General features: G+C 67.8%; 53 protein-coding genes, 1 tRNA gene and 1 riboswitch (2 of these 55 only partly in view). Of the genes, 16 read left to right on the forward strand and 38 right to left on the reverse strand.

All coding sequences use genetic code 11. The features are described 5' to 3' along the window. The 6 genes from ACWPKK_RS01030 to ACWPKK_RS01055 all read right to left on the reverse strand — a co-directional run. Positions 1-172, reverse strand: partial view of a helix-turn-helix transcriptional regulator gene (locus ACWPKK_RS01030; RefSeq protein WP_452000494.1) — the 5' portion only. 548 nt of this gene lie to the left of the window's left edge; 172 of the gene's 720 nt are visible here — the first part of the coding sequence; it begins with the start codon at positions 170-172; its stop codon lies beyond the left edge, outside the window. 23 nt (positions 173-195) lie between these two features. Next, entirely contained in the window at positions 196-573 is a 378-nt protein-coding gene (locus ACWPKK_RS01035; protein WP_452000495.1) for a VOC family protein, read from the reverse strand. 131 nt (positions 574-704) lie between these two features. Beyond that, positions 705-3935 (reverse strand): error-prone DNA polymerase, encoded by a 3231-nt coding sequence (locus ACWPKK_RS01040; protein WP_452000497.1) that lies wholly within the window; start codon positions 3933-3935, stop codon positions 705-707. A 308-nt stretch (positions 3936-4243) separates the two neighbouring features. Beyond that, positions 4244-4765 (reverse strand): hypothetical protein, encoded by a 522-nt coding sequence (locus tag ACWPKK_RS01045; RefSeq protein ID WP_452000499.1) that lies wholly within the window; start codon positions 4763-4765, stop codon positions 4244-4246. A 25-nt stretch (positions 4766-4790) separates the two neighbouring features. Next, positions 4791-5357: a hypothetical protein gene (locus ACWPKK_RS01050; RefSeq protein ID WP_194911587.1), complete on the reverse strand. Its 567-nt coding sequence runs from the start codon at positions 5355-5357 to the stop codon at positions 4791-4793. A gap of 135 nt (positions 5358-5492) precedes the next feature. Further along, positions 5493-6554: a GGDEF domain-containing response regulator gene (locus tag ACWPKK_RS01055; protein ID WP_452000501.1), complete on the reverse strand. Its 1062-nt coding sequence runs from the start codon at positions 6552-6554 to the stop codon at positions 5493-5495. 297 nt (positions 6555-6851) lie between these two features. Between ACWPKK_RS01055 and ACWPKK_RS01060 the strand changes: the two genes are divergently transcribed. After that, the gene (locus tag ACWPKK_RS01060; protein ID WP_324868870.1) at positions 6852-8744 is read left to right on the forward strand and encodes a potassium transporter Kup; all 1893 of its coding nucleotides are present in this window, start codon (positions 6852-6854) and stop codon (positions 8742-8744) included. A gap of 166 nt (positions 8745-8910) precedes the next feature. Here the strand turns inward: ACWPKK_RS01060 and ACWPKK_RS01065 are convergent, their stop codons facing one another. From ACWPKK_RS01065 to ACWPKK_RS01100, 8 genes are all read right to left on the reverse strand, one after another. After that, positions 8911-9165 (reverse strand): hypothetical protein, encoded by a 255-nt coding sequence (locus tag ACWPKK_RS01065; RefSeq protein ID WP_324868871.1) that lies wholly within the window; start codon positions 9163-9165, stop codon positions 8911-8913. A 69-nt stretch (positions 9166-9234) separates the two neighbouring features. Then, entirely contained in the window at positions 9235-9831 is a 597-nt protein-coding gene (locus ACWPKK_RS01070; RefSeq protein WP_452000504.1) for a hypothetical protein, read from the reverse strand. A 102-nt stretch (positions 9832-9933) separates the two neighbouring features. Then, a complete protein-coding gene (locus ACWPKK_RS01075; RefSeq protein ID WP_452000506.1) occupies positions 9934-10248 on the reverse strand; it encodes a type II toxin-antitoxin system RelE/ParE family toxin in 315 nt (104 codons plus the stop codon). Continuing rightward, positions 10245-10520: a type II toxin-antitoxin system ParD family antitoxin gene (locus ACWPKK_RS01080; protein WP_452000508.1), complete on the reverse strand. Its 276-nt coding sequence runs from the start codon at positions 10518-10520 to the stop codon at positions 10245-10247. Before ACWPKK_RS01080 ends, ACWPKK_RS01075 begins: the two co-directional genes overlap by 4 nt. A gap of 115 nt (positions 10521-10635) precedes the next feature. After that, entirely contained in the window at positions 10636-11571 is a 936-nt protein-coding gene (gene hslO / locus ACWPKK_RS01085; RefSeq protein ID WP_452000510.1) for an Hsp33 family molecular chaperone HslO, read from the reverse strand. 251 nt (positions 11572-11822) lie between these two features. Continuing rightward, positions 11823-12767 (reverse strand): ornithine carbamoyltransferase, encoded by a 945-nt coding sequence (gene argF / locus ACWPKK_RS01090; protein ID WP_452000512.1) that lies wholly within the window; start codon positions 12765-12767, stop codon positions 11823-11825. Then, on the reverse strand, positions 12764-13921 hold the full coding sequence (locus ACWPKK_RS01095) for an acetylornithine transaminase (RefSeq protein ID WP_452004681.1): 1158 nt from the start codon (positions 13919-13921) through the stop codon (positions 12764-12766). Before ACWPKK_RS01095 ends, argF begins: the two co-directional genes overlap by 4 nt. A 139-nt stretch (positions 13922-14060) precedes the next feature. After that, a complete protein-coding gene (locus ACWPKK_RS01100; RefSeq protein WP_452000513.1) occupies positions 14061-14864 on the reverse strand; it encodes an ABC transporter permease in 804 nt (267 codons plus the stop codon). Positions 14865-14962: 98 nt separating this feature from the next. Here ACWPKK_RS01100 and ACWPKK_RS01105 point away from each other — a divergent pair, with 98 nt between their 5' ends. Beyond that, positions 14963-15541 carry a regulatory protein RecX gene (locus tag ACWPKK_RS01105; protein WP_324868878.1) on the forward strand — a complete coding sequence of 193 codons (579 nt, stop codon included), beginning with the start codon at positions 14963-14965 and terminating at the stop codon, positions 15539-15541. 295 nt (positions 15542-15836) lie between these two features. Here ACWPKK_RS01105 and rpmB read toward each other — a convergent pair whose 3' ends face one another. From rpmB to hisN, 10 genes are all read right to left on the reverse strand, one after another. Next, on the reverse strand, positions 15837-16136 hold the full coding sequence (gene rpmB / locus ACWPKK_RS01110) for a 50S ribosomal protein L28 (protein ID WP_012973047.1): 300 nt from the start codon (positions 16134-16136) through the stop codon (positions 15837-15839). 234 nt (positions 16137-16370) lie between these two features. Beyond that, entirely contained in the window at positions 16371-17066 is a 696-nt protein-coding gene (locus ACWPKK_RS01115) for a hypothetical protein (RefSeq protein ID WP_452000515.1), read from the reverse strand. Positions 17067-17278: 212 nt separating this feature from the next. After that, positions 17279-18277, reverse strand: a complete 999-nt coding sequence (gene meaB / locus ACWPKK_RS01120; protein WP_452000517.1) for a methylmalonyl Co-A mutase-associated GTPase MeaB — start codon at positions 18275-18277, stop codon at positions 17279-17281. A gap of 85 nt (positions 18278-18362) precedes the next feature. Next, entirely contained in the window at positions 18363-20003 is a 1641-nt protein-coding gene (locus ACWPKK_RS01125; protein WP_452000518.1) for an ABC transporter ATP-binding protein, read from the reverse strand. 172 nt (positions 20004-20175) lie between these two features. Then, positions 20176-21264, reverse strand: coding sequence for an ABC transporter permease (locus ACWPKK_RS01130; protein ID WP_452000520.1), 1089 nt, complete (start codon positions 21262-21264; stop codon positions 20176-20178). Beyond that, complete coding sequence (locus ACWPKK_RS01135; RefSeq protein WP_452000521.1) at positions 21261-22370, reverse strand: microcin C ABC transporter permease YejB; 1110 nt, start codon at positions 22368-22370, stop codon at positions 21261-21263. The genes ACWPKK_RS01130 and ACWPKK_RS01135 overlap by 4 nt, the downstream gene beginning before the upstream one ends. 71 nt (positions 22371-22441) lie before the next feature. Next, positions 22442-24307 carry an extracellular solute-binding protein gene (locus ACWPKK_RS01140; protein WP_452000523.1) on the reverse strand — a complete coding sequence of 622 codons (1866 nt, stop codon included), beginning with the start codon at positions 24305-24307 and terminating at the stop codon, positions 22442-22444. Positions 24308-24380: 73 nt separating this feature from the next. Next, a complete protein-coding gene (locus tag ACWPKK_RS01145) occupies positions 24381-26246 on the reverse strand; it encodes an extracellular solute-binding protein (protein WP_452000525.1) in 1866 nt (621 codons plus the stop codon). An 80-nt stretch (positions 26247-26326) separates the two neighbouring features. After that, the gene (locus ACWPKK_RS01150) at positions 26327-26827 is read right to left on the reverse strand and encodes a hypothetical protein (protein WP_452000527.1); all 501 of its coding nucleotides are present in this window, start codon (positions 26825-26827) and stop codon (positions 26327-26329) included. A 34-nt stretch (positions 26828-26861) separates the two neighbouring features. Continuing rightward, positions 26862-27644: a histidinol-phosphatase gene (gene hisN / locus ACWPKK_RS01155; protein WP_324868886.1), complete on the reverse strand. Its 783-nt coding sequence runs from the start codon at positions 27642-27644 to the stop codon at positions 26862-26864. Positions 27645-27832: 188 nt separating this feature from the next. Between hisN and nudC the strand changes: the two genes are divergently transcribed. Further along, on the forward strand, positions 27833-28741 hold the full coding sequence (gene nudC / locus ACWPKK_RS01160; protein ID WP_452000529.1) for an NAD(+) diphosphatase: 909 nt from the start codon (positions 27833-27835) through the stop codon (positions 28739-28741). 410 nt (positions 28742-29151) lie between these two features. Here the strand turns inward: nudC and ACWPKK_RS01165 are convergent, their stop codons facing one another. The 3 genes from ACWPKK_RS01165 to ACWPKK_RS01175 form a co-directional block, all read right to left on the reverse strand. Then, positions 29152-29460 (reverse strand): hypothetical protein, encoded by a 309-nt coding sequence (locus ACWPKK_RS01165; protein WP_452000530.1) that lies wholly within the window; start codon positions 29458-29460, stop codon positions 29152-29154. Positions 29461-29700: 240 nt separating this feature from the next. Continuing rightward, positions 29701-30567 carry a prephenate dehydratase gene (locus ACWPKK_RS01170; protein WP_310117455.1) on the reverse strand — a complete coding sequence of 289 codons (867 nt, stop codon included), beginning with the start codon at positions 30565-30567 and terminating at the stop codon, positions 29701-29703. 65 nt (positions 30568-30632) lie between these two features. Further along, on the reverse strand, positions 30633-31406 hold the full coding sequence (locus tag ACWPKK_RS01175; RefSeq protein WP_452000532.1) for a 3-deoxy-manno-octulosonate cytidylyltransferase: 774 nt from the start codon (positions 31404-31406) through the stop codon (positions 30633-30635). Between the two features lie 313 nt (positions 31407-31719). Between ACWPKK_RS01175 and ACWPKK_RS01180 the strand changes: the two genes are divergently transcribed. Beyond that, positions 31720-32259: a c-type cytochrome gene (locus tag ACWPKK_RS01180; RefSeq protein ID WP_452000534.1), complete on the forward strand. Its 540-nt coding sequence runs from the start codon at positions 31720-31722 to the stop codon at positions 32257-32259. 144 nt (positions 32260-32403) lie between these two features. Here ACWPKK_RS01180 and ACWPKK_RS01185 read toward each other — a convergent pair whose 3' ends face one another. Further along, positions 32404-33306 (reverse strand): DUF4743 domain-containing protein, encoded by a 903-nt coding sequence (locus tag ACWPKK_RS01185; RefSeq protein ID WP_452000535.1) that lies wholly within the window; start codon positions 33304-33306, stop codon positions 32404-32406. 173 nt (positions 33307-33479) lie between these two features. On the opposite strand from ACWPKK_RS01185, the gene ACWPKK_RS01190 reads away from it, so the two are divergent. From ACWPKK_RS01190 to ACWPKK_RS01205, 4 genes are all read left to right on the forward strand, one after another. Next, a complete protein-coding gene (locus ACWPKK_RS01190) occupies positions 33480-33923 on the forward strand; it encodes a response regulator (RefSeq protein WP_452000537.1) in 444 nt (147 codons plus the stop codon). A 920-nt stretch (positions 33924-34843) separates the two neighbouring features. Next, complete coding sequence (locus tag ACWPKK_RS01195; protein ID WP_324868919.1) at positions 34844-36790, forward strand: PrkA family serine protein kinase; 1947 nt, start codon at positions 34844-34846, stop codon at positions 36788-36790. 158 nt (positions 36791-36948) lie between these two features. Further along, the gene (locus ACWPKK_RS01200) at positions 36949-38241 is read left to right on the forward strand and encodes a YeaH/YhbH family protein (RefSeq protein ID WP_149228036.1); all 1293 of its coding nucleotides are present in this window, start codon (positions 36949-36951) and stop codon (positions 38239-38241) included. A 201-nt stretch (positions 38242-38442) separates the two neighbouring features. Then, a complete protein-coding gene (locus tag ACWPKK_RS01205; protein WP_324868894.1) occupies positions 38443-39996 on the forward strand; it encodes a SpoVR family protein in 1554 nt (517 codons plus the stop codon). 22 nt (positions 39997-40018) lie between these two features. On the opposite strand, the gene ACWPKK_RS01210 is transcribed toward ACWPKK_RS01205, so the two are convergent. Continuing rightward, complete coding sequence (locus ACWPKK_RS01210) at positions 40019-40870, reverse strand: hypothetical protein (RefSeq protein ID WP_452000538.1); 852 nt, start codon at positions 40868-40870, stop codon at positions 40019-40021. Between the two features lie 189 nt (positions 40871-41059). On the opposite strand from ACWPKK_RS01210, the gene ACWPKK_RS01215 reads away from it, so the two are divergent. The 5 genes from ACWPKK_RS01215 (at position 41060) to ACWPKK_RS01235 (ending at position 45986) form a co-directional block, all read left to right on the forward strand. Further along, entirely contained in the window at positions 41060-42166 is a 1107-nt protein-coding gene (locus ACWPKK_RS01215; RefSeq protein ID WP_452000539.1) for a serine hydrolase domain-containing protein, read from the forward strand. A 174-nt stretch (positions 42167-42340) separates the two neighbouring features. After that, entirely contained in the window at positions 42341-44089 is a 1749-nt protein-coding gene (locus ACWPKK_RS01220; protein WP_452000541.1) for a long-chain-fatty-acid--CoA ligase, read from the forward strand. Then, a complete protein-coding gene (locus ACWPKK_RS01225; RefSeq protein WP_324868898.1) occupies positions 44086-44376 on the forward strand; it encodes an acylphosphatase in 291 nt (96 codons plus the stop codon). Before ACWPKK_RS01220 ends, ACWPKK_RS01225 begins: the two co-directional genes overlap by 4 nt. 241 nt (positions 44377-44617) lie before the next feature. Further along, on the forward strand, positions 44618-45487 hold the full coding sequence (locus ACWPKK_RS01230) for a hypothetical protein (protein ID WP_452000543.1): 870 nt from the start codon (positions 44618-44620) through the stop codon (positions 45485-45487). After that, positions 45474-45986 (forward strand): hypothetical protein, encoded by a 513-nt coding sequence (locus ACWPKK_RS01235; RefSeq protein ID WP_452000545.1) that lies wholly within the window; start codon positions 45474-45476, stop codon positions 45984-45986. Before ACWPKK_RS01230 ends, ACWPKK_RS01235 begins: the two co-directional genes overlap by 14 nt. Here the strand turns inward: ACWPKK_RS01235 and lipB are convergent. Then, the gene (gene lipB, locus ACWPKK_RS01240; protein ID WP_452000547.1) at positions 45983-46690 is read right to left on the reverse strand and encodes a lipoyl(octanoyl) transferase LipB; all 708 of its coding nucleotides are present in this window, start codon (positions 46688-46690) and stop codon (positions 45983-45985) included. The genes ACWPKK_RS01235 and lipB overlap by 4 nt on opposite strands. Before the next feature lie 162 nt (positions 46691-46852). Between lipB and ACWPKK_RS01245 the strand changes: the two genes are divergently transcribed. Continuing rightward, positions 46853-46937, forward strand: a tRNA-Leu gene (locus ACWPKK_RS01245). Positions 46938-47038: 101 nt separating this feature from the next. Here ACWPKK_RS01245 and ACWPKK_RS01250 read toward each other — a convergent pair. Beyond that, positions 47039-47752, reverse strand: a complete 714-nt coding sequence (locus tag ACWPKK_RS01250; protein WP_452000549.1) for a phosphatase PAP2 family protein — start codon at positions 47750-47752, stop codon at positions 47039-47041. 153 nt (positions 47753-47905) lie between these two features. After that, a complete protein-coding gene (locus ACWPKK_RS01255) occupies positions 47906-48208 on the reverse strand; it encodes an STAS domain-containing protein (RefSeq protein WP_310117469.1) in 303 nt (100 codons plus the stop codon). Positions 48209-48576: 368 nt separating this feature from the next. On the opposite strand from ACWPKK_RS01255, the gene mgtE reads away from it, so the two are divergent. Then, complete coding sequence (gene mgtE, locus ACWPKK_RS01260; RefSeq protein ID WP_452000551.1) at positions 48577-50013, forward strand: magnesium transporter; 1437 nt, start codon at positions 48577-48579, stop codon at positions 50011-50013. A 34-nt stretch (positions 50014-50047) separates the two neighbouring features. Here the strand turns inward: mgtE and ACWPKK_RS01265 are convergent, their stop codons facing one another. The 5 genes from ACWPKK_RS01265 to thiO form a co-directional block, all read right to left on the reverse strand. After that, positions 50048-50521: a hypothetical protein gene (locus tag ACWPKK_RS01265; RefSeq protein WP_452000553.1), complete on the reverse strand. Its 474-nt coding sequence runs from the start codon at positions 50519-50521 to the stop codon at positions 50048-50050. A 29-nt stretch (positions 50522-50550) separates the two neighbouring features. Next, positions 50551-50994, reverse strand: coding sequence for a PaaI family thioesterase (locus tag ACWPKK_RS01270; RefSeq protein WP_014246781.1), 444 nt, complete (start codon positions 50992-50994; stop codon positions 50551-50553). 107 nt (positions 50995-51101) lie between these two features. Continuing rightward, entirely contained in the window at positions 51102-51908 is an 807-nt protein-coding gene (gene thiG / locus ACWPKK_RS01275; protein ID WP_452000554.1) for a thiazole synthase, read from the reverse strand. Positions 51909-52027: 119 nt separating this feature from the next. Beyond that, entirely contained in the window at positions 52028-52237 is a 210-nt protein-coding gene (thiS, locus tag ACWPKK_RS01280) for a sulfur carrier protein ThiS (protein ID WP_452000556.1), read from the reverse strand. Beyond that, complete coding sequence (gene thiO, locus ACWPKK_RS01285; RefSeq protein ID WP_452000557.1) at positions 52234-53415, reverse strand: glycine oxidase ThiO; 1182 nt, start codon at positions 53413-53415, stop codon at positions 52234-52236. The genes thiS and thiO overlap by 4 nt, the downstream gene beginning before the upstream one ends. Then, positions 53407-53506: riboswitch (TPP riboswitch) on the reverse strand. Its footprint overlaps the gene before it by 9 nt. A gap of 235 nt (positions 53507-53741) precedes the next feature. On the opposite strand from thiO, the gene ACWPKK_RS01290 reads away from it, so the two are divergent. Then, complete coding sequence (locus ACWPKK_RS01290; protein ID WP_452000559.1) at positions 53742-55805, forward strand: methyl-accepting chemotaxis protein; 2064 nt, start codon at positions 53742-53744, stop codon at positions 55803-55805. An 86-nt stretch (positions 55806-55891) separates the two neighbouring features. Here ACWPKK_RS01290 and ACWPKK_RS01295 read toward each other — a convergent pair whose 3' ends face one another. Further along, positions 55892-56146: the 3' end of a hypothetical protein gene (locus ACWPKK_RS01295; protein ID WP_452000561.1), read on the reverse strand. It continues 1947 nt past the right edge of the window; 255 of the gene's 2202 nt are visible here — the last part of the coding sequence; its start codon lies beyond the right edge, outside the window — the gene reads right to left on this strand; it ends in the stop codon at positions 55892-55894.

The following is a 56146-nucleotide window of genomic DNA, read 5'->3' on the forward strand; positions in this document are numbered from 1 at the left end:
AGCCGACGCCGGCCTCGCCCTCCACCGGCACGCCGGAGGAGGCGAGGTCGCGCATGTCACGATAGACGGTGCGCTCCGACACCTCCAGGCAGCGCGCCAACTCGGCAGCCGTCACCAGCCGCCCCTTGCGGAGATGCTGGACGATCTGGAACAGGCGGTCGGCGCGGCGCATGGAAGCGGCTCAGGGCAGCGGGATCAGTGCATCGAATAGAGGCCGACGCGGTTGCCCTCGCTGTCGATGAACTGGGCGAAATAGCCGATTTCCGGCGTGATCAACGTCTTCGGCACGACGATGGTGGCGCCGGCCTGCTCGGCACGGGCCAGCGGGGCGGACAGGTCGTCGCCGCCGTTCAGGTAGACGGTGGTGCCGTCGGCGCTGGGCTTGCACGACTCGTGCTGGATCAGGCAGCCCTTCACGGCTTCGCCGTCGGCCGGGAAGACGGCCATCTTCATGCCGCTGGGGCAGGGCTCCTGGACCATCTTGGTGGCGAAGACCTCCTCGTAGAAGCGCACGGCACGGGCGAGGTCGGCGGCGGGAATTTCGAACCAGGTGGCGACATGCGGGTTGTTCATGGAACGGGCTCCTGACATGTGGGGAAGGGATGTTCGTGGTTCGTGCCGGCACGCCCCCTTGATAGCACACCCCCTCCTGACAGCGTGATGTCAGGAGCAATCAGTTGGCTGAATTAAAATGGCCGGTCCCTTCAATGAAAATTGCGGCCCTTGGAGAAGGAGCCGGCGGCAGGCCGGTCCTCGCCGGTCAGCTCGGACAGCCGGTGGGTCAGGTCGAGCAGCGATTCCACGCGCAGATGCACGACCCCCTCGTGGTTCTGCACCCGGCCGGTGGCGGCCATCAGCCTCGCGGTCATGATCGGGCGGCGGAAGGTCTCGAAGGCGTCGGGCATGACGACGAGGTTGGCGACCCCGGTTTCGTCCTCCAGCGTGATGAAGACGACACCCTCGGCGCTGCCCGGCCGCTGGCGCACCAGGACGAGGCCGGCGGTGGTCAGCCGCCGGCCGTCGCGCGTCCGGGCCAGCCGCTCCGCCGGGGTGATGCCGGGCAGGCCGTCGCGCAGCAGGGCCAGCGGGTGGGCCTTCAGCGACAGCGACAGGCTGGTGTAGTCCATCACCACATGCTCCCCCAGCGCCATGGCGGGCAGGGTGGCTTCGGGCTCCTCCGCCATCGGGCCGTCCAGGCGGGCGAACAGCGGCAGCGGCTGGTCGCCCAGCGCCCGCACCGCCCACAGCGCGGCCCGGCGGTCCAGCCCGACGGAGCGGAAGGCGTCGGCCTTCGCGAGCTTTTCCAAGGCCGCGACCGGCAGGCGGGCGCGGCGCCACAGGTCGTAGGGATCGCGGTAGCCGCCGGCGCGGGACAGGACGAGGGCGTCGGCCTGCGACTCGGTGAAACCCTTGATGAGACGGAGGCCGAGGCGGAGGCTTGGGCTTTTCCCCCTCTCCCCCCCGGGGAGAGGGTCGGGGTGAGGGGGATGCGTTTCGAGGATCTCTTCGGCGTTGCCGAACCCCCTCATCCTAACCTTCTCCCCGGGGGGGAGAAGGGATTGTTCCGCAACCTCCACCGCGCAATCCCATCCCGACACATTCACATCCGGCGGCAACACGGTCACGCCATGCTCCCGCGCGTCGCGGACGATCTGGGCCGGGGCGTAGAAGCCCATCGGCTGGCTGTTCAGCAGGGCGGCGGCGAAGATGGCGGGGTGGTGGCGCTTGATCCAGGCGGAGACATAGACCAGCAGCGCGAAGCTGGCGGCGTGGCTTTCCGGGAAGCCGTATTCGCCGAAGCCCTCGATCTGTTGGAAACAACGTTCGGCGAAGGCGAGGTCGCAGCCGTTGGCGGTCATGCCGGCGATGAACTTGTCGTGGAACAGCTGGACCTTTCCGGTCTTGCGGAAGGCCGCCATGGCGCGGCGCAGCTGGTCGGCCTCCTCGGCGGTGAAGCCGGCGCCGACCATGGCGACCTTCATTGCCTGTTCCTGGAACAGTGGCACGCCCAGCGTCTTGTAGAGGACCGGCTCCAGCGCCGGCATCGGGTAGGTTACCGGCTCCACTTTGCTGCGGCGGCGCAGGTAGGGATGGACCATGCCGCCCTGGATCGGGCCGGGGCGGACGATGGCGACCTCGATCACCAGATCGTAGAACTCCCGCGGGCGCAGCCGGGGCAGCATGCTCATCTGCGCGCGGCTTTCGACCTGGAAAACGCCCAGGCTGTCGGCGCGGCAGAGCATGTCGTAGACCGCCGGGTCCTCCTTGGGCAGGCTGTCCAGCGTCCAGCGTTGCCCATGCACCTGCTCGATCAGGTCGAAGGCCTTGCGCACGCAGGTCAGCATGCCCAGCGCCAGGATGTCGACCTTCAGGATGCCCAGCGCGTCGATGTCGTCCTTGTCCCATTCGATGGTGGTGCGGTCCTTCATCGCCGCGTTGGCGACCGGGCAGAGGTCGGACAGCGGGCCACGGGTGATGACGAAGCCGCCGACATGCTGCGACAGGTGGCGGGGGAAGCCCATCAGCTCCTGCGCCAGTTCCAGGGTCCGCCTGAGCCTCGGGTCGTCGGGATCGACGCCGAGCGAGCGGGCGCGCTCCTCGTCCACACCCTGGCTGCTCCAGCCCCAGATCGAGCCGGTCAGCCGCGCCACCAGATCGGCCGACAGCCCCATCGCCTTGCCGACCTCGCGCAAGGCACCGCGGGCGCGGTAGCGGATGACGGTGGCGGTCAGCCCGGCGCGGGCGCGGCCGTACTTCTTGTAGATGTACTGGATCACCTCCTCGCGCCGCTCATGCTCGAAATCGACGTCGATGTCCGGCGGCTCGTTGCGGGCGGCGGAGATGAAGCGCTCGAACAGCAGGTCGAAGCGGGCGGGATCGACCGCGGTGATGTCCAGGCAATAGCAGACGGCGGAGTTGGCGGCGCTGCCCCGCCCCTGGCACAGGATGCCCTGGCCCTTCGCGAATCGGACGATGTCGTGGACGGTCAGGAAATAAGGGGCGTAGCGCAGCTCCCCGATCAGGGCCAGTTCATGCTCGACTGCGGCACGGACCTTGTCGGGGACTCCGTCCGGATACTTCTTTGCCGCGCCCTCCCAGGTCAGGGTGACCAGCGTGTCCTGGGAGTCGCGTCCCTCCGCCACCTCGTCGGGGTATTCATAGCGCAGCTCGTCCAGCGAGAAGCGGCAGGCTTCGGCGATCTCCAGGCTGCGGGCGACGGCGTCGGGGTGGTCGCGGAACAGGCGGACCATCTCGACGGCCGGCTTCAGGTGGCGCTCGGCATTAGCGGACAGCCGCCAGCCGGCCTCGTCGATGGTGGTGTGGTGGCGGATGCAGGTCATCACGTCGGCCAGCGCCCGCCGTCCGGCGCCGTGATAGAGCACGTCGTTGGTGGCGACCAGCGGCACCCCCTCCGCCTCCCCCAGCCCGGCCAGCCAGCGCAACCGGCGGCCGTCGTCGCCCTGGTAACGGTGGCTCGCCGCCAGATAGAGCTGCCCGCGCGCCAGCCCGCCGCGCCAGGCGCGCAGCTCGCGCAGGAACGACTCGTCGCGCCGGTCGGGGGACAGCAGCAGGAACAGCATGCCCTCGGCATGGGCCAGCACGTCGGCGCGGGCGATGAAGCACTCCCCCTTCGGCGCCCGCATCTTGCCCAGCGTCAGCAGCCGCGACAGCCGGGCATAGGCGGCGCGGTCGGTCGGGTAGGCCAGCAGGCTGTCGGCGTCGGTCAGGTCCAGCCGGCAGCCGATCAGCGCCCGGATGCCCGCCTTCTTCGCCGCCGCATGCATCTGCACCACGCCGGCCAGCGAATTGCGGTCCGTCACCCCCACCGCCGCCAGCCCGAGTGCGGCCGCGGTCAGCGCCAACTCGTCAGGGTGCGACGCCCCCTCCAGGAAGCTGAAGCTGGTGGCGACCTGCAGTTCGGCGTAGCGGATCATGGCAAGGCTCCCCGGCGCTGGCGGATGGGTGCGCGCAGGGATGATAGTCCGGAAATGGGATTGGTGTCATTATTGTGGCGGGGGCGTGTCGGCTTCGATTGCCCTTACCCTGACCCTCCCCCGCTCTCAGCGGACCTACGGTCCGCCTGCCGCGTCAGCACAAAGCGTAGCTTTGTGCGAGAGCTGGGCGGGGGAGGAGATTAAGTGCTTGTTTGGAAGGGCGGCGGCAGTCCCTCCCCCGTGATCGGATCGACCTTCGGTCGACCGAGAGCGGGGGAGGTTAGGTGGGGGCATCGTCAGCCGACACTTCACCCCAGATAGGACTCCACGCCCATGACCGTGAAGCCCTTGTTCTCCGGAAGCCGGGAGTGGACCTTCTCGCGGGCCTTCTTCTCGTCCAGCGCCCAGACCAGGAAGCGGCGGCCGCGCTTCCAGCTGTCCAGCGCGGTGGGGGTGAGGTTGGCATTGACGCGGGCGCCGTATTCGATGTTGACCACCCGCAGAAGCCAGCCCTGGTCCTTCTGGGTGCGTCGGTCGTCCAGCACATAGATGCGGCGGTCGGCGGCACCGGCGGCCTTCAGGCGCTGTTCCAGATCCTCGCAACCCAGCTCGGCCATCGCCTTGCGGCGGCGGGCGTCGCGCAGGTCGCGGGCCTGCTGAAGCGTGACGCGGGCGACCTTCTTGATCCGCTCCACCTGCGCCTGCTTGCGCGAGACGGCGTTGGCGATCCGCTCCTCCGAGGTCTTCAGCCGGCGCATGGCCAGCAGAATCGAAACGGACAGGGAGGCGAGGCCGACCAGACCGGCGAAGATGTAGGGCATGCTGTCCATGGCGCGTCCTTATCTCAACCGGATCTCAACCGGCCTTGGCGACGGGAGCATCGGCGGACAGGAACTCCTGCATCCGGGTCACCGCATAACCGAAGGCCGGGGGGTAGCGCCGTTCGATCTCCGTCCGCGCCTCCGCCATCGACCGCGCCCACACCTCGATCATCTGCGGCTGGGCCCAAGTGGGGTCGACCAGCGCATGCTGGCTCTGCTGGGCGGCGCCGGTGCCGACATATTTGTTCACGACCATCGCGACGTAGCAGGGGCTGCCCTGGACCTCCTCGCCGATCAGGCGGACCAGCCGTTCGCCGGACTGCCGCGAGTCCTCGATCTGGCGTTCCATAACCTTGCGGCGGCGCAGAACGTCCTCCACCGTGCCGTCCAGCTCCTTCAGCTCCCGGATGCGGTCGGCACGGCGGGCTTCGAACTTCGTTTCCATCTTGGCGCGGCGGGCGATGACGTCGCGCACCCCCTCCGACCCGTGGCGGCGCTCGATGGCGCGCTCACCGAGCACGATGACGAGCTTGCCGATGCCGAACCCCAGGCCCGCCAGCCCGAAGGCGGAGATGAGCGCGTTGCCGTAGTCCTGCCACATGTGCGAACCCCTGATCGGGAGCAACATCCGGATGGATGCCTCCAACGATAGGAGTAACCCCTAGTTCCCCGCCGTTCAATCGCCGCGCTGTAACGATATTTCACATGAAACACCCCACTGCCGGGATCGGACCGGCTATCCCACCGCGCGTTCCACCCGGTTGCGGCCGGCCTGCTTGGCAGCTTGGAGCGCCCGCTCGGCGCGGTGCAGGGTCTGTTCGACGCCGGGTTCGCCGGGCAGCCAGTGGGCGATGCCGATGCTGGCGGTGACGGATATGGCGCGGTCGTCCACGACGATGGGGCTGCCGGCCAGGGCGGCGCGCACCCGTTCCGCCACCACGGCGGCACCGGCGGAGTCGGTCTCCGGCAGCAGCACGACGAACTCCTCCCCGCCGGAACGGGCGACATGGTCGGAGATGCGCAGCGCCGCCCGCATCCGCTTCACCACCGCGCGCAGCACCGTGTCGCCGGCGGCATCGCCATGGGCATCGTTGACCGCCTTGAACCCGTCGAGGTCGAGCAGGAAGACCGTCAGCGGCCGGCCATAGCGCCGCGCCCGCGCCAGTTCCGCCGCCGCCAGTTCCAGGAAGCGGCGGCGGTTCCACACGCCGGTCAGCGGATCCAGCACCGCCAGCCGGTTCAGGCGGACGGTCGCCTCCTCCAGCGCGCGGGTGCGCTCGGCGAGCTGCCCCTCCAGCGCCTCGAGGGCAGCGTAGGCGCGCAACGCCGTCACCACGCTGGTGAACAGCCGGCGGGCGGTCAGCTCCGTCTTCGCGGTGTAGCCGTCGATCTCATAGGCGAGGACGAGGTCCTCCTCCGGGACCTGCGCGGGCTGGCCGGTGCGCAGGACGATGCGGACGGCCCGGTTGCCCAGGTCTTCCCGGATGGTGCGGACCAGCCGCAGGCCGGCATCCTCCGTCTCCATCACCACGTCGAGCAGGATGACCGCGATGCCGGGCGTTTCCCGCAGGATCCGCTCCGCCTCCGCGGCACTGGTGCAGTCCAGCAGGCGGACGGGACGGCCGCGGAAGCGCAGGCGGGCCAACGCCAGCCGGGTGACGGCATGCACCTCCGGCTCGTCATCGGCGACCAGCACCAGCCAGGGCGGGGAGTGAGGGTCCGGAGTGTCGGAGTCGGATCGGTCCGTGAGCGGTGCTGCGGGGGACTCGTCCGAGGCGAACAGGAAATCGTTGGACATGGCTGCCGGCTCGGAGCTCCGCGCGGTACACGTATGAATGGAAGCATGTCGGCGCTCCGGATGCAACGGTGCCGAGTGCCGCGCTCCGTCGCATGGGAATGGACCACCGAAAGGGTGTAACTGGCATGGGATCGGACCGGCCGGCGGCGCGTTTCGCCATTCGGTGCTTGCGCGGCCACCGCGAGCCACCTTAGGCATGGCTGTGCGTATGCCAATGATCGGTCCGGACGATGTGCCGGGCCGGCTGGCGGCGGTCCTTTGCGGACGCAATGAAACGGGACAGGAGCGGACCTGGTTATGGAAGCAGGCATGGATGGGCGGGAGCATGCGGCGAAGCTGCGCGCGCTCGCGCTGGGGGCGCTGGGTGTCGTCTATGGCGACATCGGCACCAGCCCGCTCTACACGCTGCGCGAATGCCTGACCGAAGGCGGCGGCTTTCCGCTGGTGCCGGAGGTCATCCTGGGCGTGCTGTCGCTGATCTTCTGGGCGTTGATCATCACGGTGACGGTGAAATACGTCGTCTTCGTCATGCGCGCCGACAACCAGGGCGAAGGCGGCATCCTGGCGCTGACCGCGCTGGCGTTGCGCGGCATGCGGCCGGGGCACCGGCGCACCGGCGTCGTCATGGCCATCGGCGTGATGGGCGCCTCGCTGTTCTACGGCGACAGCCTGATCACCCCCGCCATCTCGGTTCTGAGCGCGGTGGAGGGGCTGCATGTCGTGGCCCCCGCCCTGGACGACTACGTCATCCCCATCACCCTGACCATCCTGATCGGGCTGTTCGTGTTGCAGCGCTTCGGGACGGAGAAGGTCGGCCGGCTGTTCGGGCCGGTGATGCTGGTCTGGTTCATCACGCTGGGCGTGCTGGGGCTGTGGCAGATCGTGCGGTATCCCGGCGTCCTGGCCGCCGTCTGGCCCGGCCATGCCGTGGAGATGCTGTTCAATCATGGCTGGCACGGCTTCCTGCTGCTGGGGGCCGTGGTTCTGGCGGTGACGGGGGCGGAAGCGCTCTATGCCGACATGGGCCATTTCGGCCGCAAGCCGATCCGCATCGCGTGGTACGTGCTGGTGCTGCCGTCGCTTCTGCTGTGCTATTTCGGCCAGGGCGCCCTGCTGCTGCATGAACCGGACGCGATCGAGAACCCCTTCTTCCATCTGGCGCCGGACTGGGCGCAGGTGCCGCTTCTGCTGCTGGCGACCGCGGCGACCATCATCGCCGGGCAGGCGGTGATCTCCGGCGCCTATTCGGTGACGCTGCAGGCGATGCACCTGCGCTATCTGCCGCGGATGGAGGTGATGCACACCTCGGAGCATGAGAAGGGCCAGATCTACATGCCGCAGCTGAACTGGCTGCTGCTGGCCGGCGTTCTCATGCTGGTGCTGACCTTCCAGACCTCCAGCAACCTTGCCGCCGCCTATGGCATCGCGGTGACGGGCACGATGGTGGCGACCACGCTGCTGGCCTACAAGGTCGCGCGCTCGCTCGGCCGCTGGAAGCTGTGGCAGGCGGTGCTGGCGCTGGCGGTGTTCCTGACCGTCGACATGGCGCTGTTCCTGGCCAACCTCGTCAAGGTGGAGGAGGGCGGCTGGTTCCCGCTGGTGGTCGGCGCGGCAGTCTTCCTGCTGATGGCGACCTGGCGGCGCGGGCGCGAGGTGGTGCGCAAGCGGCTGGCCGAGGATGCGCTGCCCTTCGATCTGCTGGTGGAGCGGCTGAAGACCGGCTCGGTGCAGCGGGTGCCGGGCACCGCGGTGTTCCTGACCGGCAACCCGCGCGGCCTGCCGCCGGGGCTGCTGCACAGCCTGAAGCACTACAAGGTGCTGCACCAGCGGGTCGTGCTGCTGACCGTCGATATCGAGGACGTGCCCCATGTGCCGGACGAGCAGCGCTTCGAACTGAAGGCGCTGTCCGCCGGATTCTTCCGGCTGATCGTCCATTTCGGTTTCAAGGACGAACCCGACATCCCGCAGGCGCTGGAGACGAAGCGGATTCCCGGCCTGCCGTTCGAGCCGATGGAAACCACATATTTCGTCAGCCGCGAGACGCTGATCCGCAGTCACGGCAAGCTTGGACTGCCGCGCTGGCAGGAGCCGCTGTTCATCTTCCTGTCGAAGCTGTCGACCAGCGCGTCGGAGTATTTCTGCATCCCGCCCAACCGCGTGGTCGAGCTGGGCATGCAGCTTGAGATATAGGGCGGATTCGGCCCGGCAGAGTCTGCCGCGCCATGGCGCCGGGACGGCGGGCGGGGGCATTTTCTTCCGCCCCCGCCCGAAGGCCGTTCACCTTGGCCGTTCACCTTGGCCGTTCACCTTGGCCGTTCACCTTGGCCGTTACCGGACGCCCATCACCAGACGCCCATCACCAGACGATCGACACCGGCGGCTTATAGGCGGAGGCGGCGAACATCTGCCGCACCGCCAGTTCCAGCTTGATCTGCGCCTCCGACTTCTTGACGAAGGACAGGTCGATGCCGCCCAAGGGCTTCACCACGCAGCCGGAACGGCTGAGGTTGCGGAGCGCCGCCTGGGACGCCTGCTGTTTTTCCTCGGGAATGGCGGTGACGGTGGCCGATCCTTCCGGCGGCCGGACGACGTAGAGGTCGAATTTCGGCATGGGCACTCTCCGTTCTGACGAAACGTCGGGTGCCCCATCGCAAGGGTCGGGCCAAGTCCTACAAAGAGGTCACCGCCGCACCATCGGCGCCAGATCCTTGCGGATGCCGGCGTCGAGCCGGGCGTTCAAGTCGTCCATCATCCGGCGGGTGATGTCGAGGAAGGTCGCCTCGCGGTCGGCCAGCGAGATGTTCTCCGCCACGGTGGTGGAATGGGTGACGGTGGAACGTGTCACGCCGCGGAAGCCGCCATTGCCGGTGTCCGGCACCTCGCCGGTGATCTCCACCTCGATCCGGCCGTCATAGCGCTGGGCCTGATCGTTGCTGAAATAGCCGGTGATGCCCTTCTTGGTGGGCAGCGCCACCTCGACGATGCTGGCGTCGCGGATGGTGACGCGCACGCGCCCACTCCCGCCGGCTGCCTGCAGCCGCTCCGCCGCCCAGCGCCGCACCGCCTCCGCCGGCGGAACAGCGGAGCGTCCCTCCACATGCTTGGCCCCCATCGGGCGATAGGCGTCGACCACGTCGATGGTGCCGGCATTCAGCACGACCGGCCCGAAATTGGAGAAATCGACGGGCCGCGGCGCCGGCCGCGGTGGGGTGCTCTGGCAGGCGGCAAGCAGGAGGGTGGCCGTTCCGGCGGCAAGGGCAAAGCGGCGCGACAGCATGGGGGCTCCGGGTGAGGGAGAAGTTGGACAAAGGGGCGGCACTATAGCCGGCAAGGCAGGCCGGTGCATCACACCCATTCCGGTGACGTCTTCCGGACTGCATTAACCGTCCGGGAGATCGCCGAGCACGACCGGCAGGTCGCGGGCGCAGTGAAGGATGCGGACGATCAGCGGCGGATGACGTTCGGCGTTGTAGACGACAATGTAGGGGAAGCCGGTCAGGCTGACGAAGCGGTAGGGCGGGGCGGCCAAGTCCGGGCGGGGCACTCCGACCTGGGGATGAGTGCCGATGCGTTGCGCGGTCCGGGCAATGGTGTCGCGCAAGGCGCGGGCGGCGCCGGGATTGTCCTGGGAGATCCAGCGGATTGCCGACAGCAAATCGCGGCGCGCCGCCGGCGACAGCAGCGCTGTGGTCATCGGCCGCGGGAGCCGCTGTGGGATGCGATGCTGGAGTCGATGATCGCGTCGGCTTCGGCAAGGACATCGTCGATGGCGATGCTGCCGTCGCGATCAGCTTCGGATTCGGCCTGGAGCAGCATGGCGTTGAAGGTCCGCCGCCGCTCCTCGGCTTCCTGCAACAGCCGCAGGCCGGAGCGCACCACTTCGCTCACATTGTTGTAACGCCCGCCTTCGACACAGTCGCGGGCGAACCGCTCCAATTCCGGGGTGAGATGCACGTTGGTCGCCATCGCCGTCATCCCCATGAAGATCGTATGTCAAGGATTGACATAGAGTATGGGCGAAGCCGGCGGGGAGCGCAAGCGGACGGCCGGCACCTGTCGGCACCGGCCATCTTCATACTGCTTACGCGCCATACACGCGGTCGAGATCCGCGTCGGTGAAGTGGTAGTCGGTCGAGCAGAACTGGCAGGTCACCTCGACCCGGCCGTCGTCGATCTTCAGCTCCTGCACCTCTGCGCGGGGCAGGCTGCGCAACATGTTCTCCACCCGCTCGCGCGAGCAGCGGCAGCCGAAGCGCAGCGCATGGCCCTCGTAGGTCCGCACGCCGTCCTCGTGGAACAGGCGGTAGAGCAGGTCGGAGGCGGCGAGGTCGGTCGACAGCAGCTCGTCGCCGGTGACGCTGGCCATCAGCACCATGGCGCGGCGCCAGTCGTCTTCCTTGTCGGACGCGACCAGACCCTGCTCCTGTGGCAGGCGCTGGACCATGATGCCGCCGGTGCGCCACTGGCCGGGCGTGCCGTCCGGCTTCACCTCGCGGTCGACCGAGACGGTCAGGCCGGTGTCGATCTGCTCCGACTGGCGGAAGTAGTGCTGGACGCAGTCGGTCAGCGTCTTGCCGTACAACTCGACGATGCCCTGGTAGCGGTCGGTGTCCTGACCCTGGTCCACCGTGAAGGCGATGTAGCCCTTGCCGAGCAGCGCCGCGGCCGGAGCGATATCGACGTCCCGCTCGGCCTTGGCCAGTGCTTCCGGATCGAACTGGGCATAGGCGCGCACGTCGCCGACCGAGGTGACGTCGGCCACCATCAGGCGGATCGGCCCGTCGCCCTTGGTCTGGAGCGTGAAGATGCCCTCGTACTTCAGCATGCTGGCGAGCAGCACGGCGAGCGTCGCCGTCTCCGCCAGGAAGCGGGCGACGGTGGGCGGATAGTCGTGGCGGGTCAGGATCTCGTCGATAGCCGGCCCCAGCTTGACGACGCGGCCGCGCAGGCGCGACGCCTCGATCTGGAACGGCAGGACAAAATCATCGGTGAGCGGGCGGACGGACGGATCGTCCATAGGGCGGATTCCTTAAGACAAGAGACCGGCAATGAAGGCGTAGGGCCGAAGATCGGGGTGGAGAGCGGCCGAATCAAGGCCGGCAGGGCACCCATGCATGGGGGTGGCCTGTGGTGTGGGAAGGTTAGACCCCCACCTAACCTCCCCCGCTGGGCGGGGGAGGGACTGCCGCTACCCTCCCGCACAAGCACTTGTTCCCTCCCCCGCCCAGCGGGGGAGGGTTAGGGTGGGGGGCTAACGCAAGCAGAACGTCAGTCCAGCACGCCCATGCACCAGCCGAGGATGGCCTTCTGGGCGTGCAGGCGGTTTTCTGCCTCGTCCCAGACCACCGAATGGCGGCCGTCGATCACGCCGTCGGTCACTTCCTCGTTCCGGTGGGCCGGCAGGCAGTGCATGAACAGCGCCTCGGGATGGGCGTGCGCCATCAGCGCCTCGTTGACCTGATAGGGGCTGAGGATCGCCGCGCGCTCGTCCACGTCGGTGTTGTGCATGGAGGCCCAGGCGTCGGTGATGACGCATTCGGCCCCGCGCACCGCCTCTTCCGGCGATTCGGTGACGACCAGACGGCCGGTGCCCTCGCGCTCCGCCCAGGCCAGCAGCTCCGGCGACGGGCCGTAGACGGTGGGGCAGGCGAGGCGCATCTCGAAGCCGAAACGCACGGCCGCATGGGCCCAGCTGACCGCGACGTTGTTGCAGTCGCCGATCCAGGCGACGGTCCGGCCGTTGATCGGACCGCGATGCTCCTCGAAGGTCATCAGGTCGGCCATGATCTGGCAGGGGTGGGTCTGGTCGGTCAGGCCGTTGATGATGGGCACGCTGGCATGGGCAGCCAGTTCATGCACCCGCTCCTCGCCGGTGGTGCGGACCATCACGGCGTCGACGAAGCGCGACAGCACGCGGGCGGTGTCGCCGATGGTCTCGCCGCGGCCCAGCTGCATGTCGTCGGGCTTCAGCACCACGACGTTGCCGCCGAACTGCTGCATGCCGACCTCGAACGACACGCGGGTGCGGGTCGACGGCTTTTCGAAGATCAGGGCGAGCGAGCGGCCGGCCAGCAGGGTGGAATGGGCCAGCCGGTCCTTCTTCAGGTCGGCCTTGATGCGCACGGCATGGTCGAGCAGGCGGCGCAGCGTGGCGCCGTCCATCCGGTCGATGTCGAGAAAATGCCGGACCGAATTGGTGTTGTCGCCGCTCATCCCACGCACTCCTGCGCCGTCCGGTCGAGAATCCCGACGGCTTCGTTCACTTCCGAATCGCCGATGTTCAGGGGCGGCAGCAGCCGCACCACATTGTCGCCGGCCGGAACCGACAGCAGGCCGTTGGCGCGCAGCTTCGCCACCACCTCGCCCACCGGCTGGCCAAGCCGGAGGCCCAGCATCAGGCCCTGTCCGCGCAGTTCCAGGAACATCGCCGGATGCTTGGCGATCAGTTCCTCCAGGCGGCCGCGCAAATAGGCCGAGGTCTTCTGCACGTCGTCCAGGAAGCCCGGCGCCAGCATGACGTCCAGCACGGCGTTGCCGACGGCGGTCGCCAGCGGGTTGCCGCCATAGGTCGAGCCATGGGTGCCGGCGGTCATGCCTGACGCCGCACGCTCCGTCGCCAGGCAGGCGCCGAGCGGGAAACCGCCGCCGATGCCCTTGGCGACGCACATGACGTCCGGCGTGATGCCGGCCCATTCATGGGCGAACAGCTTGCCGGTCCGGCCCATGCCGCACTGGATCTCGTCCAGGAACAGCAGAAGGCCATGCTCGTCGCACAGCGCGCGCAGGCCGCGCAGGAACTCCACCGAGCCGGCGCGGATGCCGCCCTCGCCCTGGATCGGCTCGACGCAGATGCCGCCGGTCGCGGGCGTGATCGCGGCACGCACGGCGTCGAGATCGCCGAACGGCACCTGGTCGAACCCATCCAGCAGCGGGTCGAAGCCATGCACCAGCTTCTCCTGCTTGGCGGCCGAGATGGCGCCCAGCGTGCGGCCGTGGAAGGCCTGCTCGAAGGTGATGATGCGGTTCTTCTGCGGGTTGCCGGAGTCATAGTGGTACTTGCGGACGGCCTTGGCGCCGCATTCCCACGCTTCCGCACCCGAGTTGGTGAAGAACACGGTGTCGGCGAAGGTCGCCTCGGTCAGGCGCTTGCCGAGGCTCTCCTGCCCGGCGACCCGGAACAGGTTGGAGGTGTGCCACAGCTTGTTCGCCTGCTCGGTCAGCTTTTCCACCAGATAGGGATGCGCGTGACCCAGGGCGTTCACCGCGACGCCGGCGGCGAAGTCGAGGAATCGTCGCCCGTCGGTCGCGTAGAGATACGGACCTTGACCACGCTCGAACACGATGTCGGCGCGGGCGTATGTGGGCATAACGACGGGGATCACGGCTTTGGTCTCCCAAAAAGGAAAATCCGGCGGCCATGGCTGGCCGCCGGGAACGGCAAATATCCGAAGATAGATCGGTTCTGTCAACGGATAGGGCGGAAAAGACGCAAGACTTTCCGGCGTTTTACGCCTTCAGCTTGTAGCCCGTCTTGAACATGCGCCAGGCCAGCCACCACAGCCCGGCATTCACCCCCAGCATCACGATCACGCCCAGCCAGCGCGACCCGTCGGACACGCCGATGAAGCCATAGCGGAAGCCGTCGATCATGTAGAAGAACGGGTCGAAATGGGCGATCCACCAGAAGACCGGCGGCAGGGTGTCGACCGAATAGAAGGTGCCGGACAGGAAGGACAGCGGCGTCACCACGAAGTTGGTCACCGCGGCGATGTTGTCGAACTTCTCCGACCAGACGCCGCCGACCAGACCCAGCAGCGACAGCAGCATCGACGCCATTACCGCGTGGAACAGCACGAAGCCCGGATGCGGCATGTGCATTGGGATCACCGCCCAGATGGCCAGCCCGGTCACCAGGCCGACCACGATGCCGCGGGTGACGCCGCCCAGCACGAAGCCGCTGACCAGCTCCATCGGCGACAGCGGCGGCATCAGGATGTCGACGATGTTGCCCTGGACCTTGGCGATCACGATGGAGGAGGAGGTGTTGGCGAAGGCGTTCTGCACCATCGCCATCATGATCAGGCCGGGCGCCAGGAATTGCAGATAGGGCGTCTCTCCGACCATCCGCACGGCGGAACCGAGCGACAGGGCGAACACCGCGTAATAGAGCAGCGTCGTCACCACCGGGGCCCAGACGGTCTGCTGGTGCACCTTGACGAAGCGCCGTACCTCGCGTGCGTAGAGCGTCCACAGGCCGATCCAGTTGACGGAACCGACGTTGCGCGGCATGGGAGGAAGGGGAAGGGTCATCGCGTCACGATCTGCCTGTTGGGAACCGGCCGGAATAAGGCCACGGACTGTACGTGCCGCCCGCCCATCCGGCAACCGGCGCCGCCGAAGGAACTGCCATGAACACCGACGACAAGCGCCCATCTTCGCCGGCCCGCAAGCCGCCCAGGCGCGTCACGCCGCAGTATCTGGAGAACGCGGCGCTGCATTATCTGGAACGCTTCGCCAGTTCGACCGCCAACCTGCGCCGGGTGCTGATGCGCAAGGTCGACCTGTCGGCCAAGGCCCACGGCACCGACCGCGAGGAGGGCGCGCGCTGGATCGACGAGTTGCTGGCCCGCTATGTCCGCAGCGGCCTGTTGAACGACGAGACCTATGCCCGCATGCGGACCGAGAGCCTTCACCGCCGCGGCGCCTCCACCCGGCTGATCGCGCAGAAGCTGGCTGGGAAGGGCATCGGCCGCGACGAGGCCGACAAGGCGCTGGACAGCCTGCGCGAGGATGTCGGGCCGGATTTGGACCTGACCGCGGCGCTGGCGCTGGCGAAGCGGCGGCGGCTGGGGCCCTACCGGCGGCCGGAGCAGCGCGAAGCACACCGCGAGAAGGACATGGCGGCGCTGGGGCGGGCCGGCTTCGGGTATGAGATCGCCCGGCGGGTGGTGGATGCGGAGGACCCCGAGGAGGTGTTGGGGGAGTGAAAGTTAGGCCCCCACCTATCCTCCCCCGCTGGGCGGGGGAGGGACTACCACCACTCTCCCGCACAAGCACTAGCTCCCTCCCCCGCCCAGCGGGGGAGGGTTGGGGTGGGGGTCTAACGCTGCACACCCTCAACACCCCCCCGGAAACGACGAAACGCGCGGCACCCTTTCGGATGTCGCGCGCCGCTCTCTTACCGGGAGTCGGAATCGTCCTGTACGCGTCCTAAATCTCGCTAGCGGAGCGGCAAGCGCTCCGCTTCAGCACACCAAACGCGCCCCAGATGCCGGGAAGCGATCAGGCCGCGGCCTGCTGCTTCTCCTGGGCCTTGGAGATCCGGCGCTTGATGCGACGGGCATCCAGGCTCAGCACGGCGTCCTTCGCGTCGAGCAGGAAGGCGTCGAGGCCGCCCTTGTGCTCGATCGAGCGGATCGCGTTCACCGAGAGGCGCAGACGCACCAGCTGCCCCAGGCTGTCGCTGAGCAGCGACGTTTCCTGGAGGTTCGGCTGGAAGCGGCGGCGATTCTTGTTGTTGGCGTGGCTGACGTTGTTGCCAAACTGCGTGCCCTTGCCGGTCACGGAGCACCGACGTGCCATCGGACTGATCCTTTACTTTAGCAAATGAAACCCGGTAACGGACGGCCTGCCGCCCGAAGGAGGCCGCTATATAGTCGAACAAAAGCGCCGTCGTCAAGCCGGGATCCGCGATGAACCCATCAAAACCTGAGTCGTCGCGGGAATGTGGAGAGTCGAAGCGCGGCGGCCTCTTCGATCTGCCGAAGAGACGCGCCGCGTCCGGTCTTTCTCTAAATGCCTTGTCCCTGACGGGTGTCAGTTCACGGCGGTGGAGGTCTTCGACGCCGGCTTGGCGGCGCGGCGGGGCGCCTGCTTGGCCGCGGCCTTCGCTTCGGCTGCGATGGGGGCTGCGGGAGCAGCCTTCTCGGCCTTCACAGCCTCGACCAGCGTCTCGACCGAAACCTCGACCGGCTTGGCGGCGGCGGTGGCGGCGACCGGAGCGGTCTCCGCGGCCTTCACCGGGGCGGGCTCCGGAGCAGCTTCCGGGGCCTCGACGACCGGGGCCGGAGCGGGGGCCTCGACCTTGGGAACTTCGGCCTTCGGCATCTCGGCCACCGGGGCGGCGACCGTCACCGGGGCGGGCGCCGGAACCTCGGCCATCGGGGCCGGAGCGGCAACCGGGGCCGCGTCTGCGGCCGGCGCCGGCAGGGTGGTGATCTCGGCCGCGATCTTGGTGGAGACGTCCAGGAAGCCCTGCACGCTCTCGGTCACGCGGGCCTGGGTGGTGGACAGCCAGTCGCGCTGCAGCGCCGCCAGATCGGCAGGGGTGCGGGCCTTGCCCAGCCCGGCGGCCAGACGGCTGGCGTCGTTGACCGAGGCGGTCACGCCGTCGAACCAGCGGCGATAGCCGTCCTGGACCAGGGTGGCGACACGCGCGGATTTGGCGGCAGTGGTTTGGGCGTTGGTCTTGAGCAGGGTCAGGACGGCGGCGGGGGTCGGCTGAGCGGTCATGGCGTTGTCTCCCGTAGAAAAGGCACATTGGCGGAAACGGAAAGGCCGCTCCGGCGTAACCCCAGGAGACCGCGGGCACCCCGGCCCAAGCGACAGACGCTGATCGACAAGGTCGAATCGGCGCACGCCGCCCCTTTCCCGCCCGATGCAGAATAGCCCTACGATTGGTGCGGCGCAACGAATTTGTTGCGGTGCAACATAAGCTGAACGGGTTATGCGCCGCCTGTTTGGTCGAGGAAGCGCCCCAGGAGAGTGTGTGCCGCCGCCGCCGGGATGGTCGTGCCGGCGGTCACCTCCTCCTCGAGTCGCGCCAGATCGGCCCGCACGGCGGGGTGGGCGCGGAAGCGGTCGATCAGCGTCTCGCGGATCTCGCTCCACAGCCAGGCGCGGGCCTGCTCCGCCCGGCGGGTGGCGCGGGCGCCGTTGGCCTCGGTCAGGGTCTTGTGCTCGCCGATGGTGTCCCACACCGTGTCGATCCCCACCTTCTTCACGGCGGAGCAGCTGAGCACCGGCACCCGCCAGTCGCCATGGCGCAGCAGGGCCAGCGCGTGGCGGTAGTCGGCAACGGTGTGGCGGGCGGTGGCGGCGAGGTCGCCATCGGCCTTGTTGACGACGACGAGGTCGGCCAGCTCGACGATGCCCTTCTTGATGCCCTGCAGTTCATCGCCGCCGGCCGGGAGCAGCAGCAGCATGAACAGGTCGACCATGTCGGCGACCGCGGTCTCCGACTGGCCGACGCCGACCGTTTCCACCACGATCACGTCGAAGCCGGCGGCCTCGCAGATCAGCATCGCCTCGCGCGTGCGCCGCGCCACGCCGCCCAGCGTCGCACCTGCCGGGGAGGGACGGATGAAGGCGTCGGCCTCCCGCGACAGATCGACCATGCGGGTCTTGTCGCCCAGGATCGAGCCGCCGGTGCGCTGCGACGACGGATCGACCGCCAGCACCGCGACCTTGTGCCCCAGCCCGATGACATGCAGCCCGAACGCCTCGATGAAGGTCGATTTGCCGACCCCCGGCACGCCGGAGATCCCGAGTCGCACCGAGTTGCCCGTATAAGGCAGCAGCGCCGCCAGCAGCGCGTCGGCGGTGGCGCGATGGTCGGCGCGCGTCGATTCGATCAGCGTGATCGCCCGCGCCAACGCCCGCCGGTCCCCCGACCGGACGGCTTCGGCGAGGCGGGCGGCGTCTTGCGGGGCGGTGTCGGTCATGGGATCGGCGTCGGTCAGTGCGAGGGGAGGGCTACCCTACCCGAGGGAGCGGTTCGGGATAAAGCCTCCGCCTCACGCCCGCAACTCACGTCCGCACCGCCGGCGACTCCACCGCCTCCAGGTTCAGCGCGGCGGCGAGCAGGGCGCGGGTGTACTCCTCTTGCGGGTCCTCGAAGATGCGCTGGGTCGGACCCTGTTCGACCACCTTGCCGTCCTTCATCACCATGACGTGGCTGGACAGTGCCCGCACCACCCGCAGATCATGGCTGATGAACAGGTAGGCGAGGTTGTGGCGGGCCTGGATGTCGCGCAGCAGATCGACGATCTGCGCCTGCACCGACATGTCCAGCGCCGAGGTCGGCTCGTCCAGCACGACGAATTTCGGCTTCAGCACCAGGGCGCGGGCGATGGCGATGCGCTGGCGCTGGCCGCCGGAGAACTCGTGCGGGTAGCGGTTGCGGGCTTCGGGCGGCAGCCCGACCTCCTCCAGCGCGCGGGCGACCATCGCCTCGCGCTCGCCGCGGTCGCCGATGCCGTGGATGCCCAGCCCTTCGCCGATGATCTGGCCGACCGACAGGCGGGGCGACAGGCTGCCATAGGGGTCCTGGAAAACGATCTGCATCTCGCGACGCAAGCCCCGCAGGCGCTTCGGCTGCCATCCCTGGATGTCGGTGCCGTCGAAGCGAATCGCGCCCTGGCTGGCGTGCAGACGCAGCAATGCCAGGCCCAGCGTCGTCTTGCCCGATCCCGATTCGCCGACGACGCCGACCGTGTGGCCGCGGCGGACCGCCACGTCGACGCCGTCCACCGCCTTCACATGGCCGACGGTGCGGCGCAGCAGCCCCTTCTTGATCGGAAAATGCACCTTCAGCTTGTCGGCGGCCATCACCTCCGCAGCATCTTCCGGCGGCGACAGCGGGTTGCCGCGCGGTTCGGCCGACAGCAGTTTTTGCGTGTAGGGGTGGCGCGGGCGGATGAACAGGTCGTCGACCTTGGCCTGCTCGACGATCTCGCCCTGGTTCATCACGCAAACGCGGTCCGCCATCTTGCGCACCACGCCCAGGTCGTGGGTGATCAGCAGCAGCGCCATGCCGAAGCGGCTCTGCAAATCCTTCAGCAGCGCCAGGATCTGCGCCTGGATGGTGACGTCGAGCGCCGTCGTCGGCTCGTCGGCGATCAGCAGGTCGGGCTCGTTGGCCAGCGCCATGGCGATCATCACGCGCTGGCGCTGGCCGCCCGACAGTTCGTGCGGATAGGCGGTCAGCCGCTTTTCCGGGTCGGGCAGTCCGACGAGGCGCAGCAACTCCAGCGTGCGGGCGCGGGCGGCCCCGGTCGACAGGCGCTTGTGCAGGAACAGGGTCTCGTTGATCTGCCGCTCGATGCTGTGGAGCGGGTTCAGCGAGGTCATCGGCTCCTGGAAGATCATGGCGATGCGGTTGCCGCGCACCTGCCGCAGGGTCTTCTCCTCGGCGCCCAGCAACTCGGTGTCGCGGAAGCGGATCGAGCCGGCGGGGTGGTGCGCCATCGGGTAGGGCAGCAGCTGCAGGATCGACAGGGCAGTCACCGACTTGCCGGAGCCCGATTCGCCGACGAGCGCCACCGTCTCGCCCTTCTGGATGTCGAAGGACACGCCCTTGACGGCCTGCGTCGCGCCGGCACCGGACCGGAAATCGACGCGCAGGCCCCGCACGGACAGCAGGTCGGGGTTGGGGGGCATCAGGCTCATGTCGGGCTCTCGGGCTGTTGGGCCTTCTTCGTTGGCGGAAGGTGCATCGCGGGTGCCCCCTCCCCATCCCTCCCCCGCCTTGCGGGAGAGGGGGCAGGAGCTTTGGGAAAATGCAGCGGAGTCCCCTCTCCCGCGAAGCGGGGGAGGGTTAGGGAGGGGGCATCCAGCATCATCACTCCGCCGCCTCCTTGCGCGCTGCCGTAGCCGCGCCGGCCTCTCCCGGCATCGCCGTCGACATTTGGGCGATGGTCTTGCGCGGGTCGAAGGCGTCGCGCACCGCCTCGCCGATGAAGATCAGCAGGCTCAGCATGATCGCCAGCACGAAGAAGGCGGTCAGGCCCAGCCACGGCGCCTGCAGGTTGGCCTTGCCCTGGGCCAGCAGTTCGCCCAGCGATGGCGAGCCGGGCGGCAGGCCGAATCCAAGGAAGTCCAGCGCGGTCAGGGTGGTGATCGAGCCGTTGAGGATGAAGGGCATGAAGGTCAGCGTCGCCACCATGGCGTTGGGCAGCACATGCCGCACCATGATGGTGACGTCGCCGGCGCCCAGCGCGCGGGCGGCGCGCACGTAATCGAGGTTGCGCGCCCGCAGGAACTCCGCCCGAACCACATGCACCAGCGCCGTCCACGAGAACAGCAGCAGCAGCCCCAGCAGCCACCAGAAGGTCGGCGTCACCACGCTGGCCAGGATGATCAGCAGGAACAGCGTGGGAAGCCCCTGCCAGATCTCGATGAAGCGCTGGAACAGCAGGTCGGTCAGCCCGCCGAAATAGCCCTGCACCGCACCGGCCGCCACGCCGACGACGGAGGAGAAGGCGGTCAGCACCAGCCCGAACAGCACCGAGATGCGGAAGCCGTAGATCAGCCGCGCCACCACGTCGCGCCCCTGGTCGTCGGTGCCCAGCCAGTTGTCGGCCGACGGCGGGGCGGGGGCGGGGACCGGCAGGTTGTAGTTGATGGTGCGGTAGCTGTAGGGGATCGGCGGCCAGACCATCCAGCCCTTGGCCTGGATCAGGTCGCGGACATAGGGGTCGCGGTAATCGGTCTCCGTCTCGAACTCCCCGCCGAAGGTGGTCTCGGGGTAGGTCTGGAAGACCGGCCAGTAATACTGGTTCTCGTATTCGATCAGCAGCGGCTTGTCGTTGGCGATGAACTCCGCCCCCAGCGAGACGACGAACAGCACCAGGAAGATCCAGAAGGACCAGAAACCGCGGCGGTTCGCCTTGAAGTTGGCCAGCCGGCGCCGGGTCAGCGGAGTCATCATACCCTCCGCGATTCGAAGTCGATGCGGGGATCGACCATCACATAGGTGATGTCGCCGACCAGATTCATGATCAGCCCCAGCAGCGTGAAGAAATAGAGCGTGCCGAACATCACGGGATAGTCGCGGTTGATCGCTGCCTCGAAGCCCAGGAGGCCCAGCCCGTCCAGCGAGAAGATCACCTCGATCAGCATGGCGCCGGTGAACAGGATGCCGATAAAGGCGCCGGGGAAGCCGGCGATGACGATCAGCATGGCGTTGCGGAAGACATGGCCGTACAGCACGCGGTTTTTCGTCAGGCCCTTGGCGCGGGCGGTGGTGACGTATTGTTTGCCGATCTCCTCCATGAAGGAGTTCTTGGTCAGCATGGTCAGGCCGGCGAAGCCGCCGATCACCATGGAAATCACCGGCAGCGCCATGTGCCAGAAATAGTCGAGAATCTGCTTGTACCAGGGCAGGTCGCCCCAATTGTCGGACACCAGCCCGCGCAAGGGGAACCAGTCGAGATAGCGCCCGCCGGCGAACACCACGATCAGCAGCACCGCGAACAGGAAGCTGGGGATGGCATAGCCGACGATGACCACGCCGGATGTCCAGACGTCGAAGGGCTGGCCGTCGCGCACCGCCTTGGCGATGCCCAGCGGAATGGAGACCAGATAGACGATCAGCGTCGTCCAGATGCCGAGCGAGATCGACACCGGCATCTTTTCCAAAACCAGATCGACCACCCGGCGGTCCCGGAAGTAGCTGGTTCCGAAATCGAACATGATGTAGTTCGACATCATGTGGATGAAGCGTTCGTGGATCGGCTTGTCGAAGCCGAACTCTTTCTCCAGCTGCTTGATGAAGGCGGGGTCCAGGCCCTGGGCACCGCGATACTTGCCGCCGCTGTCGCCGGCGGTCTGATTCTGGCGCTGGGCGGTGTTGGCGTCGCCGCCGGCGGTGCCGCCGATGCGGGACGTCGCCTCCACCGCGGTGCCCTGGACGCGGGCGATCATCTGCTCGATCGGGCCGCCGGGGGCGATCTGAACGATCAGGAAATTGATCACCATGATCCCGAACAGGGTGGGGATGATCAGCAACAGGCGGCGGATGATGTAGGCCAGCATCGCGGGTGTCCCGACCCTCCCCAATCCTCAAGGTGACGCAGTGTAGCCCGGTTTTGTGTCCCGGCTATGTATCAGGGGCCCGTACGGCGCGCACTGTTGGAGAGCTTGGCGTTCTTGTCCGCATCGACCCACCAGCTGTCCGAGAATCCCAGGCCGTATTTCGGGGCAACCGCGGGATGGGAGAAACGGTTCCAATAGGCGACGCGATAGACGGTGTCGTGCCAGTGCGGAATGACGTACCAGTTCCACAGCAGAACGCGATCCAGCGCGCGGGTGGCGGTAATCAGCGCCTCGCGGTCGGGGGCGGCGATCAACGTCTCCACCAGCTTGTCGACGGCCGGGTTCTTGATGCCGATCGCGTTGCGGCTACCGGGCTGGTCGGCGCGCGACGATTCCCAGTAGTCGCGCTGTTCGTTGCCGGGAGACAACGACTGCGCAAACCGCTCGATGATCATATCGTAATCGAAATTATCCGTGCGGTTCTGGTACTGCGCACTGTCGACCACGCGGATCTGCGCCTCGATCCCGGCGCGCTCCAGATTGCGGACGAAAGGCTGGACGATGCGCTCCATGTCGGCCTGCACCAGCAGGATCTCGAAGCGGAAGGGCTGGCCCTGCGCGTTGGTGAGCTTGCCGTTCTTCAGCTCCCAGCCGGCTTCCTTCAGCAGGCCGAGCGCCGTGCGCAGGTTGCCGCGGATGTTGCCGCTGGCATCGGTCTTCGGCGGCTCGTAGGGCTTGGTGAACACCTCGTCCGGGATCTGGCCGCGGAAGGGTTCGAGCAGCTTCAGTTCGGCGGGGGAGGGCAGGCCGGTCGCCGCCAGTTCGGTGTTGGCGAAATAGCTCTTGGTGCGCTGATAGAGGCCATAGGACAGGTTGGCGCGCGTCCATTCATAGTCGAACAGGTAATTCAGCGCCTCGCGCACGCGCCGGTCCTCGAAGATCGGGCGGCGGATGTTGAAGGCGAAGGCCTGCATGCCCTGCGGGTCCTCGTGCTTCAGCTCCTCCTTGACGATCTGGCCGTTCTGCACCGCCGGAACATTGTAGCCGGTGGTCCAGTTCTTCGACGAATTCTCCAGCCGGAAATCATAGGCGCCGGCCTTGAACGCCTCGAACGCCACGTCGAGGTCGCGGTAATAGTCGTAGCGGATGCGGTCGAAATTGTAGCGGCCGCGGTTGATCGGCAGGTCCTTCGCCCACCAGTCCTTTACCCGCTCGTAGGTGATGGCGCGGCCAGGCTGCACGTCGACCACCTTGTAGGGACCGCTGCCGACCAGCGGCTCCAGCGTCGTGGTGGCGAAGTCGCGGTTGGCGAAGGCATGCTTGGGCAGAACCGGCAACTGGCCCATGATAACCGGCAGCTCGGGATTGTTGCCATTCCGGAACGAGAATCTGACCGTACGCTCGCCGGTCTTCTCCGCCTTCGTCACGTCGGCATAGTAGGTGCGGTAGAGCGGGTGGCCCTTTTCACGCAGCGTGTCGAAGCTCCAGAGCACGTCGTCGACGGTGACCGGCTTGCCGTCGTGGAAGCGGGCCTGGGGGCGCAGGGTGAAGGCGACCCAGCTGCGGTCGTCGGCGACCTGGATGGTCTCGGCCAGCAGCCCGTATTCGGTGATCGCCTCGTCGCCGTTGCTGGTGGTCAGCGTTTCGAACACCAGTCCGGCGCCGGCGGCGGCCTGTCCGCGCAGGATGAAGGGGTTGAGGTTGTCGAAGCCGCCGAAGGACATCAGCTTGACCTCGCCGCCCTTCGGGGCGTCGGGATTGACATAGTCGAGATGCTGGAAGTCCGGCCCGTATTTCGGCTTGCCGTGCAGGGCGAGGGCGTGGCTGCCCTTTTCCTGCGCCGAGACGGGTGTCGCCAGCAGCAGAAGCGCCGCCATTGCCGTCCCCGTCATCGCAGCCGTCACGCCGGTGCCCAGCCACCGCATCCGACAAGTCATGCCCGGTCCCCTCCCTCGATTGTTGTCCAAAAAATGTTCAGTCTGATGGAGTTAGCCCCTCAATGGGGCGTCATCAAGGCTGCGCCGCCTTACGAGCCGCATCCACCCACCAAGTCGCCGGGAAATTCGTGCTGCGATAGTCCTGATCGTATTTCGGCCAGACCGTCGGATGAGCCAGCCAAGCCTTATGGGCGATCCAGCTTTCGGCGTTGTACCATTGCGGCACCATGTAGAAGCCCCACAGCAGGACGCGGTCGAGCGCGCGGGTGGCGGCCTGCACCTGCTCCAGATCCTTGGCCGCCAGCGCCTTTTCGATCAGCGCGTCGGCCACCGGGTCATGGATGCCGGAATAGTTGGCCGATCCCTTGATGCCGGCGGCCGCGGAGCCGAAATAGCCGCGCAACTCGGTGCCCGGCGGGGTGAAGAAACTGAGATTGACGACGATGGCGTCGAAATCGAACTCGTCCAGCCGCGCCTGATACTGGGCGGTGTCGACGATTCGCAGGGTGGCGTCGATGCCGACCCGGCGCAGGGTTTCGATGTAGGGCTGGGTGACGCGGGTCAGCGCGCCGGTGCCGTCGAGGAACTCGATCGTCATCGCCTCGCCGGTCTTCACGTTGGTCAGCTTGCCGTTGCGGGTCTCCCAGCCGGCCTCCTTGAACAGGCGCGTCGCCTCGCGCACCTGGGCGCGGTTGTTGCCGCTGCCGTCGGTACTGGGCAGGGTGAAGGGCTGGGTCAGCAGCCGCTCGGACAGCTGAGGCTTGAAGGGCTCCAGCAGCGCCAACTCCGTCGCGCCGGGGGCACCTTTGGCCCCGAAGTCGGAGTTGGGGAAGTTGCTGAGGGTCCGGCTGTACTGGCCGTACAGGATGTTCTTCCGGATCCAGTCAAAGTCGAACAGCAGGGTCAGCGCCTCCCGCATGCGCGGGTCGGCGAACTTGTCGCGGCGGGTGTTCAGGCGGTAGCCCTGGGCGCCCAGCGGCAGTTCGCTCGGCACCTCCAGCTTCAGGACGCGGCCGTCCTTTGCGGCGGGGAAATCATAGCCGGTGGTCCAGCGCTGCGCCCGGTATTCGCCGCGGAAATCATAGGCGCCGGCCTTGAACGCCTCGAACATCACATCGTCGTCGCGGTAGAAGTCGTCCTTCACCGTGTCGAAATTGTAGAAGCCGCGGGCGGTCGGCAGATCCTTCGCCCACCAGTCGGCCACCCGCTCGTAGGTGATGGAGCGGCCGGGATCGACCGTCTTGATCCGGTAGGGACCGCTGCCCAGCACCGGCTCCAGCGTCGTCTTGGAAATATCGCGCCCCTGCGCCGTCCACCAGTGCTTGGGCTGCGGCGCGAAGGTGACGGCGAAGTCGATGATCGGCTTGATCTCCCCCGTGCCGGTCAGGGTGATCTTGAAGCGGCGCTCGTCCAGCGCCTCCACCTTGGCGGTGTGATCGAGGAAGGACTTGATGAAGGGTGCGCCATGGGCCTGGATCGCGTCCCAGGTGAAGACGACGTCGGCGCTGGTGATCGGCGTGCCGTCATGCCAGCGGGCGCCCTGGCGCAGCGTAAAGATCGCCCAGCCGTAATCGTCCGGCACCTCCACGCTTTCCGCCATATGGGCGTATGCGGCGTCCAGCTCCCAGCCGGACCCGACCATCAGCGTGTCGGAGATCAGCCCCAGCGTCCGCGGCCGCACCCCGCGCAGGATCAGCGTGTTCAGGCTGTCGTAGGTGCCCGGCTGCGATTCGGCTAGCCCGACCGACCCGCCCTTGGGCGCGTCGGGATTGACGTGGGGGAAATGGGTGAAGTCCGGCTTGAACTGCGGCTCCCCGAACTGCTTCAGCGCGGTGACGGTCTTCGTCGCCGCCTGGGCCGATGTAAAGGCGGCTGAGGTGAAGGCGGCCGGCGCGGCGAGGGTCAGGATCGTGGCGGCAACGGCGAGAAGGCGGCGCATCGGCAATCCTGTGTCGGGAGCGGGCGTTCTGGTTAGATTGCCACGTCCGCGCCCCGGTCAAGCGCAATTCCGCTCCAGACTCAGCTGCTTCGTGCGGTCCGCCAATGGTCGGCCATGCGGTCCATCAACTGACGATAGCGGCGGTCGGTCCGCATCAGCTTGCGCACCGACTTCCCGTTGCGCGGGTCGGCCAGCATCCAGGCTTCCGCCGCCGCCTGATGTTCGGGATGAATGGACAGCAGGTAGATGGCGGCCTGTTCCGGAGACGTAATGGTTGTCTCCTTCAGCCTTTCCAGGATCGCCCCGACATAGAGCGGCAGGACCTTGCGGAAATCCTCCGGGCCGCCGTCGGCGTCCGCAGCTTCCGCCGGGGTGGCCTCGTCGCGCATCAGGGCCTGCCGTTCGGCCGCGGGCAGGGCGAAGAAGGCGTCGAGCCCCAGCAGCAGGTCGCAAACGGTCTTCTTGCGCACCAGCCAGTTCGACCCGCCCGATACCCGCACCGCCAACCCCTCCAGGAATGGCCGCAGCTTTTCAGGCGACGTTTCGAAGACGGAACGGGTGGGCGGGGCGATGGTGGTCATTTCGAATTCCAAACAGACGTTTAACAGCGAAGGATCAGCCGGCCAGAACCTTCATGGCGTCCTGGTGGGTTTGCGGGTCGCCGGCGGCGATCACCCGCCCGCTGGAGTTGGCGTCGAGCGGCTTGCCCTCCCAATCCGTCATCAGCCCGCCGGCGCCGGTCACCACCGGCACCAGCGCCGCGAAGTCGTAGAGCTTCAGCCCCGATTCGACGACGAGGTCGTAATAGCCTGACGCCAGCAGGCCGTAGGTGTAGCAGTCGCCGCCATAGGAGGCGGTCTTCACCTTGGCCGCGACACGGCGGTAGGCCTCGTAATCGCTACCGGGGAACAGGTCGGGGGAGGTGGTGCCGAACATGGCCGCACCCAGGCCGCCGGGGCAGGGGCGCACGCGCACCGGCTGGCCGTTGTGGGTGGTCGGCCGGCCTTCGACGCCGATCCAGCGGTCGCCGACGATGGGCTGGTCGATGATGCCCATCACCGGACGGCCACGGTGCAGCAGGGCGATCAGCGTGCCGAAGATGGGCCGGCCGGTGATGAAGGACTTGGTGCCGTCGATGGGGTCGATCACCCACACCCATTCGGCGTCCAGGTTCTTGGTGCCGTGCTCCTCGCCATAGATGCCGTCGTCGGGGCGCTGGCTTTCGATGATGGTGCGGATGACATGCTCCGCCTCGCGGTCGGCGATGGTGACCGGCGAGGCGTCGGCCTTGTCGTCGATGGCAACGGGGGTGCGGAAATAGCGGCGGACCACGCTGCCGCTGGAGTCGGCCAACCGCTGGGCGAGCGCCACCATCGGGGCGGGGCAGGGTTCGGTCATGGTCGCTCCTTGAAGCTGCTGTCGGTATGAGTGCCGCATCCTAACGGCGTGGGCCCGCCCCGGAAACCCGAAAGCGCCCCGTCCACGCTGCCGGGGGGCGGAACCGCCGCAGAACGACCGGTCTGGGGGCAACTGGCCTTAAGGCGGGGCTTTCCGCCCGTCACGGCTTGTGGCAGCCTCCATCGGCCATGACCAACCGACCCAACATCTACGCCGCCACGCCGATCGACCGCGCCTCCCTCCGCCGCAAGGACGAGGATTGGCTGACGGAGGCCTGGCTCGCCCCCGCATCCCGCGTCCTGCCGGTCTGGCAGACCAAAAGCTTCGTCGCCGGCCCGGACGATGCGCCGCGCGCCGTGCTGCTGCCTGCCGAGGGGCTGGACGCGGTGCCGATCTTCCTCGGCCAGATGGAGGATGGCGCTCCGCTCTTCACCGTCGACCTGTCGATCGTGGAGGAGCCGGATGCCCTGCCCGCGCTGAAGGGCCTCGGCCGCTTCGAGGATCTGCGCGCCGCCGGCCCGCTGATGCCGGAGGGGGAGGCGGCTCTGTGCGCCTATGCCCGCGGCATGGTCTGGTGGAACGCCCGCCACCGCTTCTGCGGGGTCTGCGGGTCTCCGGCCGCCTCGGCGGAGGGCGGCCATGTTCGGCTCTGCACCAACCCCGACTGCGCCACCCACCATTTCCCGCGCACCGACCCGGCCGTGATCATGCTGGTCCATGACGGCGGCGACCGGGTCGTGCTGGGCCGCCAGAGCCGCTTCCCGCCCGGCATGCATTCGGTGCTGGCCGGCTTCGTCGAGCCGGGCGAAAGCCTGGAGGACACCGTCGCCCGCGAGGTGTTCGAGGAGGTCGGCCTGACCGTGACCGACATCCAATACCGCTCGTCGCAGCCCTGGCCCTTCCCATCGTCGCTGATGCTGGGCTTCACCGCGCGGGCCACCAACCTCGACATCGACACCGGCAACGACGAGTTGGAAAGCGCCCGCTGGTTCGACCGCGAGTTCCTGCGCACCCACACGCCGGACGAGACCTTCCGCCTCGCCCGTCCCGACTCGATCGCCCACCGCCTGATCCGGGAATGGATGGCGGAGGGGTGAGGGAGCTCAGTGGATTTTCAGGGGGCAGAGGCTTCTCTCGGGCGGCACGTCATCCCCGCGAAGGCGCTACGGGATGCACACATCTCGCGCTTGCGAAAAATTGTGCAGCTTGGCATTGAGGAAAGCCCCTCTCCCCTTGCGGGAGAGGGGTTGGGGTGAGGGGCGCAGATCTGGTTTCCACCGGCTTCCAGCCGGTCGCACCCCTCATCCCAACCCTTCTCCCGCAAGGGGAGAAGGGCTATTTGCTGCCAAAGGCTGCTGTTCTTTCGCAGATGCGAGATATGTTTGCGTCATCCCCGCGCAGGCGGGGATCCAGGCTTCTGACTTAAGCACATGAAAGCGCTGGATTCCCGCCTGCGCGGGAATGACGGCCGGATGGGGAGTTAGGAGCTTCGGCGATCCTGAGCCTCTCAATGCCGCCGCTGCGGCCCCACGGCGCGGGCCGGGGAATGGCGGCGGTCGAAGGTGTTAGGGTGGCGGGTGCAGGTGTCGTTGTAGAGCGCCATCAGCGACGCCGCCTCTGCCGCATGGCGGCGGTCGGCGCTGCACAGGTTGTCCCACACCATCTGGCGGACGGCTGCGTCGCCCCAGGGCTCAACCAGAAGAGAGGCGCCCTTTTCCAGGGCGGTCATGAAGGGGAGATGTTCGTGGGCGGCGATCTGTGCCACCTCCTCCGCCTCCAGGTTCGCGAGGCCCAAACAATCGTCCATCGTGAGCATGGCAACCTCCATCCGTGGCGCCATGGCCGTCGGCGGGGTTTCACCCGTCAGCCGCCGTGGTGTTTTGTTGTATTTGTAAGCATATGAAGCCGGTGCTTGCCGGTTTTCATTGTATAACAACTTCCGCTAATCTTGCCCAGCACCCGCCGGGTGCGGCCATGGCTAAGTCGCGTCGCTGCGGCGGAATGACGCGCGACTTGGCCGCGGGTGCGAAAAGACTTGCGGCGTTGCGGGAGGGGATCAGTCCTCGCCGACGCGCTGGCTTTCCTGATAGCGGAAGGGATTGGCCGGGTAGACGCCGAGGATCTTCACCTCGCGGGCGAAGAAGTCCAGTTCCTCCAGGGCGAGGCGCAGCGGACGCTCGTCCGGATGGCCTTCCACGTCGGCGTAGAACTGCGTCTGTGTGAAGTGGCCGCCGACCATGTAGCTTTCCAGCTTGGTCATGTTGATGCCGTTGGTGGCGAAGCCGCCCATCGCCTTGTACAGCGCGGCCGGCACGCTGCGGACGCGGAAGACGAAGGTGGTGATCGTCTTGCAGGACCCCAACGCCGGCAGCTTCGGCTCGCGCGCCAGGATCAGGAAGCGGGTGGTGTTGTGGGTGGCGTCCTCGATCCCGCTCTTCAGGATGTCCAGCCCATAGATCTCCGCGGCGAGCGATGAGGCGATGGCGGCATGGCGAGGGTCGTTCATCGCGGCGATCTCCCGCGCCGCACCGGCGGTGTCGGCGTGGTTGATCGCCTGCAGGCCCAGGCTGCGGATGGCGGTCTGGCACTGCGACAGGGCCTGGATGTGGCTGCGCACCGTCTTGATGCTGTCCAGCGTGGCGCCCTTCGGCGCCAGCAATTGGTGGTTCACCCGCTGGAAATGCTCGCCGATGATGTGCAGGCCGCCTTCCGGCAGCAGATAGTGGTTGTCGGCGACGCGGCCGGCGATGGAGTTCTCCACCGGAATCATCGCCAGCGATGCCCGCCCCTCGCGCACCGCGGCGAAGGCGTCCTCGAAGGTCGCGCAGGGCATCGTCGTCATGGTCGGCCGCGCGTTGCGGCAAGCCAGGTCGGAATAGGCGCCGGGGAAGCCCTGGAAGGCGATGATGTTGGACGTGGGCATGGACGGAGTTCCCCCGGCGGATCGTGAAGGCGCCAGCCGCCCTTGCGGGCGGACGGCATCGGGTTTCAGCCGCCCTGGCGGGCGGACAGGAGGGCGCAGGCGCGCTCCAGGTCGGCGGGAGTATCGACACCCAGCGGAACCGCGTCAACGACCGCCGCGTCGATCCGCATGCCGTCGGCCAGCGCGCGCAACTGCTCCAGCCGTTCCCGCTGTTCCAGCACCGAAGGCGGCAGCGACACGAAACGCTCCAGCGCCGCCCGGCGATAGGCGTAGAGACCGATGTGGTGGTAGAGCGGCCCGTCGCCGGTCGGCGCGGTGGCGCGGGTGAAATAGAGCGCGCGTCCCCGGCGGGATCCCGCCGGCAGCTCCAGCACGGCCTTCACCACGTTGGGGTCGGTCCGTTCCTCCTCCCGCGTGATCTCCACGACCAGGGTGGCGATGTCGACCGCGGGGTCGGCCAGCGGCGCGAACACGGCGCGCACGCTCTCCGGCTCGATGGTCGGCAGGTCGCCCTGCACGTTGACCACCGCGTCGTGCCGCCCTTCCGGGTCGATCAGCCGCAGCGCCTCGAAGATGCGGTCGGAGCCCGAGGGATGGTCGGGACGCGTCAGCACCGCGGTGCCGCCGGCGGCCTCGACCGCACGGGCGATCTCCGGCTCCGCACAGGCGACCACCACCGGGCCGATCGCCGCCTCCATCGCGCGGCGCAGCACATGGACGATCATCGGCGCGCCCAGGATGTCGGCCAGCGGCTTGCCCGGCAGCCGGGTGGAGGCCATGCGCGCCGGGATCACCACGATCGGGTTGGCGGGACGGGTGGGGCTGGAGGCGGTCGGCATGGCGCGGAAGCTCCGGATGAAAGGGCATCGGGTCCGCAAAGGCGGGCCGGAGGGGTGTGCCGCGGGTGAAACACGGGCGCCGGTGCGGCGTCAAGTGCCGGTATGACCCGAAAGGGGGGCGTTTTGCGATGCAGCGTAATGCGCAAGTAAATTAAGAGGTTGGTGACTGCGACAAATTTGTATGCGACCTTTTTTCGCGGTCCGCCGGGCTATGACAAGCTTTGGACCGCGGGCTATGGTGACCGCGGCGCGTTCAGCCGCGGGCGGGAGAAACGCCGAGTGCACTGAAATTAGGGAAAAAAGGGGCTCATCAATGAGCATGGAGTGGAACAAGATTTTCGGCGCCGTGCTGCTGGCCGGGCTGATCGCGATGCTGGCCGGATTCGCGTCCAAGGTGCTGGTTCATTCGAAGCCGCTGGAAAAGAGTGTCTACGTCGTCGCGACTCCCGAGGGGGCCGCACCTGCCGGCGACAAGGGTGCCGCTCCCACCGGCCCGGCGCCGATCGCCCCCCTGCTCGCCGCCGCAAGCCCGGAGAACGGCCAGAAGGTGGCCAAGGCCTGCGCCGCCTGCCACAGCTTCGACAAGGGCGGCGCGAACAAAGTCGGCCCGAACCTGTACGGTATCGTCGGCGGTCCGAAGGGCCACATCCAGGGCTTCAGCTATTCCGATGCCCTGGTGAAGACCGGCGGCAACTGGAGCTATGACGAGCTGAACAAGTTCCTCTACGACCCGAAGGGCTACGCCCCCGGGACCAAGATGACCTTTGCCGGTCTGAAGAAGGACGATGACCGCGCCGCCGTCATCGCCTATCTGCGCTCGCTGGCCGACAGCCCGCAGCCGCTGCCGCAGTAAGGCAAGGGTACATGAGAAAGGCCCCGCTCTCGCAAGAGGGCGGGGCCTTTTTTGTGGAATTCCCCCTCTCCCCCCTGGGGAGAGGGTCGGGGTGAGGGGGATGCACCAGGTGGATTCTCGATAAAGGGCCGCCGCGCGACCCCCTCACTCTAACCCTCTCCCCGGGGGGGAGAGGGGATCGTTCAGCCGCAGGCCGCAGGCGATCTCCAGATAGTCGGGGTCGTTCTCCGGCGTCAGCCAGCCGTGGCGGATCAGGAAGTCGGTCACCACGAGGTTGACGTTGAACTTCCAATCGCCGGTGCCGCGCACCGACTCCGCCACCTTGTCCAGCGGCCAGAGTTCGAAGACCTCCACCTCGCCGTCGGTGTTGACCGGGGTGAGGCCGGGCGGAAGCTCCAGGTCGTAGACGAACAGGCGGTCGCGCTTCAGCCCGGCCGGAGTCTCCATCGTGTAGCTGATGGCGCCGACCGGTACGGCGCGCCGCGCGGTCTCCGCATCGAGCCCGGCCTCCTCCGCCGCTTCCTTCTCCAGGTTCTCGGCCAGCGTCAGGCCGATCGGCTGGCCGCCGGCGATCAGGTTGTCGAGCTGTCCCGGTGCCACCTCGCGGTCGCGGGCACGGCGGCCGACCCACAGCAGCAGCCCGCCGGCTCCGTTGCCAGCGGCCTCATCGCGGACGAAGCCGTTGATGTGCAGGCCATAGGCCTCGATGCCGAAGGCCCCGACGGCGGCGCGGTCGAGACGGGCCAGCGGTTCCGCCCCCCAGCGCGGCAGGACCGGGTAGTACTCCCCGCGCAGCGCCTTCACCGTTCCCTGTTCGACCAGATAGGCGGCGGCATGGTCGAGCAGGGTCGAGCGCGCCTCGAAATCGCGGATCTCCGGGGCGATGCTCAGCCGGTCGGGGGTGACGACGAAGCCGGGATCGACGTCCGGCAACGCTTCGGCCAGGGCATGACGCACCCAGCCCACGGTATGGCCGTCCAGCTCGAAGGGGCGGAAGCCGGACAGGTCGTGCGCGTTGCACGCGCGGATGTGATCGAGGAAGCTCATGGTTTCCATCTAAATCGGGCTCGGGCGGCGGCGCAACCGCTCATCCTGGGCACTCCGTGCTCCGTGATTCGGACATCTTGCGCCGCTCTGGTTGCCATCGTACACAGGTTCAGAGACGAAATGACTCCCGGCGCCGGCCGCCGGGCGGTCGCGCAGCGAAAGGGCGGGGCGTGGTGGCGGACCGATCGGCTGAGGGCGCGGCTGCGCAGGAAACGGAGACGCCCTTCGGCGCCCTGTCCGTCCTGGTGGTCGAAGATGAATCCTTCACCCGCATGGTGCTGGCAAAGATGCTCGGCACCCTGGGCGTCCGGGCGGTGCATCAGGCCGCCGACGGCGAATCGGCGCTGGCCGCCGTGGCCGCCCATGCCCCCGATCTGGTGCTGTGCGATGTGGAGATGCAGCCGATGGACGGCTTCGGCTTCGTCCGCGCGCTGCGCGCCAGCCCCGAGTCCCGCAGCCGTTCCCTGCCGGTCGTCTTCATGAGCGGCCGCGTCGACTGCGACCGCGAAGCGGCGGCCCGCGCCAGCGGCGCCACGCTGGTCCTTGCCAAGCCGGTCACCCCGGCCAGCCTGCGCGTCGCGCTGTCCGATGGGATGAAAGCGGCGCTGCCGGTCTGACGGTTACCCGCCTGACGGCTATTGTCCGAAAGTCCGCTTTACGACCTGCGATTGCCCGCTTCGGCGGCAGTCCATGGCCGGCGCCGGCCATGCCTAAAGATTTCCCATTCTGTGGCATGCCTGCCAAGTGCTTGAAACAGTTCGGCAATCGAACGGTAACCTTCCACCGCGCCCAATGGGTGCCCCATCATCACCCAATTTCCGCCTTGTTGATGGGGACGATTGGGACGCAACATGATCTCTAAGAGGTGTTGCGGTGCCCCGGCCATGCGATGAGGCCGACCGCAATTCCCCTTGCGGGATTTTGTTAAGGTTTGGAGCTCAGCATCGACGGTAAGTCCCTGCGCCGTGCTTGGTCGAGGCGGCGCGCTTTCCTGAGGAGGCCGATGGCGTGATCAAGAGCGCCCGATCGAACCGCAACGGGTCGAATCTCGAAGGGCTACTCTCCCCGACTGGACGGGCAACGACGATTGCCGCCGGTTTTACGCCGTCTCTCTCCGATACTGTCTTTCTTCTTGCGCCGAACCTTCCGCGTGCGCGGTCAATGCGCGCGCTGGTTGAGCAGGTGCGCTCGCCGCACCAACACTGGCCGTGGGACCTAGGTCCTATGGCAGAGGCCGGCTCCACAGCGGGCTTTCCGGCTATGGAGCCTGAGTGCCTGGAAAGCTCTAGGTGGAGCATTACATTCAAAAATGACTCGTTCGGGGGTTGCTGCGTCGCAGGACGGACGGCTCCCGGCCTTCACAGGACCGTTCCTTACACCAGACCGCTGGCTTCTACCGCTGAGCGGGGAGGCTGCGGACCCCGCGCGGTCCGCCTCTTCCCTGGAGTGCCCCATGGATCGCGGCATGCGCCGCGGCCTGCCGCCGCAGCCACCGGCGGTGCCCCGGCGCATCGGACCAGATAAGACGGAGCGACGAATGTTCCCGGCCGACGAACTGTTCACGCGCTACACGCAGAATTACGAGACCCGCCGCGAGACCGAGATGTCCCTGATGGACTATCTCCAGCTGTGCCGCGACGACCCCATGTCCTACGCCTCGGCCTCCGAACGGATCCTGGCCGCCATCGGCGAACCGGAGGTGGTCGACACCGCCCGCGACCCGCGCCTGGGCCGCATCTTCATGAACCGGACCATCAAGGTCTATCCCGCCTTCTCCGAGTTCTACGGCATGGAGGAGACGATCGAACGGATCGTCGGCTTCTTCCGGCACGCGGCGCAGGGGTTGGAGGAGCGCAAGCAGATCCTCTACCTGCTGGGTCCGGTCGGCGGCGGCAAATCCTCTCTCGCCGAGCGGCTGAAGTCGCTGGTGGAGAAGTGCCCGATCTACGTCCTGAAGGCCGGCAAGGAGATCAGCCCGATCTTCGAAAGCCCGCTCGGCCTGTTCAACCCGGACGAGATCGGCGACGAACTCGAGGAACGCTTCGGCATTCCGAAGCGCCGCCTGACCGGGCTGATGAGCCCGTGGGCGGTCAAGCGCCTCGACGAGTTCGGCGGCGACATCAACCGCTTCAAGGTGGTGAAGCTTCACCCCAGCAAGCTGCGCCAGATCGGCGTGACCAAGACCGAGCCGGGCGACGAGAACAACCAGGACATCTCGTCCCTGGTCGGCAAGGTCGACATCCGCAAGTTGGAGATCTACAGCCAGAACGATCCCGACGCCTACAGCTTCTCCGGCGGCCTGAACCGGGCGACCCAGGGCATGCTGGAATTCGTCGAGATGTTCAAGGCCCCGATCAAGATGCTGCACCCCCTGCTGACCGCGACGCAGGAGGGCAACTATGTCGGGTCCGAGAACATCGGCGCCATCCCCTTCCAGGGCGTGATCCTGGCCCACTCCAACGAGGCGGAGTGGCAGACCTTCAAGAACAACAAGAACAACGAAGCCTTCATCGACCGCATCTGCGTGATCAAGGTCCCCTACTGCCTGCGGGTGGCGGAGGAGCAGAAGATCTACGAGAAGCTGGTCAACACCTCCGATCTGGCGACGGCCCCTTGCGCGCCGGCGACGCTGGAGATGCTGGCCCGCTTCTCGGTGCTGTCGCGCCTGCGCGAGCATCCGAACAGCAGCGTCTACAGCAAGATGCGGGTCTATGACGGCGAAAGCGTCAAGGAGACCGATCCCAAGGCCAAGTCGATGCAGGAGTACAAGGACCAGGGCGGCGTCGACGAGGGCATGGGCGGCATCTCCACCCGCTTCGCCTTCAAGGTGCTCGCCTCGACCTTCAACTACGACTCGACCGAGATCTCGGCCGATCCGGTGCATCTGATGTATGTGCTGGAACAGGCGATCCGGCGCGAACAGTTCCCGGAGGAGACTGAGAAGAAGTACGTTGAGTTCATCAAGGCCGAACTCGCCCCGCGCTATGCCGAGTTCATCGGCAACGAGATCCAGAAGGCCTATCTGGAATCCTACTCCGACTACGGCCAGAACCTGTTCGACCGCTATGTCGACTATGCCGATGCCTGGATCGAGGATCAGGACTTCAAGGATCCCGACACCGGCCAGCTGATGAACCGCGAACTGCTGAACCAGGAGCTGACCAAGATCGAGAAGCCGGCGGGCATCGCCAACCCGAAGGACTTCCGCAACGAGGTGGTCAAGTTCGCCCTGCGCGCGCGGGCGGCGAATTCCGGCCGCAACCCGTCCTGGACCTCCTACGAGAAGATCCGCGAGGTCATCGAGAAGCGGATGTTCAGCCAAGTCGAGGATCTGCTGCCGGTGATCAGTTTCGGCTCGAAGAAGGACGGCGAGACCGAGAAGAAGCACACCGAGTTCGTCTCGCGCATGATGACGCGCGGCTACACCGAGCGGCAGGTCCGCCGGCTGGTCGAGTGGTACATGCGGGTGAAGCAGGCGGGCTGAGGCCGGCGGGCTGAAGCCAGCCGGCTGAGGCAATGGACCGAGGGGCTTAATTGCCGCGGGGCGGGGTGTTGCAACGCCCCGCGGCAACCCCACTGTCATAGAGTGCTGTCGAAGTCTGAAGGCCGCGTGACGAAACGGGTGGGAGGGCCAGCCCCTTGATGAACATCATCGACCGTCGCCTGAACCCGCAGGGCAAGAGCCTGGCCAACCGCCAGCGCTTCCTGCGCCGTGCCAAGGAGCAGGTGGTCAAGGCGGTCCGCGACGCCTCCGGCAAACGGGGCATCCAGGATATCGAGAACGGCGAGAAGGTGACGATCGCCGCCGGCGGGGTGCGGGAGCCGTCCTTCCACCGCGCCAGCCAGGGCGGGGTGCGCGACTATGTCGTGCCCGGCAACAAGGAATATGTGGAAGGCGACACCATCCAGCGCCCGGACGGCGGCGGTGGCGGCCGCGGCAGCGAGGGCAGCGCCGACGGGGAGGGCGAGGACGAGTTCCGCTTCGTCCTGTCGCGCGACGAGTTCCTGGACATCTTCCTGGAGGATCTGGAGCTTCCCGATCTGGTGAAGCAGAAGGTCAAGCAGTCTGAATCGCACTCGCTGACGCGGGCCGGCTATTCGGTGTCGGGGTCGCCCGCCAACCTGAACCTCGTCCGCACCATGCGGAACAGCCTGTCGCGCCGGATCGCGCTGAAGCGCCCGAAGCGTGACGAGATCCGCGAACTGGAGGAGATGCTGCGCGAAGCCGAGGAGGCCGGCGAGGATGCCGAGCAGATCCAGGCGTTGCGCGAACAGCTGGAACACATCGTCCTGCGCTCCCGCCGGATCCCCTTCATCGACCCGATCGACGTCCGCTACAACCGGTTCGAATCGGTGCCGAAGCCGATCGCCCAGGCCGTGATGTTCTGCCTGATGGACGTGTCGGGTTCGATGACCGAGCACATGAAGGATCTGGCCAAGCGCTTCTTCATGCTGCTGTACCTGTTCCTGCGGCGGCGCTACCGGTCGGTCGACATCGTCTTCATCCGCCACACCCACGAGGCCAAGGAGGTGGACGAGGAAACCTTCTTCTACTCCACCGAGACCGGCGGCACCGTGGTGTCGACCGCGCTGGAGGAGATGCAGAAGGTGGTGCAGGAGCGCTACCCGGACAGCGAATGGAACATCTACGCCGCCCAGGCGTCGGACGGCGACAACATGTCGTCGGACAATGCCAAGTCGGCGACCCTGCTGCGCGACGTCATCCTGCCGATGTGCCAGTATTTCGCCTACATCGAGGTGGCGGCGGAACACAACATGGGTCTGTCGGCATTGGGCCGCGAGACCGAGCTGTGGCGCACCTACAAGCAGGTGCAGAGCCCGGAACGCCCGCTGGCGATGCGCCGCGTCCGCTCCCGCCGGGAGATCTTCCCGGTCTTCCGCGAGCTGTTCGCCCGCGAGAAGGCAGGGGCTTAATCTCCCTCTCCCGTCCCGGGAGAGGGAAGGGGCCCATGGCATTGCCATGGGAAGGGTGAGGGGTAATCCAAGGAACCATGCGCTTCTGGCCCTTTGGATCACCCCTCACCCTCCCGCCTTCGGCGGGTCCCTCCCTCTCCCGGGGCGGGAGAGGGGAGTTTTGAATTCCTTCCATGAATGGAAGGCTGGGGGAGATCGAGAATGACCGCTGTGATCACCAGGCCCGACGCGCTGCTGTATGACGGCGTCGAGTGGGATTACGACAAGATCAAGCGCGTCTACGACGCCATCGAGCATATCGCGCTGAAGGAGATGGGCCTCGACGTCTATCCCAACCAGATCGAGGTCATCACCGCCGAGCAGATGCTCGACGCCTATTCGTCCATCGGCATGCCGCTGATGTACAAGCACTGGTCCTTCGGCAAGCATTTTGCCCGCGACGAGATGATGTACCGCAAGGGCTACCGCGGCCTGGCCTATGAGATCGTCATCAACTCCAGCCCCTGCATCAGCTACATCATGGAAGAAAACACCATGACGATGCAGACGCTGGTGATCGCCCACGCCGCCTTCGGCCACAACCATTTCTTCAAGAACAACCAGCTGTTCCAGCAATGGACCGATGCCCAAGGCATCCTGGACTATCTGGAATTCGCCAAGACCTACATCTCGCATTGCGAGGAACGCTACGGCCATGCCGCGGTGGAGCGGGTGCTGGACGCCGCCCACGCGCTGATGAGCCAGGGCGTGCACAAATATCCGAAGAAGCGCTCCGACCTGCGGACCGAGCAGCGGCGCGAGCGCGAGCGGCAGGAATACCAAGACCAGACCTTCAACGATCTGTGGCGCACGGTGCCGAAGCCGGCCGCCGGCCAGCGGCCCAGCAAATCGGTGTCAGAGCGCAAGAAGCTGCTGGGATTGCCGGAAGAGAACATTCTCTATTTCCTGGAGAAGAAGGCACCGCGGCTGGAGCATTGGCAGCGCGAGCTTCTGCGCATCGTCCGCCACATCTCGCAGTATTTCTATCCGCAGAAACAGACAAAGGTGATGAACGAGGGCTGCGCCACCTACGTCCATTACCAGATCATGAGCCGCCTGCACGAGACCGGACAGATCAGCGAAGGCGCCTTCCTGGAGTTCCTGCACTCCCACACCTCGGTGGTGTTCCAGCCGGAATTCGACGACAAGCGCTTCTCCGGCCTGAACCCCTATGCGCTGGGCTTCGCGATGATGCAGGACATCGCCCGCATCGCGGAGAAGCCGACCGACGAGGACCGCCAGTGGTTCCCCGACCTCGCCGGGCGCGGCGACGGCATGGCGGCGGTGCGCGAGGCCTGGGCCAACTTCCGCGACGAGAGCTTCGTCCTGCAGTATCTCAGCCCGCACCTGATGCGAAAGCTGAAGCTGTTCAGCGTGCGCGACGACGCGGAAGACCCCTATCTGCTGGTCGATCACATCCACAACGAACGTGGTTACCGCGACATCCGCAAGAAGCTGGCCCGCCAGTACGACCTTGGCTATCTGGAACCGGACATCCAGATCGTCGACGTCGACCTTGCCGGTGACCGCAAGCTGATCCTGCAGCACCGCGTCACCAACGGCGTGCTGCTGGACGAGAGCGACGCCAAGGCAGTGCTGCGCCACATCGCCAACCTCTGGGGCTACGAGGTGCAGTTGATCGAGGTGTCGGCCATCTCCGAGGCAATCCTGAAGGAGCATGCCGTCACCGCGCCGAGCGGAATCGGCGTGGTGTAACCGGAGGCGAGAAGGAGGCCTCTCATCGTTCCGGTTCGGGTTTGATGCCGGCCTCCTTCATCGCGTGCGTCAGGTCCAGCACAACGGTGCTGATGTCGGGGAAGGACAGGGCGACTGCCCGGCGGTCGGGATCCAGCCGCACCACATGGGCGATCTGGCGGCCACCGACCGGGTGGCCGGCGGTTTCCGGGCCACCGGCTTGGGGTATGTCCGGACAATGCAGTTCCAGCCGCATCTTGTCGCCAACGGCGTGGGCGAAGTCCTCCGGCGGCAGATCGACCAGCAGGCCGCGGGTCGACCAGTTGATCGTCCGGCAGCGCCGGCCCTCCGCCACCACCACCAGGACGGGGTCCATGTAGCGGATGGCGCGGCGGCGCTCGATGCCGTTCGGAGGTTTGGCGCCGACGTCATGCTGGTCCAGCTTGCGCTTGGCCGCCTGCTTGGTGCGGTCGTCCACCCCGTCCTTGCTGGTCATCAGCGTCGCCTGCACGCGCCGTTCGACACCATGTCGGAACTCGTCGTCGGCACCGAAGCGCAGGGCTTTGGCAAAATGGTCCTTGGCGCGGGTCAGCAGGGCGTTGCGTCCCTTCTCGTCGCCGCGATGGCCGCAGCGTTCGGCCTGGACCAGCAGCGAATCGACGCTGCGCTGATAGGCGCCGCGCTGGATGGCGCGGGCCAGTTCGCGGAACTCGGCGGCGCGCAGGCTTGGGAATTCGCGGGTCTTCAACAGCCCGGCCAGACCTTCGGCAAGCGAATCGACGCGGGCGGGGTCGCCGGTTTCCGCCTCCCGGCGCAGGCTCCGGATCGACTCCTCCGCCTTGCGGAGCAGTTGGTCTTCCAGTTTACGGCGCTGGTCGGCATCCATCACGGGCATGGCCCGGCCCTCCACAGGGGCTGTCGCTCAAGGATAGCGCAGGTGACCGGCAGGCAACAGCTGCCAGTTGTGGTTAACGGCCAACCTGATGGGCGCCCCAGTGGGACCGGACCGGATTTCCTTTTGCCGCGAAACAGCCTTCTTATCGGTGACGACAAGCAGGACCAAGCGGACGGGAGCGGGCAGGCGATGGGCAAGGACGACAGCAACGCGGCGAAGGCCGATATGGACCTGGGGCTGCTGAAAACCGCCCTGGCCGGCCTGCTGGAGGAGGAGAGCACGAGCCCCGCCCCTGCCGGCACCGCGCTGGTCGCCATCCTCCGCGGGCGCGGCGCCGATGCGGAGCCTCCGCGCACGCTGGTGCTGCAGCGGCGCGCGGTGCGCGGCGAGAAGGGAGTCGAGGGCGCGGCAGAGCGGCGTGCCCTGGTCTACAGCCTGACCAAGACCATCCTGGCCGCCGCCGTGCTGCGGCTGGCCGCACGCGGCACCGTCGACCTGGACGGGCCGGCGGAGCGCTGGCTGCCCGAACTGGCGGGCCGGCCGGGGGCGGTCACCGTCGCACAGTTGCTGATGCACCGGGCCGGGTTGCCCGATTACGGCGGGCGGGCCGACTATCACGCAGCCGTCGCCGCCGGCGGCGAGCCGTGGAACGGTGACGAGTTCCTGGCCCGCTGCGGCGTGATCGGAGGAACCGATGGACCGCCGGTCGGCAGCTTCGCCTATTCCAACATCGGCTACCTGCTGGTCGGCCGGCTGCTGGAGCGGGCGGGCGGCCTCCCGCTGGCGGAGATGCTGGCGCGCGAGGTCTTCGCCCCGCTCGGCCTGTCCAGCGCGGCGCTGCTGCGCGATCGCTCCGACCTCGACGGGCTGTTCTTCGGGCCGAGCCCGACCTTCGGCGGCGCACCGGTGGCGAAGGCCTATCATCCCGGCTGGGTATCGCATGGGGTGGTGGCGATGACGGTGTCCGATGCCTGCCGGCTGGTCCATGGGCTGACCGAGGACTATTTGCCGGGTGCGCTGCTGCGGCGGATGCGCGATGCCCTGCCGGTCGGCGGACCGATGGCCGGCAGGCCCTGGGTGGAGCCGTCCTATGGCCTGGGCCTGATGATGGAGCTGGACCCGGCGGCCGGACCCTATTGGGGCCACACCGGCGGCGGCCCGGGGGTGACGCCCGTCGCCTATCATGCGCCGGGGCCGGTCCCGGTTTCCGTCGCCGTCTTCCTGGACGGCGAGGACGGGAACCTCGCCGAATGGATGGCGGTGGAGGTGCTGCACCGGCTGCGAACCGCGAGTTAGGCGGGCGTCGGCACCCTTCCGTTCACCTCCCGCCTGTGTCCCCGCTTGTTCGGACTTTGCGCGTAACCATCTCCTCTCCAGGGGACAATCCTCCACTCCGGCGCATAGACTTCGGGGTGTGGCGGAGCCGGGGCAAACCGGTATCCGGAAACGAACACTGGGGAGGAAACGCGCATGGGAGAAGCCGCCCGCACACTGCCCGATCATCCATGGCTGGCCTCCTACCCGCCGACGGTGGACTGGGCGATGCCGATCCCGGCCCGGCCGCTGACGGAGCTGCTGGACGGCGCCGTCGCCCGCCATGGCGCCAAGCCCTGCCTGAACTTCCTGGGCAAGCGCACCAGCTACCGCGAACTTGGGCAGCTGGTCGACCGCGCCGCCCGCGGCTTCCAGGCCATCGGGGTGGGGAAGGGCACGCGGGTCGGGCTGTTCCTGCCCAACACGCCCTATTACGTCATCGCCTTCTTCGGCATCCTGAAGGCCGGCGGCACGGTGGTGAACTTCAACCCGCTCTATGCCGAACGCGAATTGGTCCACCAGATCGGCGACAGCGACATCGACCTGATGGTTACGCTGGACCTGAAGCTGCTGTACGACAAGATGGCGCGGATGCTGGCGGAGACCGCTTTGAAGCGGCTGGTGATCTGCCGCATGGCCGAAATCCTGCCCTTCCCGAAGAACTGGCTGTTCCCCATCGCGAAGAAGGCGGAGATCGCGGCGATCCCGCGCGACGACCGCCACATTCCCTTCGCCCAGCTGGTCGCCAACGACGGCCGGCCGGCACCGGTCGCCATCGACGCGCGCGAGGACGTGGCGGTCCTGCAATACACCGGCGGCACCACCGGCGTGCCGAAGGGCGCGATGCTGACCCACGCCAACCTCTACGCCAACACGATCCAGTGCGCGACGTGGTACGCGGCGAAGGAGCGCAAGCCGGGGGAGAGCGAGGAGGACGGGCAGGAGCGCATGCTGGGCGTGCTGCCGCTGTTCCATGTCTTCGCCATGACCGCGGTGATGAATTTCGGCCTGCATCTGGGGGCGGAGATCGTCCTGCTGCCGCGCTTCGAACTGGAGCAGGTAATGCGCACCCTGCAGAAGGAGCGGATCACCCTGTTCCCCGCCGTTCCCACCATCTACACGGCGATCAACCACCACAAGCACCTGAAGGACTTCGACCTGTCCTCCATCCGCTTCTGCATGTCGGGCGGGGCGCCGCTGCCGCTGGAGGTTAAGGAGGCGTTCGAGCGGACGACCGGCTGCACGCTGGTGGAGGGCTATGGGCTGTCGGAAAGTTCCCCCGTCGCCACGGTGAACCCGGCGGTGCTGCACAGCGACAAGAAGGGCTCCATCGGCCTGCCGCTGCCCGGCACCATCGTGGAGATCGTCAGCCTGGAGGAGCCGCGCCGCGTGCTGCCGCCCGGCGAGAAGGGCGAGGTGTGCATCCGCGGGCCGCAGGTGATGAAGGGCTATTGGCGCCGCCCGGACGAGACGGCGCAGACGCTGGTCGATGGCCGGCTGCACACCGGCGATGTCGGGGTGATGGACGAGGACGGCTACACCACCATCGTCGACCGCATCAAGGACATGATCCTGTGCAGCGGCTTCAACGTCTATCCCCGCAACGTGGAGGAGGCGATCTACCTGCACCCCGCCGTCGCCGAATGCGTGGTGGCCGGCGTGCCGGACGAATATCGCGGCCAGACGGTGAAGGCCTATGTCCGGCTGGACGAGGGCCACAGCCTGACCGCCGAGGAGCTGCACGCCTTCCTGAAGGACAAGCTGTCGCCCATCGAGATGCCAAAGTTCGTGGAATTCCGCCGGGAGCTGCCAAAGACGATGATCGGAAAACTGTCCCGCAAGGCCCTGCTGGACGAGGAGCGGAGCAAACGCGACGCCGCCGGGGCGACTGGCGGTTCCGCATGAGTGGCGCCGAACGGAAGGCGGTCCGTGTCCGCGTCCAGGGCAAGGTGCAGGGGGTGTGGTATCGCGGCTGGACTGTCGATACCGCGGGCGGGCTGGGCCTGACCGGCTGGGTCCGCAACCGCACCGACGGCACGGTGGAGGCGCTGTTCGCCGGCCCCGCCGACGCCGTCGACCGCATGCTGGTGGCCTGCCGCCGCGGCCCGCCGTCGGCCATCGTCCGCGACGTGGTGTCCGAACCGGAGCAGGATCCGGGCATGGCCGGCTTCGAACAGCGGCCGACGGCGTAAGCCGCGGAAGAAGCCCCTCTCCCCTTGTGGGAGAGGGGTTGGGGTGAGGGGCTGCAAATCCAATAGCACCAACGGCCTGCGGCCGCCGCACCCCTCATCCCAACCTGCGGGTCGGCAAAACGCCGTTGGCGTTTGGCCGATCCCGCCCCGCAAGGGGAGAAGGGCTAAATATTTGCATTAGCGTTCCGCTAACCATGACGACGGCATGCTGGCTGTCGCCGTGGTTTGAGGAACCGCCAGGATGACCGCAAGGAAGCCCGATGTGGCCGGCATGAAGGCCATGCTCACCGGCGTCTTCGCCAAGGCGGCGGAGGTGAAGGGCAAGGCTGCGCGCGGAGCCACGGCTGCACCGGCACCGAAGTCCGCGGGCGTGCCGGGGCGTGACGCGGCCGTCCGCCTCAGCCTTGGGGCGGAGGCGGTGGAGGATGCGCCGGCGCGGCCGTCCGAACCGTCGGGCGTCGATCTTGCCGACCGGCTGGAACCGGCGATCCAGGCGCTGGCCCGCGACCTGGGCCGGCTGCTGGCCGCCTTCGGCATGGACGGAACCGATGCCGTGGAGACGACGCTGGTCGCCCGTTTCGGCGACGCGCAGCGCCGGGCTGCTGTCGCGGCGCTGGATGGACGGGCAGGCGAATTGCGGCCGCTGGCGGAGGGTGGCCGGCAGGATGTGGCGGTCGACGTGAGCGGGATCGCCCTCGCCCTTGCCGCCGGGCAAGTGGATGTGAGGCTGGACGATGCCGCGCTGATGCTGGCGCGGGTGCCGGCGGAGGAAAAGGGGGAGGGGCTGGCGGGCGTGCTCGGCGTCCTTCGCTCCGCCATCCGGCCGGGGAAGGGGCTGACGGTCGGGACCGACCGGGTCGCCATCGACGATCTGGGCCGCGTCATGGAGGCGTTGTCCCAGGCGATGACGAAGCCGCCGCAGGGGCTGGAAGGCACGCTGACCCTGTCGCCGCTGGGCGCGCCGGAGGAGGATGGCGGGGCGCTGGAACTGACCCTGTCGCTCTCCGGGCGGCTGGGAGAGACGGCGACCGCAGCATCTCCCGAACCGGTGCCGGCGACGGAAAAGCCGGCCGGCGAGATCAGGGAGCGTGGGTTCGATGTCCGGATTTGACGCGCGCCTTCTGGCCGCCGGATTGCTGTGCGGGCTGCTGCTGCCGGGCGCCGCCCCGGTGCTGGCCGGTGCGCTGGAGCGGACGGAACCCGGCCATCAGGCGCCGCCGCAGCCGGGCTCCACCCTGCCCATCGCGCCGCCCATCGTGCAGTACCCGCTGCCGCCGCAATGGATGACGATCCGCTCCAAGGAGGATTGGCGCAAGGCCGGCAAGTTCGAGAAGGAGCTGAGCCGGGATTGCGCCGCCCTGCGCTTCACCGAGATCATGCCGCTGCGCTTCCGCGCCTATTTCAAGGGGGAGGTGCTGGGCGTCGCCTTCGGGCATGGGCTGAACCTGAACGATCCCGACCGGAAGGCGGACCGGAAGAAGATCTACCTGTTCCGCAACGGCGATTCGACCGCCTGCACCGTGCAGTCGATGGACAACAAGGATCCGCGGGTGAACCCCGCCGGCGATCAGGCCGGAACCCCGGCCGCCGGCGGGTTCCAGAAATACTAGGCGCCGTCACCCCGCATCGCGCCGCCGAACACCTCCGGCCAGGCCGCGATCAGGGCCGAATCGACATCCTCCATCGTCACCAACTGGCCCAGCGCCACGATGGAGGTGACGCCATGCTCGGCGATGCCGCAGGGGACGATGCCGCCGAAATGGGACAGGTCCGGTTCCACGTTCAGGGCGATGCCGTGGAAGCTGACCCAGCGGCGCACCCGCACGCCGATGGCGGCGATCTTGTCCTCCTGGCCCTTCAGCCCGCCATAGGGCTGCTTGTCGACCCAGATGCCGACACGGCCCTCCCGCCGCTCACCCTTGATGTTGAAGGAGGCGAGCGTGCGGATGATCCAGTCCTCCAGGTCGCGGACGAAGCCGCGGATGTCGGCGCCACGCGCCTTCAGGTCCAGCATGACGTAAGCCACGCGCTGACCCGGCCCGTGATACGTGTACTGGCCGCCGCGGCCGCTGCGGTAGACGGGGAAGCGGTCGGCCTCCAGCAGATCCTCGTCCCGCGCGCTGGTCCCGGCGGTGTAGAGCGGCGGATGTTCGAGCAGCCAGACCATCTCCGGCGCGGTGCCGGCGCGGATGGCCTCGACGCGGTCCTCCATCTCGGCGATGGCGTCGGGGTAGGGCACCGGCTCGTCGGAGATGCGCCACTCGATGGGCTGACTGACGGACAGGCTGGCAGGCGGGCTTGTCGGGGAGGTCATTCGATCCGGTCTCTAACGATGTCGGCGGAGCGGCCGGAGGGCCGTTCCGAATTTTTCTTCGCGAACGATGATTGTAGCGCTTGATCGACCGTCGGGAAGCTGATATCTACCCGCTCCACCCGATGAGGCGCGCAAGCGGACGTCGGGAACTACCAGCCTGATGCGGTCGTGGCGGAATTGGTAGACGCGCAGCGTTGAGGTCGCTGTGGGGCAACCCGTGGAAGTTCGAGTCTTCTCGACCGCACCACTCTCCCATGCAGATGGGACCATCCCGGGGATACGGGAAAGACGAAAGGCCCGCAGGTTGCAAGACCGAGCGGGCTTTTTCGTATCCGCGTTTTCCCACGCCTATCCGATCAGTGCGCGCAGCAGTTTGGCCGCACCTCCTGCGGCGCGGCGGACATCCTCGAACAGCACCATCATCTCGTAGATCGCCAGGAAGGCACCGCTGTAGAACCAGGGCCGCCAGCGCGCCTCCGCCCAGGCCGCCAGCCGGTGGACGCCGCCCATCGGCAGCAGCCTTGCGGTGGCGAAGGCGCTGGCGATACCGATCAGGGCGCCGCCGGTCACGTCGCCGGGGTAATGCAGGCCCAGATAGACCCGCGGCAGGCTGACGACCACCGCAGCCCACAGGCAGGCCAGCAGCCCCCAAGGGCGTGAGGCGCGGACGAAGGTCGCGGCCAGCGCGAAGGCGAGGGCGGCGTTGTCGCTGGGGAAGGAACTCCAGTTCTTCAGGGCCTCGCGGCTCTGGCCGATGGGTGGGACGAAGGCAAGGCCGGCATCGTGCAGGGGGCGGGGCCGCGCCGGCATCACCGCCTGGATAAGGATGGACGCCGCCACCGCCAGGACCACGGCGGCCAGGGCGTCCACCACCAGCCGGCGCCCACCGTCCATGTCGTCGCGGCGGAACCACAGCCACCACAGGGCGGCACAGAGCAGCCCCAGCTTGATCAGGTAGATGTTGGCGATACCACGCACCGCCATGTCCAGCGCCGCGCTGTGGCCCGCAAACTGGTTCAGCCACAGGAGCAGGATCTGGTCGAGACGATGCAGGACCTCCACGACGACTCCGCCGGCGGCAGGGGGGGAAGTCGTCAGTGTTGCGGTTTTATGACAGGGTGGGTCAACGGCGCATCGGAAGGCATCGTTCGGGCGCTGGGGGAGCGGTTCGGAGTGCCACCCTCCCCGAATTCGGACCGCTGGCGGCAGCCCCCCTCAGCGGAACTCGATGTAGCGGTCGAGTGCGGCGCGGCGTAGCGCGCGGACGATGTGGGGAGCGGCACCGCTGGCGACGATGTGGCCGCCGGCCTCGCGGCAGCGGTTCGCCAGGATGAACATCATGCCGATGGCGGCGGAGTCGATGAAGGTGACGAAGCGCAGGTCGATCGGCACCACCGGGCTGGCGGCAAAGTCCCAATCGCGCAGCATGTCGTGGAAGCGGTTGCCGTCCTCGTAGGTGCAGCGGCCCGACAGCAGGATGCCGTCGCGGTCGCCGACGGTGGTGAAGGCATACTCCATAGGCGCGTCCGGCCCCTCTCCCCATGATGCGGCACGCCGTGATGGGAACACGAAGGGTTGCTGCGGTGCAAGGGGATGCCAAGAGTCCGGTGGGAAAAGCACCGGGAACGGCCGTTCCGTGCCCGACCGGGCTGGACAAACGGGGGCGGCGCCTCTATGTCGGGGGCGCCCCCGCCGGTGCAGTTCCCGTCCTCTGCGCCGGGACCATGGTACCGCGCGGAGGCCTTCCACAACCCGCAAACCCCGAACACCGCCCCCGAACGCCGCCGGCCTAACGTCCGATGTCGCGGAGCCGCGTTGCCGTTGCCGTGCCGTCGGTTCCATGCCGGCATTCGGGCGTTGCCATCGTCGAAGGGAGGGTGCCGGCCATGCACACCGATCCCCACACGCCGGACCTGCGGCCGGACAGCGCCGCCCATCCCCATGGACATCGTCCCATGGGCAATGAGGCGGAGGATGAACGTCCCTACGGCGTCGATCCGGAATTCGTGGAAGAGATCGTCGCCCTGCTGCGCGCCCGTGAACGCGACGCCGTTCTGGCGCGGCTGGAGGAGCTGCACGCCGCCGACATCGCCGACCTGATCGAGCAGGCCGACCCGGCCGAGCGCGCCGACCTGATCGACCTGCTGCCGGCGGAGCTGGACGGCGAGGTGCTGTCCTACCTGAACCCGGACCTGCGCGAAGCGCTGATCGAACGGTTCGAGCCGCAGGAGCTGGCCGCCGCCGTCGCCGACCTCGACACCGACGACGCCGTCGAGCTGATCGAGGATCTGGATGCGGAGACGCGGGCGCAGATCCTGGCGAACCTGCCCGACGCCGAACGCGCCCTGGTTCAGGAAAACCTGACCTACGACGAGGACAGCGCCGGCCGCATGATGCAGCGAGAGCTGGTCGCGGTGCCGGAATTCTGGACGGTGGGCAAGACCATCGACTTCGTCCGGGCGGCGACCGACACGCTGCCGGAGGATTTCTACGACATCTTCATCGTCGACCCGATGCACCGGGTGGTGGGGGCGGTGCCGCTGTCGCGCCTGCTGCGCCAGCGCCGGGCCGTGCGCATCGCCGATCTGGTCACCGGCGAGGTCGATGCGATCCCCGCGACCATGGAGCGGGCGGAGGTCGCCAACCTGTTCCGCCAATATGCCCTGGTCTCCGCCCCCGTGGTCGATCCTTCCGGCCGGCTGATCGGCGTCATCACCGTCGACGACGTCGTCCGCATCATCGACGAGGAGGCGGAGGACGACCTGCGCAAGCTGAGCGGGTCGGGCGACACCGGCGTGTTCAGCGGCATCGCCGACATCGCCCGCGGCCGTGTCGGCTGGCTGACCGTCAATCTCGCCACCGCTTTCCTGGCGTCGGGCGTCATCTCGCTGTTCGAGGGCACCATCGAGCAGATCGTGGCGCTGGCGGTGCTGATGCCCATCGTCGCCTCCATGGGCGGCAATGCCGGGACCCAGACGCTGACCGTCGTCGTCCGCGCGCTGGCGACGCACGACCTGTCCTCCGCCAACGCCATGCGGGTGGTGGGCAAGGAGCTGCTGGTCGGGCTGATCAACGGCGGCATCTTCGCCGTGATGGTCGGGGTGATCGCGCTGGTCTGGTACGGCCCGATGATCGGCATCGTCATCGGGCTCGCCATGATCATCAACCTGGTGGTGGCGGGGCTCAGCGGCGCGCTGATCCCGCTTGGGCTGGAAAAGCTGGGCGTCGATCCCGCGGTGTCCAGCGCGGTGTTCCTGACCACCATCACCGACGTGATCGGTTTCCTGGCCTTCCTGGGGCTGGCGTCGGCGTTCCTGCTGTGAGCGCAGCCCCGGGATGGCTGGAAGGCGGAGCGCCTTACAGGGTGGTGGCGCTGCAGTAGGCCCAGTCCTCGCCCTGCAGTCCGAAGAAGGCGGCGACCGGCTTGGCGCCGGACCGGTCGACGACGACGCGGAACCGGCTGCCGGTGCAGGCGCCCTGGGCCTGCTTGGCGAAGGGAAGCTTGACGTGCTTGGACGTCAGGCAGGCGTCCGACAGCTTCGGCGGCGTGGCCGGACCGTCCACCTTCTTGCCGTTCAGCACCATGTAGTAGTTGGTGGCCAGACCGCCCTTCACGTCGGCCTTCACCTCGATCTTGCCGAAGCGCGACTTGTAGAGGCCGGTTTCCTGCTCGCCGTCCGGGGTGCCGGTCGGCAGCGGACGGAAGGAGATGGCGGCGCAGGACGGCGGATCCTTCGCCTCCGCCGGGGTGGAGACCGCGGCGAAAACGGTAAGGCCGCCGGCCAGCAGAAGGGCGGCCTTGCGCGCGGACGGCAGGTTTGCGGACAGCATGGGAAACTCCTTTCGAACCGGTTGGACCGTCATTTCGGCATCACGCAGAAGGTGGTCTGCTGCATCAGGGCGCAGTCCTTCTCCACCCCGCCGTCCAGCATCGACACCTCCACCTGGGTGATGACCAGGGTGCGGCCCGGCTTCACCACGCGGGCGCGGGCGATCATGACGTCGCCCTTGGCCGGCGACATCAGGTTGATCTTGAACTCCACCGCCAGCACCTCCGCCCCGGCGGGCATCAGGCTCAGCGCGGCATAGCCGCCGGCATTGTCGGCCAGCGTGCTGACCATGCCGGCATGGAAGAAGCCGTGCTGCTGCGTCAGGTCGGCGCGGAAGGGCAGCCGCATCTCGCAGAAGCCGGGCTCCATCGCCGCCATCTCGATGCCGAGCGTCCTGCAGATCGGCTGCTGTTCGAAGGACGCGAGGCAGCGCGCCTTCCAGTCGGGGGTACGGGGTTCGAAGGTGGCGGGCACGGTCGGAAGATCTCCGGCTTGAGGGGCGGTGCGCGACAGCCTGCGTCAGCCGCCGCGCCGGATCAAGCGGCCGATTGGACAACCGCAAGAGGCACGCCCCTTCGCCGTCAGCTGCCGATCAGGCCCATCTGCGGGCTGGAGGGTTCGGCATAGGCGCGCATCGGCATGCGGCCGGCCAGATGGGCGCCGCGCCCGGCAGCGACCGCGTCGCGCATCGCCGCCGCCATCCGCACCGGATCGCGCGCCTTCGACACGGCGGTGTTCAGCAGCACCGCGGCACAGCCCAGTTCCATCGCCAGCGCGGCGTCGGATGCGGTGCCGATCCCGGCATCCAGCACCACCGGCACCGGGCTGCGGGCGCAGATCGTCTCGATGGCGTGCGGGTTGCGGATGCCCAGGCCGGACCCGATGAAGGCCCCCAGCGGCATCACCGCCGCCGCGCCCAGGTCGGCCAGCTTGCGGCAGGTGACGGGATCGTCGTTGCAATAGGGCAGCACGACGAAGCCGTCGTTCACCAATTCCTCGGTCGCGCGCAGCAGTTCCTCCACGTCGGGATAGAGCAGCTCGCGGTCGCCGATGACCTCCAGCTTGATCCAGGGGGTTTCCAGCGCCTCGCGCGACAGCTGGGCGGTCAGCACCGCCTCCTTGGCGGTCATGCAGCCGGCGGTGTTGGGCAGCAGCCCGACCGGGCCGGTCGGCCGCCCGGCGGTGGCGCGGGCCAGCACGTCGACGAGGCTTTCCGAATAGCCGTCCAGGCTGATGCGCCGGATCGCCAGCGTGACCAGCTCGCTGCCGCTGGCCTCCAGCGCGTCGAGCATCACCTGCTGGTTCGGATAGCCGGCCGTGCCGAGGAACAGCCGCGAGCCGAAGCCGCGTCCGGCGATGGTGAGGATGTCGGGGGTGGATTGGGGCATGGTGGGAGCCTTTCAAAGGCCCTCTCCTTCGGCGACCAGCCCGGGGAAATCCCCCCTCTCCCCAGGGGGGAGAGGGGATTCTTCCCGTGTCGGGGGCGGGAGAGGGAGGATCAGGGGGGTCAGCCGCCCTGGATGGGGCGGACGATTTCCAGGCTGTCGCCGGGCTGGAGCGGGGTCTCAAGCCAGCGGCGGCGGGGAACCACGGCGCCGTTCAGGGCGACGGCGACGCCGGGCGCGCCTGCGGCGATGCCGCGCGCGGCCAGAAGCTCGCCGACCGAGGCGGCGGACAGCGGTTCTTCCTGGCCGTTGATGCGGAGGACGGCGCTCATGCGGCGGCTCCCGCCGCAACGAAGCGGTCGGCGGCGAAGGGGCGCAACAGCGGGTCGGTCTCGCCGGTCAGCACCAGCCGGGCGATGCCGTCGGCGGTCACCGGGGTCAGCAGGATGCCGTTGCGGTGGTGGCCGGTGGCGTGGATCAGGCCGGGGATGCCGCTTTCCCCCAGGATCGGCGCGTCGTCGCGGCTGCCGGGGCGGAAGCCGGCCCAGGCCTCCTCGATCGGCAGTTCGGCGATGCCCGGCAGCGCGCGCCACGCCCCTTCCAGCAGCGCGAACTGGCCGCCGGCGGTCAGCCGGTCGTCGAAGCCGCGCTCCTCCGTCGTGGCGCCGATCAGCAGACGGCCGTCCAGCCGCGGGATCAGGTAGGTGCCAGGCGTCCACACCACATGGCGCAGCAGCGGCAGACGGGCGTCCATGCGCAGGCAGACCATCTGCCCCTTGACCGGCCGTACCGGCGGCTTCGCGGCGGGCGGCAGGCCCGGCACGCCGGCCGACCAAGCCCCTGCGGCCAGAACCACCCGGTCGGCCCGGTGCAGAGTTGCAGCAACACGCACACCAACGGCGCGTCCATCCTCCACCGCCAGAGCCACCTCGCCGCACTGCTCATGCAGGCGGGCGCCGGCGGCCAGGGCGGCGCGCTGCAGGGCGGCTGCGACCTTGCGGTTGTCGACCTGATGGTCGCCGGCACAGAACAGGGCGCCGGCCACGCCTGGCTGCAGGAAGGGCTCGCGCCGGCGCACCTCGGCCCCGCCCAGCCACTCCACCGGAAGGCCGAGGTCGCGCTGGAAACCGTGCAGGAAACGGACCTTGGCGGCATCGTCGGCGTTGAGCGCGATGACCATGGTGCCTTCGGTGCGCAGGTCCACCGCCATGCCGCTCGCAGCCTCCAGGTCGCGGGCGAAGTCCGGCCACAGCGCCTGGGAGGCGCGAGTCAGCGGCAGCAGCCCGTCCTCTCCCGGTTCGGTTTCGACGCAGGCGGCCAGCATGCCGCCGGCTGCATGGGTGGCGCCGCGGCCCGCCTGTCCCCGTTCGAACAGATCGACGCGGCAGCCGGCCGACGCCAGCCTCCAGGCGATGGCAAGGCCGATGCAGCCGGCACCGATGACGGCGACGGAGGGACGGATTCCCGATTCGGGAACGGAAAATGGATGCGGATCTGGCGCATGGATCATGCGGCGGCTCCCTTCGCTGGAATTACCCAGACAGGTTCGATGGGTGTGTTCTCAGCCGCGCGACCACCGCACGGCACCCCAGGCCTATGGTTTGCCTTATGCCAATGTTTCGCTGGCCCTACAAGCGGAATCGGCACCCGGCCCATCTGCCCGGCCCATCAAGGCGTGCGACCCCATGCCACGGCTGGATAAGGAGTTCCCCCGATGAGCGAAGCCACCGATCGGGAGCTAAACTATCCGCAAAATTTCCGGTGGCAGGGCGTCGGCGAAACGATCGACGCGGCTGGCATGCGGAATCAAACAAGACGTCCGAGGAATCGCCCGCCATGCTGTCCTTCTTCCGCTCCGACTCCGCGACCGCCTCCTCCGGTACCGGTCCGAATGCTGCCGAGTCCGGCAATACGGCCATCGCGACCGCCGCAGCCGATCCGGCGGAGGCGCCGATCCGCAGCCTCTGCCTGCCGGCCGCACAGATCGGCGCCACGGCACTGGACGGGCTGGGCTTCGCCGCCGGCGCCCCGGCGCTGGTCGTCGGCTTCGTCTCGCCGCATGTCGATTTCGCGGCCACCGCCCGCGCGGTGCGCTCCGCCCTGCCGCCGGCCACGCAGCTGGTGCTGGTCTCCACCGCGGGCGAGCTATGCGCGGCGGACGGACAGCCGCTCTACCGCAAGGCGGGCGACCGCTGGGACAGCGTGGTCCTGCAATCCTTCAGCCCGCGCCTGTTCGCGGGGATCAGCATCCATGCCGTCCCGCTGCATTGCGAGGATCTGCGCGGCGGCCGGCCGACCCGTGACGTCCCTGCACGGGTGGAGGCGATCCGCGGCGAGTTGGACCGCGTCCGCGTTCCCTTCGCGGTCGACAGCCACGACACGGTGGCGCTGACCTTCATCGACGGGCTGTCGGCCAGCGAAAGCTGGTTCATGGAGGCGGTCTACCGCTCCGGCCATTTCCCCTGCCTGTTCATCGGCGGCTCGGCCGGCGGCACGCTGGACTTCCGCAACACCCGCCTGTTCGACGGCCAGCGCGTGCTGGAGAATTCGGCGCTGACCATCTTCCTGAAGATGGCGCCCGGCATCCGTTACGGCATCTTCAAGTCGCAGAATTTCCGTCCGACCCAGACCCGCTTCGCGGTGGTGGACGCCGACCCGATGCGCCGCATCGTGCGCGGCGTGATCGACCGCGACGGCTTCGAGGTGGTGAGCTTCATCGACGCGCTGGCCAAGGCGCTGCGCTGCAAGCCGCAGGAGCTTCCGGCCAAGCTCGCCAAGAACACCTTCGCCATCGAGATGGAGGGGGAGCTGTTCGTGCGCTCCATCTCCGGCTTCGATTTCGAGAAGGGGGAGGTCGCCTTCTATTGCGACGTCAATCCCGGCGATTCGCTGTGCCTGGTGGAGGCCACCGACTTCGTCCGCCAGACGGAGGACGACCTCGCCGCCTATCTGCGGGACAAGCCGCGGCCGGTGGGCGCCATCCTGAACGACTGCATCCTGCGCCGTCTGAACAACCCGGACCAGCTGTCGCGGGTGCATGCCTTCGACGGGCTGGCCGCCGCCGGCTTCTCCACCTTCGGCGAACTGCTGGGCATCAACATCAACCAAACCCTGTCGGCCCTGATGTTCTTCGAGGTCCCGCCCGGCACCGCCTTTTCCGACGACATGGTCGACCGCTTTCCGGTCCATTACGCCCGGTTCCAGAGCTATTTCATCGCCACCCGCTACAACCGGCTGGAGTTGCTGAGCCGCATCCGCAACAGCGTGATCGAGCGGATGCACAGCTACCTCGACGCCCTTGTCACGCTGAACAGCGGCGTCCAGGAAACCGCCAGCTACGCCGCGCGCATCGGCGGCTCCATGTCCGCCATCGAGGCGACGCTGACCCGCCATGCCGGCCTGTTCGAAGGCCATTCCGAGCGGAAGGAGGAGCTGGTCCGTGAGTTCAGCCAGCTGTCCACCGTGGTGAAGAGCATCGAAAAGGTTCTGTCGGTGATCGACGGCATCGCCAGCCAGACCAACCTGCTGGCGCTCAACGCCACCATCGAGGCGGCGCGGGCCGGCGAGGCGGGGAGGGGCTTCGCGGTGGTCGCGGCGGAGGTGCGCAAGCTGGCCAACGACACCAAGCAGACGCTGGGCGACACCCGCCGCGCCATCGATCAGGTGGTGACCTCCGTCCGCTCGGTCGGCAGCCAGCTGGACGACACCAGCGTCCGCATGGACGAGGCCGCCACCGCCGCCCACGCCCTGCAGACCGACATCAACGCCGTCATCGACGAGGTGGAGGGCGCACAGCGGGCCATCGAAGGCCGCCTGTCCGACCTGAACGACCACGCCCGGCGGATGGAGGACATCAACCGCTACATCGGCTTCCTCAAGCAGTTGGACCGTGCGGGGTGAGGGGTGCCGCGAGGGGGCCGAGACTTCTGGACGCGAGTAGCCCTTCTCCCGCAAGGGGAGAGGGGCTTTAAGCGACTGCCGCGCCCTCAGATCGCCAGCGCCTTCACCCGCTCGCGCAGGGTCTGGCGGGCGGCCTCCGCTTCGCCTCGGGCGGTCGTCAGGTCGCGGGCCAGTGCGTCGAGGCGGTTTTCGGCCTCCGCCATCTTCGCCAGCGTGCGCTTGTGCAGGTCGCTGCCGGCGGGCAGGGCCTTCAGGTTCTCACGCAGGCGGTCCTGGTCGGCGATGCGCTCCGCCCGGTCGCGCTCCAGCTCGGCGATGCGGCGCTCCTTCTCGGCGACGGC

The organism is Azospirillum largimobile (genome assembly GCF_977007025.2).

Bases quoted from the DNA above. Each gene is read 5' to 3' on its own strand.
- ACWPKK_RS01055 (WP_452000501.1), bottom strand. From the start codon at position 6,554: ATGTCCAACGATTTCCTGTTCGCCTCGGACGAGTCCCCCGCAGCACCG.
- thiS (WP_452000556.1), bottom strand. From the start codon at position 52,237: ATGAGCGCCGTCCTCCGCATCAACGGCCAGGAAGAACCGCTGTCCGCC.
- ACWPKK_RS01265 (WP_452000553.1), bottom strand. From the start codon at position 50,521: ATGCTGTCCGCAAACCTGCCGTCCGCGCGCAAGGCCGCCCTTCTGCTG.
- ACWPKK_RS01290 (WP_452000559.1), top strand. From the start codon at position 53,742: ATGCTGTCCTTCTTCCGCTCCGACTCCGCGACCGCCTCCTCCGGTACC.
- ACWPKK_RS01075 (WP_452000506.1), bottom strand. From the start codon at position 10,248: ATGACCACAGCGCTGCTGTCGCCGGCGGCGCGCCGCGATTTGCTGTCG.
- hisN (WP_324868886.1), bottom strand. From the start codon at position 27,644: ATGACCGAACCCTGCCCCGCCCCGATGGTGGCGCTCGCCCAGCGGTTG.
- ACWPKK_RS01065 (WP_324868871.1), bottom strand. From the start codon at position 9,165: ATGCCGAAATTCGACCTCTACGTCGTCCGGCCGCCGGAAGGATCGGCC.
- nudC (WP_452000529.1), top strand. From the start codon at position 27,833: ATGACCAACCGACCCAACATCTACGCCGCCACGCCGATCGACCGCGCC.
- ACWPKK_RS01170 (WP_310117455.1), bottom strand. From the start codon at position 30,567: ATGCCCACGTCCAACATCATCGCCTTCCAGGGCTTCCCCGGCGCCTAT.
- ACWPKK_RS01180 (WP_452000534.1), top strand. From the start codon at position 31,720: ATGAGCATGGAGTGGAACAAGATTTTCGGCGCCGTGCTGCTGGCCGGG.
- ACWPKK_RS01235 (WP_452000545.1), top strand. From the start codon at position 45,474: ATGTCCGGATTTGACGCGCGCCTTCTGGCCGCCGGATTGCTGTGCGGG.
- ACWPKK_RS01115 (WP_452000515.1), bottom strand. From the start codon at position 17,066: ATGACCGCTCAGCCGACCCCCGCCGCCGTCCTGACCCTGCTCAAGACC.
- ACWPKK_RS01145 (WP_452000525.1), bottom strand. From the start codon at position 26,246: ATGCGCCGCCTTCTCGCCGTTGCCGCCACGATCCTGACCCTCGCCGCG.
- ACWPKK_RS01230 (WP_452000543.1), top strand. From the start codon at position 44,618: ATGACCGCAAGGAAGCCCGATGTGGCCGGCATGAAGGCCATGCTCACC.
- ACWPKK_RS01060 (WP_324868870.1), top strand. From the start codon at position 6,852: ATGGAAGCAGGCATGGATGGGCGGGAGCATGCGGCGAAGCTGCGCGCG.
- ACWPKK_RS01220 (WP_452000541.1), top strand. From the start codon at position 42,341: ATGGGAGAAGCCGCCCGCACACTGCCCGATCATCCATGGCTGGCCTCC.
- ACWPKK_RS01210 (WP_452000538.1), bottom strand. From the start codon at position 40,870: ATGCCCGTGATGGATGCCGACCAGCGCCGTAAACTGGAAGACCAACTG.
- ACWPKK_RS01035 (WP_452000495.1), bottom strand. From the start codon at position 573: ATGAACAACCCGCATGTCGCCACCTGGTTCGAAATTCCCGCCGCCGAC.
- ACWPKK_RS01150 (WP_452000527.1), bottom strand. From the start codon at position 26,827: ATGACCACCATCGCCCCGCCCACCCGTTCCGTCTTCGAAACGTCGCCT.
- ACWPKK_RS01040 (WP_452000497.1), bottom strand. From the start codon at position 3,935: ATGATCCGCTACGCCGAACTGCAGGTCGCCACCAGCTTCAGCTTCCTG.
- ACWPKK_RS01215 (WP_452000539.1), top strand. From the start codon at position 41,060: ATGGGCAAGGACGACAGCAACGCGGCGAAGGCCGATATGGACCTGGGG.
- ACWPKK_RS01080 (WP_452000508.1), bottom strand. From the start codon at position 10,520: ATGGCGACCAACGTGCATCTCACCCCGGAATTGGAGCGGTTCGCCCGC.
- thiO (WP_452000557.1), bottom strand. From the start codon at position 53,415: ATGATCCATGCGCCAGATCCGCATCCATTTTCCGTTCCCGAATCGGGA.
- ACWPKK_RS01045 (WP_452000499.1), bottom strand. From the start codon at position 4,765: ATGGACAGCATGCCCTACATCTTCGCCGGTCTGGTCGGCCTCGCCTCC.
- mgtE (WP_452000551.1), top strand. From the start codon at position 48,577: ATGCACACCGATCCCCACACGCCGGACCTGCGGCCGGACAGCGCCGCC.
- ACWPKK_RS01105 (WP_324868878.1), top strand. From the start codon at position 14,963: ATGAACACCGACGACAAGCGCCCATCTTCGCCGGCCCGCAAGCCGCCC.
- ACWPKK_RS01255 (WP_310117469.1), bottom strand. From the start codon at position 48,208: ATGGAGTATGCCTTCACCACCGTCGGCGACCGCGACGGCATCCTGCTG.
- hslO (WP_452000510.1), bottom strand. From the start codon at position 11,571: ATGGACGATCCGTCCGTCCGCCCGCTCACCGATGATTTTGTCCTGCCG.
- thiG (WP_452000554.1), bottom strand. From the start codon at position 51,908: ATGCCCCAATCCACCCCCGACATCCTCACCATCGCCGGACGCGGCTTC.
- ACWPKK_RS01050 (WP_194911587.1), bottom strand. From the start codon at position 5,357: ATGTGGCAGGACTACGGCAACGCGCTCATCTCCGCCTTCGGGCTGGCG.
- ACWPKK_RS01135 (WP_452000521.1), bottom strand. From the start codon at position 22,370: ATGCTGGCCTACATCATCCGCCGCCTGTTGCTGATCATCCCCACCCTG.
- lipB (WP_452000547.1), bottom strand. From the start codon at position 46,690: ATGACCTCCCCGACAAGCCCGCCTGCCAGCCTGTCCGTCAGTCAGCCC.
- ACWPKK_RS01125 (WP_452000518.1), bottom strand. From the start codon at position 20,003: ATGAGCCTGATGCCCCCCAACCCCGACCTGCTGTCCGTGCGGGGCCTG.
- ACWPKK_RS01185 (WP_452000535.1), bottom strand. From the start codon at position 33,306: ATGAGCTTCCTCGATCACATCCGCGCGTGCAACGCGCACGACCTGTCC.
- ACWPKK_RS01200 (WP_149228036.1), top strand. From the start codon at position 36,949: ATGAACATCATCGACCGTCGCCTGAACCCGCAGGGCAAGAGCCTGGCC.
- ACWPKK_RS01225 (WP_324868898.1), top strand. From the start codon at position 44,086: ATGAGTGGCGCCGAACGGAAGGCGGTCCGTGTCCGCGTCCAGGGCAAG.
- ACWPKK_RS01140 (WP_452000523.1), bottom strand. From the start codon at position 24,307: ATGACTTGTCGGATGCGGTGGCTGGGCACCGGCGTGACGGCTGCGATG.
- ACWPKK_RS01130 (WP_452000520.1), bottom strand. From the start codon at position 21,264: ATGATGACTCCGCTGACCCGGCGCCGGCTGGCCAACTTCAAGGCGAAC.
- ACWPKK_RS01165 (WP_452000530.1), bottom strand. From the start codon at position 29,460: ATGCTCACGATGGACGATTGTTTGGGCCTCGCGAACCTGGAGGCGGAG.
- ACWPKK_RS01100 (WP_452000513.1), bottom strand. From the start codon at position 14,864: ATGACCCTTCCCCTTCCTCCCATGCCGCGCAACGTCGGTTCCGTCAAC.
- ACWPKK_RS01175 (WP_452000532.1), bottom strand. From the start codon at position 31,406: ATGCCGACCGCCTCCAGCCCCACCCGTCCCGCCAACCCGATCGTGGTG.
- ACWPKK_RS01070 (WP_452000504.1), bottom strand. From the start codon at position 9,831: ATGCTGTCGCGCCGCTTTGCCCTTGCCGCCGGAACGGCCACCCTCCTG.
- ACWPKK_RS01095 (WP_452004681.1), bottom strand. From the start codon at position 13,921: ATGCCCACATACGCCCGCGCCGACATCGTGTTCGAGCGTGGTCAAGGT.
- meaB (WP_452000517.1), bottom strand. From the start codon at position 18,277: ATGACCGACACCGCCCCGCAAGACGCCGCCCGCCTCGCCGAAGCCGTC.
- rpmB (WP_012973047.1), bottom strand. From the start codon at position 16,136: ATGGCACGTCGGTGCTCCGTGACCGGCAAGGGCACGCAGTTTGGCAAC.
- argF (WP_452000512.1), bottom strand. From the start codon at position 12,767: ATGAGCGGCGACAACACCAATTCGGTCCGGCATTTTCTCGACATCGAC.
- ACWPKK_RS01195 (WP_324868919.1), top strand. From the start codon at position 34,844: ATGTTCCCGGCCGACGAACTGTTCACGCGCTACACGCAGAATTACGAG.
- ACWPKK_RS01205 (WP_324868894.1), top strand. From the start codon at position 38,443: ATGACCGCTGTGATCACCAGGCCCGACGCGCTGCTGTATGACGGCGTC.